Origin of the sequence: Cupriavidus sp. UGS-1, assembly GCF_021213615.1 — a bacterium.
Classification (GTDB): Bacteria; Pseudomonadota; Gammaproteobacteria; order Burkholderiales; family Burkholderiaceae; genus Cupriavidus.
Genome location: NZ_JAJQJF010000003.1, coordinates 166,319 through 223,989 on the forward strand (window position 1 = coordinate 166,319; position 57,671 = coordinate 223,989).

At 65.2% G+C, this 57,671-nt stretch carries 41 protein-coding genes (2 of these 41 running past the window's edge); 22 read left to right on the top strand and 19 right to left on the bottom strand.

Going from position 1 to position 57,671, the window contains the following annotated elements:
* Window positions 1-617 carry the 3' portion of a phosphatidate cytidylyltransferase gene (locus LRR16_RS05705; RefSeq protein ID WP_006577725.1) on the top strand. 337 nt of this gene lie to the left of the window's left edge, so only the last 617 of its 954 coding nucleotides appear in the window; the start codon falls outside the window, past its left edge; the stop codon is at window positions 615-617.
* A 46-nt stretch (window positions 618-663) separates the two neighbouring features.
* Here the strand turns inward: LRR16_RS05705 and LRR16_RS05710 are convergent, their stop codons facing one another.
* Together LRR16_RS05710 and LRR16_RS05715 are read right to left on the bottom strand one after the other, a co-directional pair.
* Window positions 664-1,494: a DUF2182 domain-containing protein gene (locus tag LRR16_RS05710; protein WP_232205118.1), complete on the bottom strand. Its 831-nt coding sequence runs from the start codon at window positions 1,492-1,494 to the stop codon at window positions 664-666.
* The gene (locus LRR16_RS05715) at window positions 1,472-2,251 is read right to left on the bottom strand and encodes a DUF899 domain-containing protein (protein ID WP_232205119.1); all 780 of its coding nucleotides are present in this window, start codon (window positions 2,249-2,251) and stop codon (window positions 1,472-1,474) included. Before LRR16_RS05715 ends, LRR16_RS05710 begins: the two co-directional genes overlap by 23 nt.
* 161 nt (window positions 2,252-2,412) lie before the next feature.
* On the opposite strand from LRR16_RS05715, the gene LRR16_RS05720 reads away from it, so the two are divergent.
* Both LRR16_RS05720 and LRR16_RS05725 read left to right on the top strand, forming a co-directional pair.
* Window positions 2,413-3,633: a helix-turn-helix domain-containing protein gene (locus LRR16_RS05720; protein WP_232205120.1), complete on the top strand. Its 1,221-nt coding sequence runs from the start codon at window positions 2,413-2,415 to the stop codon at window positions 3,631-3,633.
* Window positions 3,634-3,723: 90 nt separating this feature from the next.
* On the top strand, window positions 3,724-4,389 hold the full coding sequence (locus LRR16_RS05725) for a glutaminyl-peptide cyclotransferase (RefSeq protein WP_232205121.1): 666 nt from the start codon (window positions 3,724-3,726) through the stop codon (window positions 4,387-4,389).
* On the opposite strand, the gene LRR16_RS05730 is transcribed toward LRR16_RS05725, so the two are convergent.
* Window positions 4,372-5,241, bottom strand: a complete 870-nt coding sequence (locus tag LRR16_RS05730) for a LysR substrate-binding domain-containing protein (protein WP_053823966.1) — start codon at window positions 5,239-5,241, stop codon at window positions 4,372-4,374. The genes LRR16_RS05725 and LRR16_RS05730 overlap by 18 nt on opposite strands.
* Before the next feature lie 103 nt (window positions 5,242-5,344).
* Between LRR16_RS05730 and LRR16_RS05735 the strand changes: the two genes are divergently transcribed.
* Complete coding sequence (locus LRR16_RS05735) at window positions 5,345-6,052, top strand: haloacid dehalogenase type II (RefSeq protein ID WP_174780184.1); 708 nt, start codon at window positions 5,345-5,347, stop codon at window positions 6,050-6,052.
* A gap of 11 nt (window positions 6,053-6,063) precedes the next feature.
* The gene (locus LRR16_RS05740; RefSeq protein ID WP_232205122.1) at window positions 6,064-6,852 is read left to right on the top strand and encodes an aldolase; all 789 of its coding nucleotides are present in this window, start codon (window positions 6,064-6,066) and stop codon (window positions 6,850-6,852) included.
* On the opposite strand, the gene LRR16_RS05745 is transcribed toward LRR16_RS05740, so the two are convergent.
* Window positions 6,840-7,769, bottom strand: coding sequence for a LysR family transcriptional regulator (locus tag LRR16_RS05745; RefSeq protein ID WP_232205123.1), 930 nt, complete (start codon window positions 7,767-7,769; stop codon window positions 6,840-6,842). The two genes, LRR16_RS05740 and LRR16_RS05745, sit on opposite strands and share 13 nt — an antisense overlap.
* Before the next feature lie 99 nt (window positions 7,770-7,868).
* Here LRR16_RS05745 and LRR16_RS05750 point away from each other — a divergent pair, with 99 nt between their 5' ends.
* From LRR16_RS05750 to LRR16_RS05760, 3 genes are all read left to right on the top strand, one after another.
* Window positions 7,869-8,663 carry an SDR family NAD(P)-dependent oxidoreductase gene (locus tag LRR16_RS05750; protein ID WP_232205278.1) on the top strand — a complete coding sequence of 265 codons (795 nt, stop codon included), beginning with the start codon at window positions 7,869-7,871 and terminating at the stop codon, window positions 8,661-8,663.
* 41 nt (window positions 8,664-8,704) lie between these two features.
* Window positions 8,705-9,937 carry a major royal jelly family protein gene (locus tag LRR16_RS05755; protein ID WP_232205124.1) on the top strand — a complete coding sequence of 411 codons (1,233 nt, stop codon included), beginning with the start codon at window positions 8,705-8,707 and terminating at the stop codon, window positions 9,935-9,937.
* 106 nt (window positions 9,938-10,043) lie between these two features.
* Window positions 10,044-10,652 carry a glutathione S-transferase gene (locus tag LRR16_RS05760; RefSeq protein ID WP_232205125.1) on the top strand — a complete coding sequence of 203 codons (609 nt, stop codon included), beginning with the start codon at window positions 10,044-10,046 and terminating at the stop codon, window positions 10,650-10,652.
* A gap of 141 nt (window positions 10,653-10,793) precedes the next feature.
* On the opposite strand, the gene LRR16_RS05765 is transcribed toward LRR16_RS05760, so the two are convergent.
* From LRR16_RS05765 to LRR16_RS05775, 3 genes are all read right to left on the bottom strand, one after another.
* Window positions 10,794-11,288: a Rid family hydrolase gene (locus LRR16_RS05765; RefSeq protein WP_232205126.1), complete on the bottom strand. Its 495-nt coding sequence runs from the start codon at window positions 11,286-11,288 to the stop codon at window positions 10,794-10,796.
* A 220-nt stretch (window positions 11,289-11,508) separates the two neighbouring features.
* Window positions 11,509-12,504 (bottom strand): tripartite tricarboxylate transporter substrate binding protein, encoded by a 996-nt coding sequence (locus LRR16_RS05770; RefSeq protein ID WP_064575173.1) that lies wholly within the window; start codon window positions 12,502-12,504, stop codon window positions 11,509-11,511.
* A gap of 75 nt (window positions 12,505-12,579) precedes the next feature.
* Window positions 12,580-14,049: an amidase gene (locus tag LRR16_RS05775; RefSeq protein ID WP_232205127.1), complete on the bottom strand. Its 1,470-nt coding sequence runs from the start codon at window positions 14,047-14,049 to the stop codon at window positions 12,580-12,582.
* Window positions 14,050-14,186: 137 nt separating this feature from the next.
* Here LRR16_RS05775 and LRR16_RS05780 point away from each other — a divergent pair, with 137 nt between their 5' ends.
* The 5 genes from LRR16_RS05780 (at window position 14,187) to LRR16_RS05800 (ending at window position 33,048) form a co-directional block, all read left to right on the top strand.
* Window positions 14,187-15,107, top strand: a complete 921-nt coding sequence (locus LRR16_RS05780) for a LysR substrate-binding domain-containing protein (RefSeq protein WP_232205128.1) — start codon at window positions 14,187-14,189, stop codon at window positions 15,105-15,107.
* Window positions 15,108-16,191: 1,084 nt separating this feature from the next.
* A complete protein-coding gene (locus tag LRR16_RS05785) occupies window positions 16,192-18,339 on the top strand; it encodes a filamentous hemagglutinin N-terminal domain-containing protein (protein ID WP_232205129.1) in 2,148 nt (715 codons plus the stop codon).
* 1 nt (window position 18,340) lies between these two features.
* Window positions 18,341-20,128 carry a ShlB/FhaC/HecB family hemolysin secretion/activation protein gene (locus LRR16_RS05790; protein WP_232205130.1) on the top strand — a complete coding sequence of 596 codons (1,788 nt, stop codon included), beginning with the start codon at window positions 18,341-18,343 and terminating at the stop codon, window positions 20,126-20,128.
* Window positions 20,129-20,162: 34 nt separating this feature from the next.
* A complete protein-coding gene (locus LRR16_RS05795; protein ID WP_232205131.1) occupies window positions 20,163-21,059 on the top strand; it encodes a peptidyl-prolyl cis-trans isomerase in 897 nt (298 codons plus the stop codon).
* A 106-nt stretch (window positions 21,060-21,165) separates the two neighbouring features.
* Window positions 21,166-33,048 carry a filamentous hemagglutinin N-terminal domain-containing protein gene (locus LRR16_RS05800; RefSeq protein WP_232205132.1) on the top strand — a complete coding sequence of 3,961 codons (11,883 nt, stop codon included), beginning with the start codon at window positions 21,166-21,168 and terminating at the stop codon, window positions 33,046-33,048.
* 399 nt (window positions 33,049-33,447) lie between these two features.
* Here LRR16_RS05800 and LRR16_RS05805 read toward each other — a convergent pair whose 3' ends face one another.
* A complete protein-coding gene (locus LRR16_RS05805) occupies window positions 33,448-33,996 on the bottom strand; it encodes an RNA 2'-phosphotransferase (protein WP_006575491.1) in 549 nt (182 codons plus the stop codon).
* A 561-nt stretch (window positions 33,997-34,557) separates the two neighbouring features.
* On the opposite strand from LRR16_RS05805, the gene LRR16_RS05810 reads away from it, so the two are divergent.
* From LRR16_RS05810 to LRR16_RS05840, 7 genes are all read left to right on the top strand, one after another.
* Entirely contained in the window at window positions 34,558-35,013 is a 456-nt protein-coding gene (locus LRR16_RS05810) for a hypothetical protein (protein WP_232205133.1), read from the top strand.
* A 328-nt stretch (window positions 35,014-35,341) separates the two neighbouring features.
* Complete coding sequence (locus tag LRR16_RS05815; RefSeq protein ID WP_232205134.1) at window positions 35,342-35,884, top strand: DUF4142 domain-containing protein; 543 nt, start codon at window positions 35,342-35,344, stop codon at window positions 35,882-35,884.
* Window positions 35,881-36,213: a cupredoxin family copper-binding protein gene (locus tag LRR16_RS05820; protein ID WP_232205135.1), complete on the top strand. Its 333-nt coding sequence runs from the start codon at window positions 35,881-35,883 to the stop codon at window positions 36,211-36,213. The genes LRR16_RS05815 and LRR16_RS05820 overlap by 4 nt, the downstream gene beginning before the upstream one ends.
* The gene (locus LRR16_RS05825) at window positions 36,210-36,920 is read left to right on the top strand and encodes an RNA polymerase sigma factor (protein WP_232205136.1); all 711 of its coding nucleotides are present in this window, start codon (window positions 36,210-36,212) and stop codon (window positions 36,918-36,920) included. The genes LRR16_RS05820 and LRR16_RS05825 overlap by 4 nt, the downstream gene beginning before the upstream one ends.
* A 49-nt stretch (window positions 36,921-36,969) precedes the next feature.
* The gene (locus LRR16_RS05830) at window positions 36,970-38,478 is read left to right on the top strand and encodes an FAD-dependent oxidoreductase (protein WP_232205137.1); all 1,509 of its coding nucleotides are present in this window, start codon (window positions 36,970-36,972) and stop codon (window positions 38,476-38,478) included.
* 139 nt (window positions 38,479-38,617) lie between these two features.
* On the top strand, window positions 38,618-39,616 hold the full coding sequence (locus LRR16_RS05835) for a tripartite tricarboxylate transporter substrate binding protein (RefSeq protein WP_232205138.1): 999 nt from the start codon (window positions 38,618-38,620) through the stop codon (window positions 39,614-39,616).
* A 149-nt stretch (window positions 39,617-39,765) separates the two neighbouring features.
* On the top strand, window positions 39,766-41,241 hold the full coding sequence (locus tag LRR16_RS05840) for a GGDEF domain-containing protein (RefSeq protein WP_232205139.1): 1,476 nt from the start codon (window positions 39,766-39,768) through the stop codon (window positions 41,239-41,241).
* Window positions 41,242-41,260: 19 nt separating this feature from the next.
* Here the strand turns inward: LRR16_RS05840 and LRR16_RS05845 are convergent, their stop codons facing one another.
* The gene (locus tag LRR16_RS05845; protein WP_232205140.1) at window positions 41,261-43,405 is read right to left on the bottom strand and encodes a phosphocholine-specific phospholipase C; all 2,145 of its coding nucleotides are present in this window, start codon (window positions 43,403-43,405) and stop codon (window positions 41,261-41,263) included.
* 532 nt (window positions 43,406-43,937) lie between these two features.
* Here LRR16_RS05845 and LRR16_RS05850 point away from each other — a divergent pair.
* The gene (locus LRR16_RS05850; RefSeq protein WP_232205141.1) at window positions 43,938-46,172 is read left to right on the top strand and encodes a phosphocholine-specific phospholipase C; all 2,235 of its coding nucleotides are present in this window, start codon (window positions 43,938-43,940) and stop codon (window positions 46,170-46,172) included.
* Between the two features lie 62 nt (window positions 46,173-46,234).
* Here the strand turns inward: LRR16_RS05850 and pip are convergent, their stop codons facing one another.
* The 4 genes from pip to LRR16_RS05870 all read right to left on the bottom strand — a co-directional run bounded on the left by pip (window position 46,235) and on the right by LRR16_RS05870 (window position 49,949).
* Window positions 46,235-47,191 (bottom strand): prolyl aminopeptidase, encoded by a 957-nt coding sequence (gene pip, locus LRR16_RS05855; protein WP_232205142.1) that lies wholly within the window; start codon window positions 47,189-47,191, stop codon window positions 46,235-46,237.
* A gap of 76 nt (window positions 47,192-47,267) precedes the next feature.
* The gene (locus LRR16_RS05860) at window positions 47,268-48,119 is read right to left on the bottom strand and encodes a DUF2182 domain-containing protein (protein WP_232205143.1); all 852 of its coding nucleotides are present in this window, start codon (window positions 48,117-48,119) and stop codon (window positions 47,268-47,270) included.
* Entirely contained in the window at window positions 48,091-48,717 is a 627-nt protein-coding gene (locus LRR16_RS05865) for a DUF1326 domain-containing protein (RefSeq protein ID WP_232205144.1), read from the bottom strand. Before LRR16_RS05865 ends, LRR16_RS05860 begins: the two co-directional genes overlap by 29 nt.
* A 260-nt stretch (window positions 48,718-48,977) precedes the next feature.
* Window positions 48,978-49,949 (bottom strand): tripartite tricarboxylate transporter substrate binding protein, encoded by a 972-nt coding sequence (locus LRR16_RS05870; protein WP_232205145.1) that lies wholly within the window; start codon window positions 49,947-49,949, stop codon window positions 48,978-48,980.
* A gap of 404 nt (window positions 49,950-50,353) precedes the next feature.
* Here LRR16_RS05870 and LRR16_RS05875 point away from each other — a divergent pair, with 404 nt between their 5' ends.
* Entirely contained in the window at window positions 50,354-51,541 is a 1,188-nt protein-coding gene (locus LRR16_RS05875) for an Rpn family recombination-promoting nuclease/putative transposase (RefSeq protein ID WP_232205146.1), read from the top strand.
* A 136-nt stretch (window positions 51,542-51,677) separates the two neighbouring features.
* Here LRR16_RS05875 and LRR16_RS05880 read toward each other — a convergent pair whose 3' ends face one another.
* The 6 genes from LRR16_RS05880 to LRR16_RS05905 form a co-directional block, all read right to left on the bottom strand.
* Window positions 51,678-53,447, bottom strand: a complete 1,770-nt coding sequence (locus LRR16_RS05880; RefSeq protein ID WP_232205147.1) for a tannase/feruloyl esterase family alpha/beta hydrolase — start codon at window positions 53,445-53,447, stop codon at window positions 51,678-51,680.
* A 190-nt stretch (window positions 53,448-53,637) separates the two neighbouring features.
* The gene (locus LRR16_RS05885) at window positions 53,638-54,522 is read right to left on the bottom strand and encodes a metal-dependent hydrolase (protein ID WP_255674029.1); all 885 of its coding nucleotides are present in this window, start codon (window positions 54,520-54,522) and stop codon (window positions 53,638-53,640) included.
* A gap of 162 nt (window positions 54,523-54,684) precedes the next feature.
* Window positions 54,685-55,068 (bottom strand): response regulator, encoded by a 384-nt coding sequence (locus tag LRR16_RS05890; RefSeq protein WP_232205149.1) that lies wholly within the window; start codon window positions 55,066-55,068, stop codon window positions 54,685-54,687.
* 29 nt (window positions 55,069-55,097) lie between these two features.
* Entirely contained in the window at window positions 55,098-56,195 is a 1,098-nt protein-coding gene (locus LRR16_RS05895) for a porin (protein ID WP_232205150.1), read from the bottom strand.
* On the bottom strand, window positions 56,182-56,454 hold the full coding sequence (locus LRR16_RS05900) for a XapX domain-containing protein (protein WP_006577519.1): 273 nt from the start codon (window positions 56,452-56,454) through the stop codon (window positions 56,182-56,184). Before LRR16_RS05900 ends, LRR16_RS05895 begins: the two co-directional genes overlap by 14 nt.
* A gap of 41 nt (window positions 56,455-56,495) precedes the next feature.
* Window positions 56,496-57,671, bottom strand: the 3' portion of a protein-coding gene (locus LRR16_RS05905; protein ID WP_232205151.1) for an MFS transporter. Its footprint extends 453 nt past the window's final position; 1,176 of the gene's 1,629 nt are visible here — the last part of the coding sequence; its start codon lies off the right edge, out of view; its stop codon occupies window positions 56,496-56,498.

Sequence of the window (57,671 nt, forward strand, 5' to 3'; positions counted from 1 at the left end):
ACGTGCTGGTCTATGTCGACTGGTACGGCATGTTCTCGATCCTGATCCCGGTCTACGCCTTCCTGCTGCTGCCGATCCTGGCCGCGCTGTCGGCCGAGACCACGCGTTTTCTCGAACGCTGCGCTGGCGTGCAGTGGGCCGTGATGATCTGCGTGTTCTGCATCTCGCATGTGCCGGCGCTGCTGACGCTGCCGATTCCCGGCTTCGAGGGCCGCAACCTGCTGCTGATCGCGTTCCTGGTGATCGTGGTGCAGGGCAGCGACGTGCTGCAGTACGTCTGGGGCAAGCTGTGCGGCAAGCGCAAGATCGCGCCGCTGCTGTCGCCGTCCAAGACGGTCGAGGGCTTCGTCGGTGGCGTCGCCAGCGCGACCGCGCTCGGTGCCGCGCTGTGGTGGATCACGCCGTTCGCGCCATGGCAGGCCGGCGCGATCGCGCTGGTCATCGCGCTGATGGGATTTCTCGGCGGGCTGGTGATGTCGGCGATCAAGCGCGACCGCGGCATCAAGGACTGGGGCCAGATGATCCAGGGCCACGGCGGCATGCTCGACCGGCTGGACTCGGTGGTGTTTGCCGCGCCGGTGTTCTTCCATATCACGCGGTATTGGTGGGTGCCGTGATGGCGGTCGCTCCGCCGCGTTAGCCAATCGCCGTTTGCCTTCACCGCTAGAGCAGACCCGTGCCGCGCACGGCCAACCATGCGCCCGCGCCAATGCCGGCGGCGCCAATGGCCCTGGCGGTCCGCTCGCCGGCCGGCGCCAGGCGTTCGGCAGTGATTGCCACGGTGGCGGCCGCCATGGCGGCGAGGTCCATCACGCCGACCGCCGCCAGGCTCGCGGTCGCGCCCGCGCAGCACTGGATGCAGTGCAGGCCGAGACGAAGGCCATGCCTGCAGGCGGCGCGCGCGTCTTGCCGCGACGCTGCAGGGAACGCGTGCCGGCAGCCGGCCAACAAGCCGGATTTCCAGGCAGTGAATTGCGTGGCGCCTGCAACGAGCACAACAACCCCGGCAAGCGCGGGCATGGCACGCGCCAGCTCCGGCCACTGCATCGCAAGCGCAGCCAGCGCGGCGCCGACGACGAACACCGCCGCTCCTAGCGCCGACCAAACCACGAAGTAGGCCACCGCGGCCACTACCGTGAGGCGCGCGGCGCGCCCCGTGCCCTCCGCGGCCACGCGATAGCGCCACAGCGCCGGCGCGATCGACGGCAGCATCATCGCCACCATCATCAGAGCCCACATGCCGATGAAAGAGGCCGTGGCGCCTGCCCAGGTCTGCCCGCACATCGGCGTCCAGGCCATTGACAGCGTCCAGCCGCCCGGCATCGGCGTGGCCGCCATCGACGACATCGCGCCATGCAGTGTCACGGTGGCCGCGGCGCACAGCCCGAACAGCAGGGCGCAGACGCCGACAAAGACCCGGCGGCCGGCGTCGCCGCACGTCGGCTCGGCGCGCGCACAGCAGTTCCCCGGCTCAGCGCTCGTCGTACTCGTCATGGCGGCGCCACCAGACACCAGTCTCGTTGCGGCCCTTGGGCGCGCGATCCAGCCACTGATACATGCCCCAGAGTCCGTCCAGCCCGCGCGAATACGCCGAGTAGGTGTGATAGACCACGCCGTCCTCCATCACGAAGGCGCTCAGGCCTGGCCGGTCGCGGTGGAAGGTAGCGGTATCGGTGCCGCACATCGCGGCGATCCGGTCTTCCGCCGCCTGGCCGCCGCCCTCCATGTTGCGGCGCCATCCGCGTACGGCGGGCTCGCGGCGGTAGTTGTATTCGATGTCACCGTCGCGCTGCTGCGCGGTGGTGAACGACACGTTGAAGTCGGCATTGAAGTCGCTGTCGTGCGACGACGCCCACGGGAAGGTCCATCCCATGCGCTGCTTGTAGGCCTGCAGCTTGGCAAGCGGCGCACGCGATACGGCGGTCAGCGCGACGTCGTGGTTGGCGAGGTGGACGGCAAAGCCATTGAAGCCGTCGGCGATCGACGAGCACGACGGGCAGCCGGCCTTGTAGTCGGGCCCGAACATGAAGTGATAGACCAGCAGCTGGGAGCGGCCGCGGAACAGGTCGGCCAGCGTCGCGGGGCCGTCGTTGGTATCGAACCGGTAGGTCTTGTCGATTCGCAGCCAGGGCAGCGCCTGGCGTTGGCGGGCAATTTCGTCGCTGCGCCGCGTCAGCGCCTTCTCGGCCTCGAGCAGCTCCAGGCGGGCGGCCAGCCACTGTTCGCGCGTGGCGGTGGGATGGGTGGTCATCGTGTTTCCTCCTTGTGGACGTGGCGCGGGCTACGGTGCGGTGTCATGCGGTGTCTTCGGATGTTGTGCAATGCACAGCGGCAAGCCGGGCCGGTGGATCGTCGTGCTAGATTAGGCGCCGGCCTCGACAGGGAGGGAGTGACAAGTGTGGCGTGATTCGAATGGACCCGACGATCTCGGCAGCGGCCCGCGCGCTCGCCGCGGGTGACCCGCTCGGGGCGCTCAATTGCGTCGCGCTGCGCGACGACGCGCCGGCGCTGGCGCTGCGCGGCATCGCGATGGCGCAGCTCGGCGACCTCGCGCGGGCCAAGGCGCTGGTGCGCAGCGCCGCGCGGGCCTTCGGCAGCCGGTCGCCCGTTGCCCGTGCCAGGTGCGTGGTGGCCGAGGCGGAGATCGCCCTGGCCGCGCGCGACCTTGGCTGGCCGGCCAGGGCGCTCGATGCGGCCCGCCTGACGCTCGAGGCGAACGGCGACCGCGCCAATGCGGCGCATGCGCGCTATCTGGCGAGCCGCCGGTTATTGTTGATCGGGCGCCTGGACGAGGCCGAGCAGATGCTGACAGGGGTCGATCCGGCGAAGCTGCCGCCGGCACTGCGGACCGTGCACGAACTGGTGATCGCCGGCATCGCCATGCGCCGCGTGCATGCGCGCAGCGCCGCCGCGGCGCTCGACCGCGCGCGCCACGCGGCCCGCCGGGCGGCCATTCCGGCCCTGGCCGCGGAGGTCGACCGGACCGCCGCGATGCTCGCCGGGCCCGCGGCCCGGTTGATCGATCGCGGCGAAACGCGACAACTACGGCTGGTCGAAGTCGAGGCACTGCTTGCATCGAACACGCTGGTGGTCGACGGGTGCCGCCACGCCGTGCGCCACGCCGGTACGGTGGTCCCGCTGGCCACGCGGCCGGTCCTGTTCGTGCTCGCGCGCGCCCTGGGCGAGGCCTGGCCGGACGATGTACCGCGCGACAGCCTGATCGCGCATGCCTTTCGCATCAAGCATGCCGATGATTCGCATCGGTCCCGTCTGCGTGTCGAAATGGGCCGGCTGCGTGCCGCCATTCGGTCATTGGCCGACATCCGCGCGACGGCGCGCGGCTATGCGCTGGTGCCGCACGGCACACGGCGGGTCGTGGTGCTGGCACGGCCGGTCGACGAGCGGCATGCCGCGGTGCTGGCCTTGCTGGCCGATGGTGAATCGTGGTCGAGCTCCGGATTGGCATTGGCGCTCGGCGCCAGCCAACGCACCGTGCAACGCGCGCTCGACGCGCTGGCAGAGGCCGGCAAGGTGCAGGCCATTGGCCATGGACGGGCGCGCCGGTGGATGACGGCGCCGGTGCCGGAAATCACGACGACCTTGTTACTCCCGGCGATCCCGAGCCTGGACTAGGATGCCGGCATGAACGCGTCATCGCGAAGCCTGCTCGGCCATCGATGACGCGCCATGTCCTTCAGGCCCTCATCCACCCAGGAAACCAGCATGAAAACCATTCCCGCAGAAGTCCTCCAGGAGTACGGTCCGTTCCCCGGCATCGAGGCCGTCCACGGCGTGTCGTATGACGGCAAGCATGTCTGGGTCGCGTCCGGAGACGGGCTCCACGCGATGGATCCGAACAGCGGCCGGATGCTTCGATCGATCGATGTCACCGCCAATGCCGGCACCGCCTTCGACGGGCGCTACCTGTACCAGATCGCCGGCGACCGTATCCAGAAGATCGACCCGCAGACCGGCCAGGTTGTCTCGACCATCCCTGCACCGACCGACGGCGGCAACTCCGGACTGGCCTGGGCTGAAGGCACGCTATGGGTCGGCGTATGGCGCGATCGCAAGATCCATCAGGTCGATCCGCAAACCGGCGCGGTGCTGCGCACGCTGACGTCCGACCGCTTCGTCACCGGTGTCACGTGGGTCGACGGCGAACTGTGGCACGGCACCTGGGAAGGCGAGGCCAGCGACCTGCGCCATGTCGATCCCGCAACCGGCGAAGTGATCGAGCGCATCGAGATGCCGGCGGGCATGGGCGTGTCGGGATTGGAGTCCGATGGCGCGGATCGGTTTTTCTGCGGTGGCGGCCCCAGCGGGAAGGTCAGGGCGGTACGGCGCAAGGGGCGTGGATCGACCGAAGCGTCAACGTCGCGCGCGTAGGCGGCGTCCGGGCAGCTTCTCATCGAGATAGTTCACCAGCGCCTGCTGCGCGGGCGTCAGCAGCCGCGCGCTGCCGATCAGCGCCAGCTCGGTCGGCGGCGGGGCAGGCAATCCGGCCCTAGCGCCGAGCACGACATGATCGTCCTGCACGGCGGTGGCCGGGAGCAGGCTTAGGCCGAGATTCGCGGCGACCGCCGCCTGGATGCTGACCAGGCTCTGGCTCGTGAAGGCGATGCGCCAGCCGCGGCCCGAGGATTCGAGCGCGTGGATCGCACGGTCCCGATACAGGCAACCATGGCCGAACACCACCAGCGGTAGCGGGTCGGTGTCCATCGCAAAGCCCCGGCCCACGACCCATTTCAGTGTTTCCGGACGCCGGAGCAGTACGGGTGCACCGTCGGCGTCGCGCTTGAGCAGCGCCAGATCAAGGTCGTGCCGGGCGATCCGGTTGGAAAGCTCCACGCTCAAACCGTTGACGGTATCCAGCCGGATCGCTGGATGGCGTGCGGCGAAGCCGGATAGCAGCGGAATCAGCCGCTTGACATCGAAATCGTCTGGCACGCCGAGCCGAATGACGCCGGCATTGCCCCGCGTCTGCATCATCGTCTCGGCCTCCCGGGCAAGATCGACCAGACGGCGCGCGTAGCCGAGCAGCCGCTCGCCGGCCTCCGTCAGAGCAACCGACTTGCCGGCGCGCTGGCGCAGCAGCAGCGGCTGCGCCACCTGGTCCTCCAGCTTGCGAATCTGTTGGCTGACGGTCGACTGTGTGCGGTGGACTCGCTCGCCGGCGCGCGTGAAGCCGCCCGCGTCGACGACGCTGACAAAGGTCTTGAGCAGTTCGAGATCGAGCATGATTAGGAATGCCGATGAAATTGCGCTAAAAATCGAATTTTCGAATTTTTCTGCATCAGCTTAGCATGCAGCCATTCGCAACGTAAAAGCTGGAGTCCCGATCATGCAAGCTTCCCCTCGTCCGGAATGGTTGACCTTTGACTGCTATGGCACCCTGATCCAATGGGACGAAGGCTTGCTGGCCTGCGTCGACCGCCTGCTGGCCAGTAAGGGATTGCGCGGCGTCGATCCTCACGAATTCATTCGCGTCTACGACGAACACGAGCACCGGCTGGAACAGACGCCGCCGCATCGCAGTTTTGCCGAGATATCGGCGCTGTCGCTGCGCGCCGCGCTGGAGGCGTTCCGGCTACCGTTCGAGCCCGGCGATGCCGATGCGCTGACGCGCCATATCGCGGCGATGCCGCCTTTTCCCGAGGTCGTGCCGACGTTGGCCTGGCTGAAGGCGCAAGGCTTCAAGCTGTGCATCGTGTCCAATACGGATGACGCCATCATCGCCGGTAACGTTGCCCAGCTCGGCGGCCATATCGATCGGGTCGTCACCGCGCAGCAGGGACGGGCCTACAAGCCGTCGCCGCGGCTGTTCGAACACGCCCATGACGCGATCGGCGTGTCGCAAGGCCAGCTGCTGCATATCTGCGCGAGTCCGCATCTGGATCTGGCCGCCGCGCGAGACATGGGGTTTCGTTGCGTCTGGATCGATCGCGGCACGGCGCGCAAGCCCTTGCCCGACTATCGGCCCGACGCCGTCCTGCCCGATCTCGCCGGTCTGCGCCAGTTATTTGCTACGCTCGGATGGGTGCAACCCTGAAGGAGCGATCCATGGCGCATCAACTTTCGAGCCGGGCTGCGGGCGACGCCGAGATGGCGGCGGTGTTGCGGAACGATCCCGCTGTCCGGCAGGCTCGTATCGATCTGGCGGCCTGCCTGCGCATGGCGGCGCGGCTCGGGATGGCGGAGGGCATCTGCAACCATTTCTCGGCGACGTTGCCGGGGCACCCGGGGCTGTTCCTCGTCAATCCGCTGGGGCTGGCCTTCTGCGAGGTCACGGCCTCGCGCCTGCTGGTCTGCCATGTCGACGGACGTGTGGTCGATGGCGACGGCGAGCCCGAGGCCACGGCGTTCTTCATCCATGCGCGCCTGCACATGCGCAAACCCGCGGCGGTGGCCGCCTTTCATACGCACATGCCGAACGCGACCGCGCTGGCGATGGTCGACGGGGAGCCGCTGGTATGGGCCGGGCAGACCGCGCTGAAGTTCTATGGCCGTGTGGCTACGGTGCCGTTCAATGGCTTGGCCCTGGATGAACTGGAGGGCGATCGGATCGCGGACGCGATGGGCGATGCGGACATCGCCTTCCTGCGCAATCACGGCGTGATGGTAACCGCGCCGAACATCGCGCAGGCGTGGGACGATCTCTACTACCTCGAACGTGCCGCCGAGGTCCAGGTGCGCGCGCACGGCACCGGTCGCAAGTTGCTGCCCGTGCCGGCCGACGTCGCCGCCCTGTGCGCGCGGCAGATGCGCGACGGCGATCCCGAGAGCGCGCGCCTGCATCTGGCCAGCGTCCACCGTCAGCTCACACGGCTCGAGCCCGACTATCTCGAGTGAGGCGGCATGCGTGCTGCCGCTGAACCGGCGGTCAGCAGATCGATCATCGCCCGTGCCGCCGCCGACTGGCGGCGGTGCGGCGCGTAGATCAGCGAGAATGGCCGCGAGCGGCCCCGCAGATGCGGCAGCAGTTCGACCAGCCGCCCGCGTTCGATGCGGTCGCGCACGATGAAATCGTAGCTCTGGCAGATGCCGGCGCCATGCTCGGCCAGCGAGACCACGCCCAGCACATCGTCCGAGATCGAGATGGTGGAGGCGGTGGCCCAGTCGATATCCTGCTCGCCATCGCGAAATACCCAGTGCGCGATGCGGCCAGTGCTGGGCAGCACGAAAGGCAGGCAGACGTGGCCATGCAGATCGTCCAGCGTCCGCGGCGTGCCCGCGCGGCGCAGATAGTCCGGCGCCGCGACCAGGCATAGCGCCGCGTCTTCGAGCTTGCGGGCGACCAGCCCGCTGTCGGGCAGCTCGCCGAGACGGATGGCGAGGTCGAAGCCCTCCGCCACCAGGTCGACATTGCGGTTGGTGATGTTCAGTTCCACCTGCACGCGTGGGTACTGCCGCGTGAAGCGCGCCAGCAGCGGCGGCAGCCGGTAGTGTCCATAGGTGGTCGGCACGCTGAGCCGCACCCTTCCCGACAGTTCGCCTTCCTGACCCTGGATCTCGCGCTCAGCGTCGTCGAGCAGCGTGAAAGCAGCGCGAGCCTGTTCGACATATTGCCGTCCCGCGTCGGTCAGTCCGATGCGACGGGTGGTCCGGCGCAGCAACTGGCTGCCGAGCCGGGCCTCCAGCCGGGCGATGGCGCGGCTCAGCACCGAAGCCGTGGTCGACAACGCCACCGCGCCCGCCGTGAACGAGCCATGCTCGACCACCGCCAGAAAGGCCTCCACGTCCCCAAGATGGTCGAAGCGGCGCGCCATTATGTCCCCCGAAGCACAGATGAATTCCCGATTGGCGAGTTTATCTCCGCTGGCGCGGGTAATAAAGTCGGGCATCACCAACCGATCACGAAGAACTCCATGGACCTTCAACTTCAAGGCAAGACTGCCATCGTCACCGGGGCCACGGCCGGCATTGGTCTGGCCATCGCCCGGACCCTGGCGCGCGAGGGCGTTGCGGTGACGGTCACCGGGCGGCATCGCGACAAGCTCGATGCCGCCGTCGCTGAGATCGCCGCGGCCGCGCCCGCCGCAAAGGTGTCCGGCTTCGTCGCCGACCTGGGTAGTGCCCGCGGCGCGGCCGCGCTGGCCGAGGCCGTGCCGGCCACGGACATCCTGATCAACAACCTGGGCTACTACGAAGCCCGGCCCTTCGCAGAAATCACCGACGAAGACTGGCTGCGCATGCTCGACATCAACGTGATGTCCGGCGTGCGGCTGTCGCGCCATTACTTTCCGCGCATGCTGGACAAGAACTGGGGCAGGGTGATCTTCATCTCCAGCGAGGTGGGCGCCTTCACGCCGCCGGACATGGTGCATTACGGCGTCAGCAAGTCGGCACAGCTGGCCGTGTCGCGCGGCATGGCGGAGTTGACCAAGGGGACCGGCGTCACGGTCAACAGCGTGCTGCCGGCCGCGACGCGTTCGGACGGCATCGTCGAATACCTGCGCCAGACCGCGCCGCGTCCGGGCATGAGCGATGCCGAGATCGAAGCGCATTTCTTCCAGACGTACCGGCCCAGTTCGCTGATCGCTCGCATGATCGAGGCGGACGAGATCGCCGCGATGGTGGCGCTGCTCGCCAGTCCGCTCGGCGCTGCGTCCAATGGGGCTGCCGTCCGTGTCGAGGGCGGGTCGTTCCGCTCGATCCTTTGATGGCCGTCACTGCCTTTCGGCCCAACCTTCCGGACATCATCATGTTGCTTCGCCTATCCCGTCTCGCCGCGCTGGCGCTGACCGCGCTCACCGCCGTGCCGGCCTTCGCCGGTTCCGCTGATGCCGCAGATTCCCCCGCCCAGGTCACCCTCGAACGCTGGCGCAGCTATGCGGGCGTCAGCTGGGAGCCGTCTCGCCGGGGCGCGGACCCGGTGCCCTTCGCCGGCTCGGTCAACGCGCCAATCGCGGGCATCCATTTCGATGCACAGGGCCGCGCCTTCGTCACCACGCCGCGGCTGGTGTCGGCCGACGCGCCGGCGACACTGAGCCTGCTCGACACGAGCGTGCAGAGCGGCCCGGCCCGACTGTCGGCCTTTCCGTCGGTTGCCGGCAATGCGGTCGATGGCGCCCCCGACACCCATCTGCGCAATGTGCTGGGCTTTCATGTCGACCGCCGCAACGGCTGGCTATGGGCGCTCGACATGGGTTTCGTCGCGGGCCAGGCCGAGGCGCCGGCCGGCGCGCAGAAGGTGATGGTCTACGACCTGCGTACCGGACGCACGGTCCGGCGCATCGCACTCGATGGGGTGGCCGACCGCAAGGGCAGCTTCCTGAACGATATCGTCGTCGACGAGCGGCGCCGGATCGCCTATATCTCCGACAGCGGCCTGCGCAGCGCGCCGGACAATCAGGCGGGGCTGATCGTGGTGGACTTTGCCGCCGGCAAGGCGCGGCGCGTGCTGGACAGCCACGCGAGCCTGCTGCCGGAGGCCGGCGCGAAGGTCGTCTCGCATGGCGCCGAGGTGTGGCCGGGCAATCCGTTGAAGCTCGGCATCAACGGCATCGCACTGTCGCCCGATGGTGGCACGCTGTACTGGGCCGTCACCACGGGTACGCACATCCATGCCGCGCCGACGCGGCTGCTGCGTGACCAGGGCGCCAGCCCGGAGAGCCTGGCCGCGGCGGTGCGCGATCTGGGCGACGTCGGCGGCAATACCGATGGCATCGTCACCGACGCGAAGGGCAAGCTGTACATCACGGACGTGACGCGCAATGGCATCGTCAAATACGACCCGGCCACCGGCACGATGTCGCTGCTCGCGGCGGACGAGGGCGTGTTCTGGCCCGATACGCCCGCGCTGCTGCCCAACGGCGATCTGGTGTTTACTGCCAGCCATCTGAACGGGCATTTCGCGGGGGCGGTCAAGGCCGGCCAGGAGCGCTACGAACTGTGGCGCCTGCCGCTGCATCGGACCTCAGGCAAACGCGACTGAGCCGGGCGGCGCGGGTTCGAAGCGATGGGGGTTGGCAAGTGGGCTACGGACAACGGATGATATGGCGATTTCCCGCACACCCATATCGACCCCAGGAGCCAACACGATGAGACTGATCGGCATGCTCGATTCCCCCTATGTCCGCCGCGCCGCGATCACGATGCGCCTGCTGGGGCTGTCCTTCCAACATGAACCGGTTTCGGTGTTCCGCACCTTCGAGCAGTTCCGCGCCATCAACCCGGTCGTCAAGGCGCCATCGCTGGTCTGCGACAACGGCGTGGTGCTGATGGACTCGACGCTGATCATCGACTACGTCGAGGCGTTGGCCCGACGCAGCCTGATGCCGACGGAGCTGGCGGCGCGCCAGCGCGACCTGCGCGTGATCGGTCTGGGGCTGGCCGCTTGCGAGAAGGCGGTGCAGAACGTCTACGAGCACATGCTGCGGCCGGCAGAGAAACAGCACCAGCCGTGGGTCGAGCGCGTCGACGGCCAGCGCACCAGCGCCTTCGCCTTGCTCGAGGAAGAAGTCGCCCGCCTGCCGGTGCCGGTGCAGGAGACCGCGCTGACGCAGGCGCAATTGACGACCGCGGTGGTTTGGACGTTCACGCAGGCCATGCTGCCGGGGGCGGTCGATGCTGACAAGCATCCGGCCATCGCGTCGCTGACGGCGGCCGCCGAGCGCTTTCCGGTATTCGAGGCGTTGCCGCACGCCTGATGCGACAGAGTACTGGTCCACGGCAGCCGCTGTTGCGAACCCGTTGTGCCTCCCTCTCCCGCTCGCGGGAGAGGGAGAGGGGAGAGGGAGCAAATAGCGATAGTCCTTTGCCGACTGAGGCGGTCCGTCTGCCGGCGTTCATTACGCCGGGGACGCCGGGTCCATGACACGCGCCAGCGGGGCAAATGCAACTGCCTTGATTTCCACGATTCCGCCTTCCGGGTTCAGTTCAGCAACCCCGAGCTCTACGGCCGCCGGATACGGCGCGGCAAAGAACTCGTCCCGAACGCGGCCGATCGCGGCCAGCTGTCCGGCTTTATCCAGCGCCAGGCGTTCGCTGCCGAAGACATGGAACATCTGCAGCTCGACGACATCGTCCAACTGCGCGCCGCAGGCCAGCAGCAAGCGCTCGATCTGCCGGAAGGCCACACGCAATTCGTCGCAGAACGCGGCCTCGTCCATCGGCCTGGCGTACCGGTTGCAGGCGACCACGCCGGAGAGATAAACGAAGTCGCCGACGCGCCGGGCAGGGGCATAGTGGAACTGCGCGACATCGGCCTCGAGCTCGGCCGGGATGACAGCCATGCCGTTGCGGGTCGGAATCTGTCGAACTTGGGTGGGGATGGACTGGGTCATGTAGCTGGCTTCTTGATTTTGACTTTATCGATCGGTACAAAAATCAGTAAAAAACAACGGGCGAGTGGGCCCGTTACTGTTGCTTCAAGGGAACGGCGCTCGGATGGGCAAGCGCGTTCCGGCGAGGATAATTTGTTTTGTACCGATCAGTCAATAATGCGGGCACGTCGTGGTGCAATTGCTCCGCGCGTTGGCCCGCACGGCCAGCCACGGCGATTTCTCACTCCGCGCGGATATTCGCCCGCGCCGCGACGGCACGCATTTCCGGCAGCTCCTTCTCGACCCGCGCCTTGACCGCGGCCGCATTGCCATAGGCCGGCGTCAGCGCCAGTTCGACGAGACGAGCGCGCGTGGCCGGCGCATTGACGACTTCGGCCAGCGCCTTCTCCAGCTTCTGCTGGACCGGCGCGGGCAGCCCCGCCGGTGCGATCAGCGCGAACCACGTGCCCATCTGGAAGCCCGGATAGCCGCTCTCGGCGACCGTCGGCACCTGCGGCAATGCCGGCAGGCGCTGCGGCGACAGCACCGCCAGCGGACGGATCCTGCCGGCCTTGATCAGCGGCAGGCCAGCCACGACGGTGTCGACCGCGACCTGGACCTGGCCCCCGGCCAGCGCCGTCAGATTGGGCGCGCTGCCGTTGAAGGGCACGTGCACCATGCGGATGCCGGCGGCCGCCTTCAGCATCTCGCCGCCGAAATGCACCGACGAACCGGTGCCGAACGAGCCGTACGAGAACTTGTCCGGGTCGGCCTTTGCCTGCGTCACCAGATCCTTCAGCGAATGCAGCGACGTGTCGGGGTTGGCGACGAGCACCAGACTCATGTCGGCGACCAGGCCCAGCGGCGTGAAGCTCTTGACCGGGTCATAGGCGAGGTTGGGTCGGATCGCCGGGTTTAGCGTCAGCGTGGTGCTGGCCGCGAGCAGCAGGGTGTAGCCATCGGGCGCGGCCTTGGCGACCTGCGTGGCGCCGATCACCGTGCTGGCGCCCGGCTTGTTTTCGACCACCACGGTTTGGCCGAGCTTCTCGCCGAGGCCCACCGCCAGCAGTCGCCCGAGCACGTCGGTCGCGCCGCCGGCGGCAAACGGCACAACCAGACGGATCGGACGGTCCGGATACGTCTGAGCGGCGGCCGGGGCCGTCGCCAGGACGGCGATCAGGCCGGTGCATGCGAGAAAGAAACGCTTCGGGGGCAGCTTCGGGGGCATTGCGGTCATCAAGGGCACTCCTGCCAGCAGTGGTGAACTTCGAATTCGATCGAGAGGCTGTGTGATCGCCGGATGTGGCGGCGCTCAATCCAGCCAGGGACTGCGCACCCGCGAGAAACCGCCCGCAAGGTCGTAAGCATGGCCGAGCTGCAGCACGGCGGCATCGGTCTGCGCGGGGCCGATGATCTGGATGCCGGCGGGCAGGCCGTTCGATCCGAAGCCGGCCGGTGCGGCCAGCGCCGGCAGACCGGCCATCGTCGCCGGCACCACGGTCTGCATCCAGCGGTGATAGGTATCCATGTCGCGGCCGTCGATCGCGTGCGGCCAGTCCCATTCGGCGTCGAACGGAAATACCTGCGCGGCGGGCAGCACCAGATAGTCGTAACGCTCGAACAGCTGGACCAACGCCTGATACCAGGCGCTGCGCACGCACATCGCTTCGTAGACGCGCGGGCTCGGCAGCGCCATGCCCCGTTCGATTTCCCACGCGGCCTCGGGCTTGAGCATCGCGCGCTTGGCAGGGTCGTGCCACAGCGCGGCATTGGCGCCGGCCACCGAGAAGCTGCGCAGATCGATCCAGGCTTGCCAAAGCCTTTCGAGGTCGAACGCCGGCACGGCGGGCTCGACCGTGCAGCCCAGCGTACGGAAATGGTCGAGCGCGCGGGCGCAGGTATCGAGCAACCCCGGATCGGTCGGTAGCTGGCCGTTCATATTGCCCAGCCAGCCGATGCGCACGCCGCTCCAGTCGCGCTCCGGCGGCAACACAAAACTGCCCGGCGGCTCGCAGCGGCGCGTCAGCGGCAGGCGCGCATCGAAGCCCGCCTGCACCGACAGCAGCAGGGCCAGGTCCGGCACGTTGCGCGCCATCGGGCCGGCCACGCTGAATTGCTGGAAGAAGACTTCATCGGTCGGGCCGTGCGGCACCAGGCCGAACGAGGTGCGCAACCCATAGACATGATTGAACGCTGCTGGCGTGCGCAGCGACCCCATCATGTCAGAGCCGTCCGCCACCGGCAGCATGCGCAGCGCAACGGCGACCGCCGCGCCGCCGCTGCTGCCGCCCGCGGAGCGCGACGGATCGAAGGCATTGCGCGTGGTGCCATAGACCGGGTTGTAGGTGTGACCGCCCAGGCCAAACTCGGGCGAATTGGTGCGGCCGACGAACAGTGCGCCGGCCGCGCGCATGCGCGCGAAGATCGCGGCATCGGTCTGAGTGACCTGGCCAGCGAAGATCGGCGAGCCTTTGGTGGTCACCATGCCCGCGGCCGGGCTGATGTCCTTCGGCGCCTGGGGGAAGCCATGCAGGGGGCCACGGCTCTGTCCACGGGCGAGCTCGGCATCGCGCTCGGCCGCCTGAGCGCGCAGCGTCTCACGGTCCATCGGGGCAACGATGGCGTTGACGCGCGGGTTGTGGCGATCGATCTGGTCGAAATAGGCGTCGAGCACCTCGACGCACGAGACCTCGCGCGCGTGGATGGCGCGGGACAGTGCGATGGCGTCGAGTTCGACGATCGAGTTGGTGGGCTGGCTCGAAGCGTTTTGGTCGGGCGACATGGTCTCGGTTGTCTCCTTCCTTGATGCGGCAAAGCATACGGGCGGGGCGGGATTTCGCACAATCGCCGATTATTTCAAATATCCTTGCGTAAAACGCAAACCAAAGCAGGGCACGGTTGCCCCGGAGAGCCGAATCGATGCTGTCGCACCGTCTGCAGGACACCTCGCTGCGCTATTTCCTCGAAGTCGTCCGCAGCGGCTCGCTGACCGAAGCCGCCCAGCGGCTCAATGTCACCGTGTCGGCGGTCAGCCGCCAGGTCGCCTCGCTCGAGGCGCTGCTGGGCGTGCCGCTATTCGATCGCCGCCCGCGCGGCATGGTGGCCAGTGCGGCTGGGGAATTACTGGCCGCCTACGCATTGCGCGGCGCTCTGGAGGCCGACCGCGTCGTCTCGGAAATCGCCGCGCTGCAGGGCCTGCGGCGCGGACGTGTGCGCATTGCCAGCTCGGCCGGCTTCGCCATTGACTTCCTGCCGCGATGCATCGCCGAATTCCGCGAGCGCTATCCGGGACTGCATTTCCATGTACGCGTGGCACCGCCCGCTGAAGTCACCGGCATCGTGCTGCATGGCGACGCCGACATCGGCATTACTTACAGCCGCGCCGGCGAACAGGGCATCCGCGTTGAGCATCGGCAGCCGGCGCCGGTAATCGCCATCATGCGCCCCGACCACCCGCTCGCTCGCTTTCGCAGCGTGACGCTGGCCCAGATGCAGCCGTATCCGCTGGCATTGCCCGAGGCCGACAACACGGTGCGCCAGCTATTCGATATCGCCGCCGGCGAACGCGGCATCGTGTTCGAGCCGGTGCTGGTCACCAATCATTTCGAGACGCTGACCAGCTTTGTGCTGCATGGCGGCGGGTTGTCGATTTCGGGTGCGGTGACGGTGGGAGACCGGCTGCGCCGCGGGGAGCTGCACGCCGCCGTGATACGGGAACGGGGGATGAAGGGACGTTCGATTGAACTGCAGACGTTGGCGGGGCGGACGTTGCCGGAGGGGGTGAGGGGGTTTTTGGGGTTCTTAAGGGAGAGCTTAGCGGGCGAAGGTGAGGCTAGGTAGTTCGGCCGTCGAATGCCGTAGCAAGCAGTGATGCTGAGTGCGTACACTCCGCTAGTTCCGGGCATGGGCTCCGTCCGCGCTTTCAACTTAAGATGCGTCTCAGACTATTCCCGCCACGGTCGTAAACCCATTAAGACGTAGCCAATCATCAACGTTATGGAAAAAAATCATGCGGGACGATGTTCCGCGTTGGAAAACATAAAGAACGCCATGGTCCCGGACGTTTTGCTTCCAAATCGGGTATTCCGCGGGAAATGGGCTGCGTATGTTTTCTGTGAGTCCGACCGGATATTTTGTCCGGAATTCATCGATGCGATAGCGGAATTGATGCGAATCGAGAACTCAAGCGTATGTAGTCTCGTGAATCTAGATAAATCATGCGATCTAGCGTATGACGGTATTTCCTCCATTTTTATCGATGCAAGCACTTCGCGCGACCGATATTGGGAGGCTATATGCGCCGGCGGCCCAGAGGATGGATGGATTTATCGAGTGGACCGATACGTGTGTGCGTCCGATATCGGATCATGGTGCCTTTATTGCGAGAAAGAGAATGATGTGGCGGTACTGGCGTTTCAAAATACCGAAGATGTCAAGCGCTACAGTACTGCCACCCGAAAACTGTGGGCTTGGCCTATCGAAGACCTGATCGAATGTGGCGCGTTCCCCTTGTTTCCATTCAATCGTTTGGTGCCAGTATGGAAGAACAGTTTGCTTGAAAACTACGGCACTAAGTCAAATTAAGCTGGTATGCGGGTGGGAGGATGACCTACGCAGTCTGGGGATCCGGATTTTTCAGGCGGCGCAGATGCGCTCAATTTGACTCAATCGGCCCGAATTGGCAAACGCGGTCCCGCCAGTGCCGCAACCTGCGCTAGTGATGGCCGTCATTCGATAGTGGCCCTGGGCCGGCCAGTACCACCAATCCCTCAGTTGTTCTCCCAACTTCAGTGGGGTTCAGACCATCCTCTCCCAGGTCGTAAACGCCGACAAGAGGTCGCCAATCCGGCGAAAGTTTGTTCCAAGGCGAACGCCAAGAATAACGAGAGGAGCGCGCCCCGCGGCATCGGGCAGCGCGCCTGACATGGTCAATATCAATACCCGCTGCGGCAGCCTGGCTGTGCTGACCGCTGTCTTTTGTGCTGTCTGCGTATGGAGCGCTGGCGCGAGTTCGTCAGCCATTGCCGCAGGCATTGTCCCGGACGGTGGCACGGCCACCAGCGTCGCAGTAGGGCCGAATGGCAGGGAGACGGTCAATATCGCGCCGGCGATAGCCGGGGTCTCGCAGAATACCTATTCGCGCTTCGATGTGGGTAGTGCCGGTGCCACGCTGAACAACGTCGGCATCAACGCGCGCACGATCGTCAACCAGGTCACCAGCACGAACCCCAGCTTGATCATGGGCGAGGTGGCGGTCGCCGGCCCGCGCGCGAACGTGGTATTGGCCAACCCGAACGGCATCACCGTCAACGGCGGCTCGTTCGTCAATGTGGGTCATCTCGCGCTGTCGACGGGGCAGGTCAGCTTTACTGATGTGCAGATTGCCCCAGGCGTTCTGCAGCGCAACGTCAACCTCGACACTTCGGGCGGCAGTATCGTCGTGGGCCCGCAGGGGCTCAGCGGCGCGTTGATTGCGCTGGACCTGCTTGCCAGAAACATCAGCGTGCAGGGACCGGTAACCAACACCTTCTCGTCGCACACGGCGGTGACCCGTCTGACCGCGGGGGCGAGCAAGGCCATGATCGATACCGGCCTCTCGCCGACGGATAACAGTCACGAGTGGCTGCAACTGTCGCCGCCCGACGAACCTCGCACTGCCAGCCAGTACGCGATCGACATCACGGCGGCTGGCAGCCTGTCGAGCGGCCGCATCGAGTTGATCGTCACGGATAAGGGTCCCGGAGTACGCAGCGCCGGCGCGCTGAATGCGACGTACGGCGACTTCGTGCTGACCTCAAACGGCAACGTGCAGATTGCAAATAGCAGCCTGACGGCCGCCAACGGCATCAGCGTCAATGCGAAGGATGCCGTCGAATTCGACCATGCGAACCTCCGTGCCAATGGTGCGGGCCTCTCCATTGCAGCCACCGGCGATCTGGCGATATCGGACAGCAGCGCGCTGGCCAACGGCGCGGCGGTGCTTGACGCCGCTTCGGTGACCCTGCAGAACCGTGGCGCCGATTCCACCACGCTGGCGTCGGCCAGCAGTGGTGTGTTGATCAAGAGCGCGGGCGATATCGTCAATCTGAACAATCTGGTTCAGGGGAATAAACGCATCGACGGCAATGGCAAATCCGCTGGGGCGGTGACCTTGATCGCCGGCGGCAGCGTGATCAACCGGACCACACAAGGCAGTCAGTTGGGCATCCTCTTCGGTCAAGCTGACGATGTATCGATATCGGCCGGGCGCGACATTACCAACCGCAATGCCCGCATTCTGTCGAACGCGATGGTCTCCATCGCGGCAGGCGGGGATTTCTCGAACGTCGTCGACCATATCGAAGGCGCGGCGAACGGTCAGGAACTGACGTACTCGCACCGCAGCCCGCGCTGGCTGGTGTTCTCCCGCCGTGAGAGCGGCATGACTGTCGACTACGGCTCGCTGGCGGACCCCGAGCGCCTGGCCTACGTGACCGCCGATGGCGGCGACGTTCGGATTTCCGCGCGCAATGTGCTGAATCGGGGCGGCTCCATTCTCTCGAACGATGGTGCGGTACAGATCGCAGCCACCGATAGCCTTCGTACCGAAGCCGTATTCACAGGGCAGGCGTCGCTTCACCGCAGCTGCGTGTTCTTCTGCCGGTCTCGAGCGTCCAGCACCGTTCAGGCCTACGGCGGAACAATCCAGGCCGGCAAGGACATCGAGTTGTCGGCCGGCACACGAATCGACAACGTGGGCGGCACCGTGCTCGCCGTCGGAGCCCTGCATCTCGCTGCTCCGCGCGTGGTGGCGCAGGGCGTGGCCGGCTATACGGCCTTTACCCGCGAGAACGACATGAAGGCATGGTTCGGCAATCGCTGGGCCACCATCTATCGCGCGGACAGCGGTGGCCTGTTCCGCGCCGGAACGGGCAAGGTTTGGATCGACGGCGTCGGCGAGATCGACGGAGGCGCCTTCATAGCGCCGGACGGTGTCGGCGCGAGCGGTGGCATGGTGACGCTGCGCCTGCCGTACCGTACGCCGGTGACACTGCAGAACCATCTCGGCCTCGTATCCTGGATCGGGTTGTGAGATGAAGCCGCTTCGTCGCCTGCTTTGCGCCGGCATGGCGCTGCTCGGCTCCCCGCTCGCCATTGCGCAAGGCGTGCCGCCATTGCCGCCGGTTGGGTTGCCTCCCATACGGGCCGAACAAGACCCTGCGCAGCGCCTGCTGCAGGATCAGAAGGCGCGTGAGCGTCAGCAGGAAGCCGAGCAGCCGCCTGCGCAGATTGCCGCGCCCGCATTGCCGCCTGCACCGGACCTGCCGCCTGGCACCGATATCGAAGCGCTGCCCGATGCGGAGCCGACCTTCGCCATCCGCGAGATCCGCTTCACCGGTGACCAGGTCCTGCCGGCAGACCGCATGGACGCTATCGCGGCACCGTTCCTCGGCAAACGCCTGGGCCGCAATCGCGTCAACTTGCTGCTCCGGCGTCTGTCCGAAGCGTTCATCGCCGAAGGATTGATTACCACGCGGGCCTACCTCGGGCCGCAGAATCTGGCTTCCGGCGTGCTGACGGTGAATGTCATTGCCGGCAGGATCGCCGGATATACGCTCAATGGCACGCCGTTGCGTCCGGTTCCAGAAGGCGCCCGCTTGTTCGATACCGTTGGCGGCGGACTGGTGACGGATGCCGGCACCGCATGGGCATTCCCGGCCAGCCCGGGAGACGTGCTGCGCCTTCCCGACGTCGAACAGGGCGTCGACCAGATCAACCGCCTGCGGCGCAATCAGGCCGCGCTGCAAATCCTGCCCGGCCAGTCGCCCGGTGAGTCGGTGGTGGCCGTCACCAATCGCTATGGCGATCGGATTTACTACGACATCGGCATCGACAACTACGGCGGAACGCAGACCGGTAAGCAGCGCTACCGGTTTGGCGCGGAGGCCGGCAACCTCATCGGCCTGCAGGAATCGATCGGCATGAATTTCATCGGGACGCGCGACAGCAATGCGCTGGTGATGTCCAGCGCGGTGCCGATCGGTTATCAGACCTTCAGTTACACCACGTCGGTCTCCGAGTACCAGCAGACCATCGGCGATATCGCCTTGCTCCAGGGGCGAAGCTTCAGCCAGATCTTTGGTTGGAACTCGGTGCTGACACGCTCGCGTACCGGCCGTACCAGCTTCGACCTGACGCTGACGAAGACGCGATCCGAACGCAGCGTCAATGGCATCGACCTGTCTCCGCAGCGGTTGACCGTGGTACGTGCGGGCCTCAATGGGCTGGTGCGCTTCGCGGCGATGGGACAGCCTGTGACGTCTACCTATGACATCGGGGTGTCGCGTGGCCTGCGCTGGCTGTCCGCTGTCGAGGATGCAGGCGGCATCGGCCGCGACGAAGCGCACAACCAGTTCACCAAGCTCGACGCGACGGCGACGCTCCAGGCGACGCTGGGCTCGATCGCCGGCGCGTCGCTCGGCTATCGAGGACTGACGCGCATGCAGTACAGCGACGTTGCGCTATTCGGTACGCAGCAGATCTTCCTCGGCGGCATGAGTTCAGTACGCGGCTTCAACGAAGGAGGGATCGCCGGAGACAGCGGCTTCTACGTGCGTAACGAACTGGCGTGGCAGAACGCGCCGGCCTGGCAGGACGCTCGCATCGAGCCGTACGTTTTCCTCGACGGCGGCAAGGCACATCTGGTGGCCCAGGGCGGTTGGCCCACGCTGATGGGTGCGGGCCTGGGCGTTCGGGCTCAGTGGAAGGTCCGCCAACAGATGCTGTCGGCAGAAGTGCTGCTCGGCCGCGCCCTGATTCAGCCCGCCTTGCTGGGCGAAAAGGCAACCGTATTGCTGGCCACATTCAATTGGTCGATCTAGGTCGAAGACATCAAGGAATCAAAGGAATCGCGTCATGAAGAACTTCAAGGATCCGCTGAAATCGTCCCTCGCAAGCCTGACCATCGCCGTGCTTGCTGCCGCCACGCCAATGGCTCACGCCGCAAATAAATCGGCCCCCGACACCCGGGCCGCCGGGAAGACTGCGGCGGAAGGTCCTCTGTCCGCTGGGGTGGCCGCCCGCGTCAACGGTGTTCCCATTCCCGAGGAACAGCTGCAGCAAGCCATCAAGGCGCTCAATGCGCCGGAGACGCCTACGCTGCGTGAATCGGTCAAGAACCAACTGATCGCTCGGGAGCTGTTCCGCCAGGCCGCCGAGAAGCGGAACTACGACGTCCGGCCCGGCGTGAAGGCCGCGATGGAGCAAGCCAAGACCACGGCCATGATGCACGAATACCTGCGCGATGCGGTCAAGCCGCAGCCTGTCAGCGAGAACGACGTGCGCGCGAAGTTCGACACGATCGTCGCGACGCTCGGCGAGTTCGAGCTCAAGCCCAGTGCCATCGTGGTGAAGGACGCGGCGACGGCGCAGACCGTGCTCGAGCAGCTGCGAAAGGGGACTGATTTCGCGCAACTGGCGCGCCAGTACGGCCAGGGGCCCTCGGCCGCGCAGGGCGGGGCGCTCAACTGGGTGTCGTTCAAGCTGCCGCTGCAGGAAGGCAATACGCAGAATTGGCCGATGCCGCTCGCGCAAGCGCTGACCCAACTGCCGGAGGGCGGGGTGTCGCCGTCGCCCGTGCAACTGGGCGACAGCTTCTGGATCCTGCGCGTCGACGCCAAGCGCCCCACGCAGATTCCTCCGTATGACCAGATCAAGGGGCCGCTGCGTGCTCAGCTGGAACAACTGGCGCTGCAGAAGGCGACCGAGCAGGTTGTGGTCGAGCTGATGAAGAGCGCCCGCATTCAGCAGTAGTCAGGCAACACCGTTTCAAGTGCACCGTCCTGTGTCGGGACAGGGCGGCGGCTGGCGAAGAGTCCGGCCGTAGGCAAGGCAAACAAGAAGAAGCGCAGACATAGCGATGAACAAGCGTAATCGGGTCGTCTTCGGTCAACTGGAACAGGGAGCGGTGGCGCGCGACGTCGCACGCGACGGCGTGGCATTGCACGAGCGTAGCAGCGAGACGCCTGCCACCGGCCATCGTTTGTGGCAGCGCGTTCTCGCCGGTAGCGTCGCCGTGCTGACATGGCTGACACCGTTCTCGATTTCGCTGCAACAGGATCGCCGCGCCGCTGGTGCGCTGAATGCTGGCCAGCGCGCCTTGACCGACGAGATGTGGGAGGGGCTGCGCGCGCTCACCGCGCTCCAGGTCCGCTTTGGACTGCAGGCCGCGCATGCCACGCCGATCGTCGACCCGAACGCGCCGATTGTCTTCCGCCCCACCATCACGCAGACCACCGGCGCGGGCGGCGGCGTGCCGGTCGTCAACATCGCGGCCCCGAATGCCGCGGGCATTTCGGTCAACCAATACCAGCAGTTCAACGTCGACCCTGTCGGCCTGATCCTGAACAACAGCCTGATGGGCGGCACGTCGCTCACCGGGGGCCAAGTCGACGCCAACCCGAACCTGGGCAACCGTACGGCAAGCACGATCCTGAACGAGGTGACCTCGACGGGCGCGGGCTATGCTACCTATCTCCGTGGCCCGCTGGAGGTCTTTGGCGCCCCGGCGAACGTCATCATTGCCAACCCCAACGGCATCGCGACGCAGGGCGTTGGCTTCACCAATACGTTCGGCGTGACGCTCTCCACCGGCCGGCCACAGTTCCTGTCGGCGCCCGGCGGTGGGCTGACCGACTTTGCAAACGCCCGCGCGCTGGCGTACGACGTTCGAGGCGGCCATGTTCAGATCGAAGGCAATAGCGGCGTCAATGGCCCCGGTGCCGGGATCGAAGGTACGGTCGGGGCGATCGATCTGATCGGCGAGACCGTCGGGGTCAATGCACCGCTGTACGCGGGTAATCGCATCAACATCGTGGCCGGCCGGCAGCAGGTCGCCACGGCAAGCAACGGCGATACCGGCACGACCTATGCGACCTCGGCCAATGGCGCTGCGAATACCGCGGCTGCCATCGTCGCGGCGAACGGCGGGGCCAACCGCGGTTATGCGGTGGACGCGACGGCATTTGGCGCGATCACGGCCGGCCAGATCCAGGTGGTCGGCACCGCTGCCGGCATGGGCGTGCGCATGGATGGCCAACTGGCGGCCAATGCGAGCGATCTCGATATTTCTGCTAATGGCGATCTGACGTTGGCCGCTACGGCAGCGCAACGGCAGGCGACGCTCAAGTCCAGCGGAAACGTCGCGCTGAGCGGCACGCAGCTCGGCGTGGAAGGCTATGCGATCAGTGCCGACGGCGACGTGACGTCGAGCGGCACGCTGCAAGCGGGCAAGACCTTGACGGTCGACGCCGGCCGCAATGCCCGGATTGCCGACGCCCAGGCAGGCGGCGACATGAAGCTCGCGGCGGGCGGCAGTCTTCAAACCGGGAAGCTGCAGGGCGGTGGCGCGCTATCGATGAAGGCGGCCGCCGGCGACCTTCACCTTTCGGACGAGACCACGGCGACCGGCGCCGTGACGCTCGACGCCGCCGGGGATGTCACCGTTGCGGCGCAGCTCGGCGGGGAGTCCGTCGCTGCCAACGCAGGCCGCGACGTCAATATCGCCGCCGGCGGCACGGTGCTTGGCAAAGGTGGTACCACCCTTGCAGCAGGGCGCAATGTCACGGTAGACGGCAAGGTCAGCACCGACGGCAACCTCGGCATAGCGGCAGGGCAGAACCTGGCGGTTTCCGGCCAAGTCACGGCCGGCAAGCAGGCAACGCTGAGCGCGGCGGGCGATACCACCGTCTCCGGGTCGCTCGCCAGCGGGACCGCCACATCCGTGAACGCCGGCGGGAACATCGGCATCCAGGGCTCGATGCTCGCGGGCACCGATGCCGACCTGCGCGCTGGCAATGGGGTCGACGTGTCGGGTGTCCTGATCGCCCAGAAGCGCGGCGCGCTTGAGGCCGGCCGCGATATCTCCGGCGCCGGTTCGGTGGCCTTAGGCGAAAGCGGTTCGCTGACTGCCGGCAACGACGTCGCTTTGACCGGCAAGCTGCTGTCCAATGATTTGGCGATCCGTGCCGGCAACGGCGTCAGCGTCAAGGACGTGCAGGCGGGCGGCGCTCTCGATGTCGTCGCGCAGGGTCTTAACGGTGGAGGTGACATCGCGCTGAACGGCAATGTCGCGTCGGTTGCTGGCGCGACATTGAGCGCGCAGCGCGATGTCGCCATCGACGGATCGCTCGCCGGCGGCGCCGATGTCGCCATCGCGGCGGGCCGGAGTATCGGCGTCAGTGGCAATGTCGAAGCGATCAAGTCGCTGGCATTGTCCGCAGCGGCCGGCAATATCACCGCGAGCGGCGACCTGACCGCCGGCGACAAGTTGACGGCCAATGCCGTGGGGGACATCGCGCTGAGCGGCGCTACCAACGTCGTGGGCGATATGACGCTGAACGCCGGTCACGACGTCAGGACGACCGGAGATACGTCTGCGAAGGGCGCAGGCCATATCACGGCGGGCAACGACGTAATTCTCGGCGGCTCCAACGCGATTGCCGGCAATGCGACGATCGACGCCGGGCGCGATGCCAACATTGCGGGCACCTTGCAGGCGAAGGCGGTGGACATCACCGGCGGCCGCTCGGTGTCGCTCGCCAACGTTCAGGCGAACGACAGCTTGGCCGTGCGTGCCAATGGAAATGACAACGGCGGCGACATCACGATCGCCGGCACCGTGGAGGGCGCTGGCACCGGTACATTGACTGCGACACGCGACATCGTTGTCGATGGCGCGTTGAAGATCGCGGGTGCACTGAGCACCGATGCGGGCCGGGATACCGTCATCGCCGGCAACCTGCAGTCGAACGGCAACGTCTCGCTGCAATCTCGGGGAGGCTCGCTGCGCAGCACCGGGGATATTCAGGCCGGCGGCGATCTGGCGATCGATTCGGCGCAGAACATCGCGCTCGGACCGAAGTCCACGACGGCGCTGGGTCATACGTCGCTGAACGCTGGCGCCGATATATCGCTCGATGGAAAACTCGTCGGCCAGGGTGACGGCACGCTCAAGGCTGGCGGCGCAATTGCCGGCGGCGGCGATACGGCTTTCGGCCTCGCGGCGAAGGTCAGCTCAGGCGGCGATACGAATCTGACCGGCTCGCTACGCGGAGGAACCGTTCAGGCTGAGGCCGGCGGCAATACCACGTTGCATGACGTACAGGCGGGTTCGACGCTGACGCTGGCTTCAGGCCGGGACATGAAGCTGACCGGTGCCATCGTTGGAGGCGAGGAGGTCAGCGCAACCGCGGCCGGCAATCTCACTGTCGATGGCGGCATGCAGTCGGTCACCGGCATGACCTTGAACGCGACTGGTGGATCGCTTTCGAGCAACGGCACTCTTGCCAGCCAAGGAAGCCTCGATATCGGGGCCGGAACGGATGTTCGGCTCGCTGGAAATTCGACCGCAGGCGGCCAAACGACGCTGTCCGCCGGGCAAGACGTGGTCGTCTCCGGCGTGCTGCACGGCCAGTCGGATGGCGCGGTGATGGCCGGGCGCGATGTCACCGGCGCGGGCACGATTGCGTTCGGTAATGGCACGACGGTCGCCGCAGGACGCGACGTGGCGCAGGACGGCCTGATCCAGGGCCAGGCAGTACAAATCCTCGGCGGCAATGCCGTCAGCGTGCGCAATGTCGAATCGGCATCGACGCTCGACATCGAATCGTTGGGCAATGGCGGAGCGGGGGATGTCCGTATCGCCGGCACGGCGGCGGCCAGCGGTGCCGCACGCATCGATGCGGCACAGGACATCGCCGTGGGCGGCAAGCTCGCCGCGGGCGGTGCCATCGTCATGGATGCACAGCGACATGTCGACGTGGCGGGCGCCGTCGAGTCGGTGGGCAACCTGTCGGTGTTGGCGCGGCAGGGCAATCTGCACGCCACCGGCGGCTTGAACAGCGGCGGCACGCTCGACGCGATCGCCGGACAGGATCTGACGACCGGTGCGAGTACCACGGCAGTGGGCGCCATCGCGCTGACGGCCGGGCGTGATGCCACGCTGAACGGTACCCTGGTGGGCTCGGCCGAGGGCACGATTCACGCCGGTCGCGACGTGCTGGGTGGCGGCACCCAATCGATGACGCAGGCGCTGACGATCGAAGCAGACCGGAACATCGCCCTGACGGGCAATATGCAAGCCGATCGCGTTCAGGCTATCGGCGGCAATAACGCCTCGCTGAACAACGTCGTCTCGTCTACCACGCTGACACTGAACGCGAACGGCAATGCTGGCGAGGGCGATGCCGCGCTGACCGGCACGGTAGGCGTGCCAGGCGCCGTCAACGTGACGGGTCGCCGCGATGTCAACGTAAGCGGCGCGCTCACCGCGGGCGCGACCACCCAGCTCGATGCGGGCCGCGATGTAGCTGTGACAGGCTCGGTGCAGTCGGTCGACGACCTTGCTCTGCGGGCGGACACGGGTAGTGTCACCGTCTCTGGCAGCGCGGTGACCAATGGTGCCTTGTCCGCTTCGGCTGGCCAGGACATCAAAGTCGCAGGACAGGTATCGTCCGCCGACAAGCTGTCGGCCCAGGCAGGGCGCGACATCGCCTTGACCGGGGCGATCGCGGGACAGCGCGATGGCGAACTCGTTGCAGCGCGCGATGTGCGAGGCAACGGGACCGCGGCCTTTGCGAACGCCGTGACCGTGCAAGCCGGACATGACACGGCGCTCACCGGTAGTCTGCAAGGCGCGAGCGTCACCGTGACGGCCGGCAACTCGGCCGGCTTGGGGTCGGTCCAGGCCGTCAGCGGCGGGCTCACCGTCAATGCCAATGGCACGGCCGGAGGAGGCGACATTGCGGCGACAGGACCGATTACCGCGATCGGCGATGTTTCGCTGCAGGCTACGCGCGACATCTCCGCAGCGGGTGCCATCAATAGCGGAGCCGCCGGAACGCTGAATGCGGGGCGCAATGTCGCCGTGGCCGGGGACATCAATACAGTCGGGGACCTCACCGTCACGGCGCAGGATGGACGCGTCGACGTGGCGGGCATAGCGACCCAAGGCGACCTGACATTGTCTGCCGGCTCCGACCTGCGCGCTACCGGTGCGGTGGCATCGGCTGGTTCAACCGACATCGGGGCCGCTCGCGATATCGCTCTCGATGGCGGCATAGCGGGACAGGGCGCGGGCACGATCAGCGCGGGCGGCAACCTTTCCACCGCCGCGGCCGCGTTCGGTACGCAGGCCACACTCACCGCTGGCCGGGATCTGACAGTTACCGGTTCCACCGCCACCAACGGCGCGCTGACCGCGACCGCAGGCAACAGCCTGTCGCTCGGCGACGCGCAGGCAGGCGACACCATTCGCCTGACAGCCAACGGAACCAGCGGTGGCGGCGACGTTACCGTGGGCGGCCTCACGGTGTCGGGCGGCGCCACGACCGTCACGGCAGCGCGCGATGCCGCGCTCAATGGCGGCGTACTGAGCTATGACGCGGTGACGGCCACTGCCGGCAGAAACCTGACGGTTGGTGGGCCGCTCAGTGCGAATGCGGATGCCACGCTGACAGCAAGCACCGGCAATCTCTCCGTGACCGGCGACACCACGGTCGTGGGCAATCTGAACGCCAGGTCCGGCGCCAATCTCGCGCTCGCGGGTGGGCTGGTCAATGGCGACACGACGCTGTCGTCCGGCAATGGCATGACCCTGACCGGCGCGCTGTTCGGACTGGGCAGCGGCACCATTGACGCGGGCGGCAACGTTGTCGGCGGCGGCGCGCTCAGCTTTGCCGAAGATATCGGCATTCGTTCGGGCGGCGCTATTGCGCTCGGCAATATCGAAGGGGCCGGCAAGCTGACGGCAACCGCCGTCGGCGATGCGGCATTCGGCAAGACGACCGTCGTCGGGGATATTGCCGTCAACTCGTCAACCGGAAGCGCGACGTTCGCCGAGCCCGTTGCGACCGGTGGGAATCTGCGGATCCAGGCCGCGCGCGACGTCACCACCGGTAACCTCTCCGCGATGGGAGCCGTCAATGTCACGGGATCGGGCGGCAACGTCAGCGTGGCAGGTATCTCGGCCAATGGCGATGCCACGGTGCGGGCCGGCCAGACGCTTGCGGTGAGCGGCAGCAGCACCGTCGCGGGGCAGGTGGATCTGGCTGGACGCGACGTCGTGTTGTCCGGCTCGCTTGATGGCTCGAAGAACGTCAAGGTCGCCGCGCAGCAAACGTTGGATGCCGGCCGCATGCAGGTCGTCTCCGCCGGCAATACCACGCTGAGCGGCAACCATGTCGTTGTCGGCAATGCCATCGTGGGCGGCTCGCTGGACGCGCGCGCCACTGATCAGCTGGCGGTTACGGGACAGCAAGTGTTGGTGGTGGGTGGGGCATCGCTCCATGGCGGAAACGGGGTCACCAACTCCGGCAACGTATTGTCCGGCGGCAATCTCACCGTTTCCGGCGGGAACGTGGTCAATCACGCCAGCGCTTCGCTCGCCTCGACCAGTACCACCACGATTCAGGGCGGCAGCCTTACCAACGCCGGCGTGGTGAACGGAAATACCACGCAGGTGTCGGTGACCGGCGGTTTGACCAACAGCGGCTCGCTGATGGGTCTGAACGCGCTGAACATCACGGCCGCTTCGCTGAACAATGGCGGCGGCTTGCTGTTCGCGGGCAATCCGAACGTGGCGAATGGCGCTGCGGGAGACATGTCGCTGACCCTGACCGGCGGCGATGGCTCCTTCTACAACGGCTACGGCCATATCCTGGCGCAACGCGATCTGGGTATCTCGGCCGCCAACATGGCGTTCGACCCGTCGCAGGGAACCATCAGCCAGGCCGGCCAGCTTCGTATCAATGCCGGCTCCATCTATGTCTCCGGAACGTGGAACACCGGCGGCCAAGGTGTTTATGCCAACGGCTACAACGGCTTCACGAACGCCGGCCGTATCGACGGTACGGCGCCGATGACGCTGGCCACGGGAGGCATGTTCACCAACACCGGCCAGATCAGTGCAGGCGATCTGACCATCAACGGCACGATCAACAATGCGGTCGACGCCGTCATTCATTCGAACAGCAATCTGACGCTCAATGGTTCGGGGACGAACCGGGGCACGCTGGAGGCCCAAGGAACGATCGCTGTCAACGGCGGCTGGTATGACAACCAGTTGGGCGTTACGCAGGCAGCAGGGGACATTCGCTTCAATCTGGGTGGCGATCTGCAGAACACCGGCGGGATGATCACGGCTGGCCGCGACATCTCGATCCAGGCGAATCGGGTGATCAACGATCAGACCGCGCCGACCGGGCAGACGACTACGACGACGCGGGTCGATGATCGGGAGCTGTTGCTTTCGAATGTGATCGGCACCGTTACAGTGGGCCACTACCGTGATCAAGAAAGCAGTGAGATCGTTCATTCGACCCACACGGTGACACTAGGCGACCTACTCGCGCCTATGGGTGCGAACGCAAACACGGCGGACAGGGTGGCATTCGAATTGACCCGGATCGCGATTGGTGAGACGACCGACGATAACAATTCGACAATCTACGGAGAAGGTTGGAAGGTTGCGCCATCGTTGAGCACGGCGTTGCCGAGTGTCTTGCTGCCCGAGGTGTATCAGACGACCACGACGCAACAGCCAGGCACGTCGGGCGTTATTTCCGCCGGTGGCTCCATTTCCATGGTCGCCAACGAGCTTTCCAATCGTGGTGGACAAATATCAGCGATTGGCGGTGTCCAGCTGAACATCCAATCGCTCGCCAATGGCGCTGTGGCGCCAACGATGGTCAATCAATCGATCAGAACGGTCGATCAGAGCCAACTTACCGCCTTCCTGAACGCGTTGAATGAGTTGGGTCGTATCGCCTATTCGGGCGAATTTGATTCCTATTCCGGTACCCCTCCGCTGTACAACTTCAACTTGCAAGCCCCCGCGGCAACGTCGACTGGCACCCTCACGTCCTCGATGCCGCTCGGCCTGATCGCCGCCGGCAGCAACCTGACCATTAGTGGCGGCAATCTGGTCAACGAAGGCATCCTGTACGCCGGCAACAACGTCGTCATCAATGCGCAGAGCCTGACGAACCAGGGCGGCACGCGGCAGGACTACTCGACGCAGGTTGGCTGCGCAGCCGGCGTGCCAGATACCTCTTGCGGTACAGCCGGTCGCCCGCGTGGCAACGATCCGAACACGACGACCTTCAGCTATCACGAGCAGAATGCGTCAATCTACGCTGGCAACGACCTGATCATTGCTGCGGGCCAGACCAGCAACACCTACGGCAACCTGATCGCCGGCAACGACATCGTGATCGGCGGCGTCGGCTCGACGGCAGGATCGACGACGCCGGCAAAAAGCCTGACCAACAACTCCGGTAATATCGTCGCCGGCAACAATATCGAGCTCAATGTCGAAGGCGCGATCACCAATACGTTGCCGCCGCCGGTCACGGTGCACGAGAACTATGGGAAGAAGGAGCAGTACGCCGGCTGCATGACGGCGGGTGGCTACAAGGAGAGCTACTGCGAAGCCTATGTCGATTACCAGGCCGGCAGCTCCTCGGTTATCTCGGCCGGCAACAAGCTGAACATCAACGCCGGATCGCTGACCAACGTCGGCAGCCTGATCTCCGCCGGCGCGAATGCAGTGATCAATGTCGCCGGCCCGGTGGTCAACAACGCGCAGACGCTGAATGCCTACTGGCACTCCCATTGGGTCCAGAAGACCGGCATGTTCCGCAGCGACAAGCGGCACGATGTGTGGGCTTGCGGATCGGCGGAGCAATGCGCGCAACTGTACGGCAGCGCGTATACCGCTACCGGCGGCACCATCAATCCGCCTACGCCTGTCGGCAATATCGCCGCGACCATCCAGGCCCCGAACCTCTCGATCACCTCGGGCGGCCAGATCCAGAACGTCGGCAACGTGCTGGGCACGGAGGTGTCGCTGACCGGCCTCAAGCTGATCAACGGCATCACCACGGCCAATACCTACACGCCGCGCGTCAACGCGCCGTCGCAGGTGATCTCTCTCACGCCGCTGACCATGCCGGGGCTTAACCTCGGCGTGCCGCGCGCCGTCGGCAACGGTAGCCTGCCGACGCCCGTGCCGGGCAGGGCGACATATATCGATGGTCAACTAAGCCCCGCGTTGTCGGCCGGCTTCGGCCCACAGATTCTGCTGGACAACCTGCCGGCGACGCTGCAGCCGGGGTCGACGCTGTTCTACTACAACCCGGAGGAAGAGAACCTGCTGCTGCAGCAGGCCGCCCTCAAGCAAACCGGCAAAGCCAGCTTTATCGATGGCCTGGCGCCCGACAGCAAGCAGAACCTGTCGGTCGCTCAGGTCGAAAAGGCGATCCTGTACCAAAACGCACTGGAATACGCCCAGGCCAATGGCGTCCAGCTCGGCGAGGCCCTGACGCAGGCTCAGGTCAACGAGCTCGACAAGCCGATGCTCTGGTACGTGGAGCAGACGGTTCCCGACCCCAGTTGCACGGCGACCGGCACCGCGACCTGCCCGACCATCACCGCGCTGATGCCGCAGATCTATCTGCCGGCCGATATGCAAGCGATGTCGGCGGGCGGAAATATCAGCGGGCATAACGTCACGCTCAATTTCAATCAGGATGGGAATGGAAGCATCCTGAATACCGGCAGCATCGCGGCTGGCGGAAAGCTGACGGTTAACACGCAATCGCTGACCAATCAGGCCAATGTGGTGGACATTGGCGAGATCTGGAGCAATGTGCCACGCGGCTATCTGAAGGTTACCGGCACACAGGTCCAACCGGGCGGCTTCATCAGTGCCGCCAACATGGATCTGAATGCGCAGACCATCAACAGCATCGGCGGCATTTTGCAGAAGCTGGATGAGGATGGGACCGTCAATCAGGCCGGCACGCAACAACTACTGGCGGAGCTGGAACGCAAGTTCGGAAGCGACTTCACCCACGTGGAGTTGAAGGACGATCTTCGCTCCGAGTTTGTGAAGAAGGGTGGTTCCTTCGGAGCGTTGCAGATCATCGCGATCGCGGCCGCTATCGTGGTGACCATTGTCACCTACGGCGCCGCAAGCGGCGCTGTGGGGGCCGCGACCGGGGCCACCACCGCTGCGGCTCAGGCGGGCGCTACCGCCACGGCAATGGGGGCGACCGCGACAGGCGCTGCCACGGCCGCCGCGCAGGCCGGCGGTGCAATGATGGCGGCCACTGCTGGCGCTTCTGCTGGCTTGGGCAATATCGCTATCTCGGCTGCAATCGCCGGCATGGCGGGAAGCGCAACGAGCCAACTGATTGGGACAGGTCGACTGGATGTCGGCAAGACGCTGGCGGCGGGCGCGGTGTCGGCGATTACCGCCGGCCTTACCAACGGAATCACCTACGACGGGGCCAGCGGAATCGGCTTCAATACCGGGGCTTCTGTACCGGGGATTACAGCGCCAAGCCTGTCCAACCTCGCCGGGATTCAATCCATCGGCAACAGCCTGGTGCCCCAAGCCGGCACGGCCGTGGCCGGCAACCTTCCTGGGCAGGCACTTGCCGTAGTAGCCAACGCGGCGATTTCGTCTGGAGTACAAACCGCGATTCAAGGCGGGAGCTTCGGCGAAGCGTTGAAGGGCGCTTTGATCCAGGATCTGGCCGCAATCGGCGCGTTCTCGATCGGTAACATCGCTACTGATCCCACTTCCATTTTGGCTCAGGGCAGTGCTGGCTATGTAACTGCACACGGTTTACTAGGCTGTGTGGCCGCAGCGATGAACGGCCGAGAATGCGCTGCCGGGGCGGTGGGAGGTGCGTCAAGTGCTATTGTGGCGCCGCTGGTTCGAGATGAAATCTACGGTGGCAGCCAGACGGTCGCCAACAACCCCGACGGTACGCAAAGTACTCGCTACGAGAACGTTGGCTACAACGCTCTCACGGTCGCACTCACTACGCTAATCGGTGGGGCTGCAGGCGAACTACTCGGGATGGACGCCATCTCCGCCGCATATGCCGCACAAAACGAGGTGCTCAACAACGCGCTTTCGTCGAAGCTGATCTCGGAAAAAAGCCAAAAGATGGCCCGATGCGCTCGCGACGCAATGTGCGAATATCTCGTCGCAGTAGAGTACCGCCTGAAGAGCAATGCGCAGACAGCGGACTTCATACAGAGGCTGGGTGATCCGAACCGGCGCACACTGCTCGGTTTAAATCTCCGAGGAGAGCGGGCAGAGATTGAGCAGCTGCTTACAAACCCGGACTGCCAGAATGTATGCCGAGACAGTGCCCAAGCAAGTCTCGTCGAATACGACAGGCAGATCGCGATGGTCAATAACTCGACTATCAGAGATCTGAATCGGGAATTTCTCCAGGAGGTTGCGCTCACTGTCGCAGGAGGTTTACTTGTACGTGCTTTTCGTGCCGGCGCCGCCGCGGTAGAAGTGTCGTCGGGCGGCACGCTCGGCACGGTCGCTGAGGCGAATTTCGCACAATCGGCAATTCGCGCCAACGAGATGTTCAGTGTCGAGGGAGCCGCAAAGTATAGCCAACTTGCCGGGCGGCCCATAGCGACGGTGGACGATTTGGCGGCGGCTATTCGGGATGGACGTATTTCACCAAGCCAACTACCAATAGATTTTGTCGATATGAACGGCACGAGGTTGATTCTGAATACGCGAACGTCCGTCGCACTTGACCGAGCTGGCATACCTAAGTCAAGCTGGTACGGAAGTAATAGGACAGGCGTCAAGGTACCTGGCATGGAAAGCACTACGTTTGATGATTTGGCGGGGGCACAGCTGCGCAACAATAAGCTACCGCCGACCGGCACCCCCAATATCCCCAAGGGAGGGAAGCAATGAAAACAGGCCGTTGTATAGAAATTCTCGACCCGTATGAATGGCTGCCAGCATACGGTGAGAATGCCGTTTCGCTGGCCAACAACGGCCTCGAGCTCGTTGTCTCTATTGAGTATGACGGCGACAACGGCGCTGTTCTTCGGAAGGAATTATTGTTTGAAAGCGTTTGCTTTTTTTATAGAGCGTCGATGCCCGGGCCATGCATGCTGGACGTAATTCATGATAGCAAACCGACGCCATCCAACTTAGGTGCTCTCGTAAAGTACCCGGACTCGGAGGCAGCGCTCGCATGGGCGAAGCACTTTGGTGGAACTCGTGAGGTGAATCACTATAGGATCATGTTTCTTTCTGAGAATTTAGTGATAGAAGTAATGGCCTCAAGTGTAACGCTGAGGTAGATAATCATTCCATCTGGAGATATTGCGCGGGCACGAAGTCAATCAGCCAAACCCCATTTTCGGCTTGATAAAAACGATAACCATCCGAATGCATGCGCCAGCACTCAATTTTTAGAACAGCGGCTTCCCCATATCGACGGCCATTGGCTAATGCAGTCTCCATATCCGCTTCGAGATGTACATGATGCCGCGAACCGGGCTTCAGCCCGTTTTGCATTATGGAATGCAGAAAGCGCCTAGCCGTTCCATGATACAGAATATCGGGTGGTGTTTTTTCCCTGTGCGATTGTTTTACCTGAGGCGTCGAATGTCCCTGAAGTGCGCGAATCCGATTTCCATCATTTGAGATGGCGAAGCGGACCTTCTCACTCTCTGAGACTATGCTTCTTAGTATGGCGCGATCAAGGAATTGCCCGGCCTGCGCTGCGCCCGTGATCAATTGGTCAATATCTGCCCACCCTTCAATGTCGAGCTGTAGGCCAATCGTACGTGGTTCATGACGAAGAACATAGCTCAGGAATTTGCTTGCCTGAGTTCGTTGCTTGTTATTCAATGTAACACTCCCAATCCATTGCAGTTGGTGCGGTTGTTTAGATATTAGCTGAATTAAAGGCTCCCTGCTATGTGCTTTACTATCTTCACGACGCCATATTTTGATTGAATCTGCGGTTGTCGCCCTTTGTGTCGCGAGGCATTCACATGCCGGTCGTTGCATTTTAGAGTAGGGAAGTTCCCGCGCGATGGTGAGTTTGAGACGAGAATTGGTGCGTCGCACAAGGAGGCCATGCGGCTGATGACAGAAAATCAGACGGCCTTGTGGCGAATTGAACAGGCAAGGCGGCTCGGCTAATGACCGTCTTGGTCGACAAGCCGTAATTGGCATGGCCGGTCACCTTCAAAGAAGTTGGCAGGCGCATCCCCGGCCTTCAAGGCATCGCTCGCGAGATGCCCGCGCTGTGGAGCAGGTTCTCATCGAATATAATGGTCTTGGGAGGAATGCGGGATCGTTGATGAATAGAATTAACAGTATCGCGATGACTAATTCCATGTGTGCCGAGTCGTTGTATCGTGGGGCGGCTATATTGAAGTCTGTTGGACATTATGGGTTTTGATAATGATTAAGACCGGTGATGTTTTTTCAATAAATACATCTAATGGTTTGGCATATTTTCAGTTTGTAAAGCAAAACAAACTGATGGGGTCGTTGATACGCGTGCTGCCCGGCATACATGGAGAAGAGTCTTCATGCTGGGAGGATTTTGTAGGGCAAAGCACCAATTTTTGGATTTTCTTTCCTGTCTCGGCGGCACTAAAAAACGGAATCATTAGAAAGGTTGCAAATCATAATGTCCCGGATCATGCTAAGGAGTTTCCGTTATTTCGTGCCGGTGTAAGGCATCCTGAGACGGGGAAGGTGGAAACGTGGTGGTTGTGGGATGGCGAGAAGGAATGGCCCGTCGGTGACATCACCGAAGATGAACGAAAGTTGCCAATACGTGCGTCGTGGAACGACACCATGCTCGTCCAGCGCATTCAGGAAGGGTGGCTTCCTGAAAACGACCCACGGTAGTCGACTGGGGAGTGATAAGACGGCGGCAACTCTGGACGACCGGATTCGATCATGTGAGCGGGTGGAAGATCGTGATCCTACGTGTGGCTCAATCACTAAGGGACGCTACATTCGAAGCCGGGAACCAGTTCTAGTTTTTTAGGCCTGTGCGCAGGAAAGGGAACATCATCCGACAGCTGACCTTATCGCAATATCTTCAGATCGATATAGACCTGATTCGTCTCCCGGAACGCCGCCGCCCCTCGTGACATCCATCCCCATGAAAGGACCCGATCGCCACGCCGTCCGGCGCCGAGGCCAACGGGTTCGTTTAATGAGGAGCGATGCCATGAAGCACATCCTGACGGCCTTATCCCTATGCTGCGCCGCCACAATCGGGTGGGCCCAATCCCCAAACGACGCCCAAATCGCCGCCATCGTCGTCACGGCAAATCAGGTCGACATTGACGCCGGCGAGCTGGCCCGAACGAAGGCGAAGTCCAAGGACGTGAAGGAGTTCGCTGATCTGATGGTCACTGACCACTCCAGCGTCAACCAGTCCGCAATGGACCTGGCCAAGAAGCTCGATCTCAAGCCCGAGGACAATCCGACCGCGCAGACCTTGAAGCGTGGAGGGCAAGCAAACATCGCCAAACTGAAGGGGCTCAAGGGTGACGCCTTCGATCGGGCCTATGTCGATCAGGAGGTCGACTATCACCAGGCCGTACTGAACGCCCTGGACAAGACCCTGGTGCCGAGCGCGAGCAACGCCGAATTGAAGGCGCTGCTGGTCACGGTGCGGCCGGCCTTTGTCGCGCATCTGGAGCATGCGAAGCAGTTGCAGGCCTCGCTGCCCAAGAGCAAGACCGTCACCAAGAACAAGAAGCCATGATTCGCAGCCGGGGGACCGTCCTGGGGTCGCTGGTGCTGGCGGTGATCCTTGGCGGCACGGAAGTCGGCGCGGCGACCTATATTGTCACCATCGAGGGCATGGAATTCCGTCCTTCGACGTTGGTGCTGCACCGCGGCGATCGCGTCGTCTGGGTCAATCAGGATCTCGTGCCGCATACCGCGACCGCGGCGGATGGCAAGGGCTTCGATTCCGGCCATATCGCGCCCGGTGCGTCATGGGAGCATGTGGTGCAGGGCCAAGGATCGCTGCCCTATGTCTGCACGCTCCATCCGACCATGCAGGCGGTGCTTGAGGTTCGCAAGCGATGATCCCTTCCAGTGCAACGACGCTCGCCACCGGCAATCCGCATCACGATGACCAGGAGCTTGCCCGGCGTATCGCGGCGGGCGATCGTGCCGCGTTCGAGCTGCTGATCCGGCGAAACAATCGCCGCCTGTACCGCCTGGCGCGCGCGGCGCTGCGCGACGACGCGGAAGCCGAGGACGCCTTGCAGGAGGCCTATCTATCGGCCTATCGCGCGATCGGCGAATTCCGCGGCGACGCGGCGCTGGCAACGTGGCTGTCGCGGCTGGTACTGAATCAATGTCTCGGTCGACTGCGCCGCCACGCGCGCCGCGAGAAGGTGATTCCGATGGTGGCTTCATCCGGGGATGACGCTATGGAGCACGACTATCCCGCACCCGATGACGATGCGCCCGACCGGGCTTTCGCGCGTACCGAGTTGCGCGGACTGATCGAGCGTCAGCTGGACCGCTTACCCAAGGCGTTTCGTCTCGTATTCGTGATGCGGGAAGTCGAGGAAATGAGCGTGGAGGAAACCGCGCAGTGTCTCGATATTCCGGAGGCGACCGTTCGCAGCCGGCATTTTCGTGCGCGAAGCCTGCTGCGCGAGGCGCTGGCTCGCCAAATCGATCTGGCCGGACGCGATCTGTATGAATTCGGTGGCGTGCGCTGCGACCGGATCGTGCAGGGGGTGATGGCACGGTTGGACCGCGAGAACGCTGGCAAGGCCTGAACAAGCCCAGGCCCACCACACCGCCGATAACGCCGCAAGGAGACCCACGATGACTACCTCACTCTGGCGCGGCACCACCAACCCGACCGGATCTCCGATGCTGGTCGAGGACATCCAGACCGACATCGCGATCGTCGGTGGCGGCATTACGGGCGTCAGCCTCGCATGGCGCCTCGTGCAAGCGGGCCGCAGTGCGGTGCTGCTGGAAGCGAATGCCCTGGGCGTTGGCGACACGGGAAATTCCACCGGCAATCTCTATGCGACGGTCAGCAGCGGCTTGCGTGCCCTTCGGCAGAAATGGGGCGACGACGTCGTGCGGCAGGTCACGCAGTCGCGCGCAGAGGCAGTGGATTGGATCGAGGAGCACGTTCATCGCCTGGGCATTGATTGCGCGTTCCGGCGCTGCCCCTTGGTTCGCTATCCGGCGTCGGCCGATGCGCGCGACGGGATCGAGGCCGAGTTCGAGGCGTCGCTGGCCGCCGGCCTACCAATTCGGAGGGAGGGCGCCTTGCCTACGGGCTTGCCCCACGCCCACGGCGATGCGCTGGTGCTGGAGCAGCAGGCGCAATTTCATCCGCTCGCCTATGTGCTAGCGCTGGCCCGGCATGCCGCCGACAATGGCTGCCGCATCTTCGAGCGCTCGCCGGTGGTCGAAATCGACCGCTCGCAACAGCTGCTGAGAACGGAGCGCGGCAGCGTCAAGGCGCAGCACATCGTGCTGGCCACGCATTCGCCGAGCGGCTTTCATCTGATGCAGGCCGGCATGGTGCCGCATCGGGAGTATGGATTGGCTGCGCCATTGAACGGCGACTCGTTTCCGGCAGGGATTTTCTACGCCGAAGGCAGCGAGCGCCTGTCGGTGCGCGGTCTTGATACCACGCAGGGCAACTACCTCGTATGCATCGGCCAGACGGCCAAGACCGGTCAGCATGACGCGGCGGCGGCCATGACAAAGCTCGAAGAATCGGCAAGGCAGCGTCTCGGCATTCGGCAAATTGCCTTTCGCTGGTCCGCGCAGAATTTCCCGTCGCCGGACGGGCTTCCCTATATCGGCAAGGACACGTTCGGCAGCTACGTGGCCACCGGTTTTGCCACCGACGGCCTGACCTACGGCACGCTGGCCGCGGCCATCATCGCGGACCAGATTCTCGGGGTCGACAATCGCTGGAGCGAGCTCTACAAGGCGACGCGGTTGACCGCCGTGAAGTCCGCAAAGGGCACCGCGGAGGAAGTGGTCAGCATGGGCAAGGCGCTGATCCAGGACTATCTGACGCGACGACAGCACGAGCAGCTGCAGAGCCTCGCACCGGGCAGCGCCGCGATCGCGGAACTGGAAGGAGAACGCGTCGCGGCCTATCGCGATCCCGCTGGACGGCTGTTTGCGGTATGGCCGGTCTGCACGCATATGAAATGCATCGTCCATTGGAACGCGGTCGAGGCAAGCTGGGACTGCCCATGCCACGGCAGCCGTTTCGCGCCTGATGGCAGCGTGCTGTCCGGCCCGGCGCTGGCACCGCTGACCATCAAGCTGGTACCGGATCAGGAAAGCGGAACCTGAGCCGACGCGACCGTGCCTGAATCGCCGTCGTTCTGCACTGCGGAAAATGGCGGAAAACCCCAACATGTCGGGGCCTGGAACACCCATTAAGATGAACCGGCAGCAGCGGGACCTCAAGACAACAGCCGGAGACATCAGCATGGATCGACGACAGTTCCTCGGCGCGGCGGCCTGCGCCACCGCGACGCTCGCGGCAACCGGCCTGGCGCCAAGCGCATGGGCGGCGGATTGGCCGAGCCGGCCGATTCGTCTGGTGGTCGCCTATCCGCCGGGCGGCGGCACCGACGTGGTCGCGCGCCTGTTCGCCGACTACTTCACCAAGGTCATCGGCCAGTCGGTGGTCGTGGAGAACAAGCCGGGCGGCGCGACGATCCCTGCCACGCAGGACGTGATTCGCGCGAAGAACGATGGCCATACGCTGCTGGTGACGCTGGGCTCGTCGGCGACTTCCGGCGCGCATATCAACCGCGTGCCCTACGACCCGCTGACCGATCTGACCGCATTGGCGGAGCTTGGCAAAGCGCCAGTCGTGATGGTGGCGAACAAGGACGCGCCATTCTCGTCGCTGAAGGAGTTGATTGCCTGGTCCAAGGCCAATCCCGGCAAGCCGCTGCATTCGGCCTCGTACGGCCCCGGCACCTCGTCGCACTTCGGGCCGCTGCTGTTCAACCGGCTGTCCGGCACCCATATCGAGCCGGTGCTGTACAAGGGCTCGGCGCCGGCCACGCAGGACCTGGTCGGCGGCGTGGTGCCGCTGATGATCGATGGGCTGACCACGGGCGTGCCGCTGTATCAGGCCGGCAAGACCAAGGTGCTGGCGACCACGATTCCGGAGCGGTCCGATCTCGCGCCCGGAGCGCCGACGTTCCGGGAGCTGGGCTTTCCCGAGATGGAGCAGCTGAGCGGTTATTTCGCGCTGTTTGGTCCCAAGGCGATGCCGAAGGAGACCGTGGAAGCGGTATCGGCCGCGGTGCGCAAGGTGCTGGCCGATCCGGCCTATCACAAGCGCCTGGCCGGCGTCGGCGTATTGCCGCCGCAGGCCGTCACGCCGGACGCCTTTGCCACGCAGATCAAGACGGATCATGCCCGCTGGGGCAAGTTCATCAAGGACATCGGCTTCAAGATCGACGGAACCTAGGCGCCGGCGCCAGCTCCCGTACCGTCGCGGGATTTCCCATCCGGGGCGCGGTGCCCTATGCTACGGGCTTTGCGTGGCCTGCCGACGCATTGGCTGGGCCAACCGGCCCGCCGCGGGCGCCACGCCAGCCTGGATCAGAGGACCCCGCCTTGAAGGCCGATAGCAGCGCGTCGACCGTCGACGACTACCAAAACCTGTTCAATCTCGCGCCAGTCTCGTTGTGGCTCGAAGACTATAGCGACCTAAAGCGGCATCTCGATGGCCTGCGCGCGGGCGGCATCGTCGACCTGCGCGCCTACCTGCACGGCCACCCCGACGAGGTCGCCCGTTGTTCGTCGCTGATGCGGGTCGTCAACGTCAATCGCCGCACGCTGGAGCTCTACGGCGCCCGGGATCTTGCCGACCTGGTCGGCAATCTGGACAAGGTCTTCCGCGACGACATGTTCGAGCAGCATGTCGAGGAGCTGGTGCAGCTGTGGGAGGGGAAGGGGGCGTTTTCAGGACAGTCCGTCAATTACACGCTCGACGGCCAGCGTCTCGATATCCAGCTGTCCGGCCGCGTGCTGCCCGGCCACGAGCAGCTTTGGGACCGCGTGCTGCTGTCGATCGACGACATCACGCAGCGCCAGCGTGCCGAGCGCGAATTGCGCAACAGCCGGCAATACGCGGTCGGGCTGTTCGAGCATTCTCCGGTGTCGCTGTGGGTCGAGGACTTCAGCGCGGTCAAGGTGCTGATCGATGAGGTGCGCGCCGCTGGCATTACCGATTTCCGGACCTTCCTGAACGTGCATCCCGATTTTGTCGCGCGTTGCATGCAGGAAATCCGCGTGATCGACGTCAACCAGCAGACGCTGCTGATGTTCAGCGCGCCGTCGAAGGCGGTGCTGTATTCACGCCTGGGCGATGTGTTCCGGGACGACATGCAGCAGCATTTCGCCGAGCAGCTGGTCGACCTGTGGAACGAGAAGCTGTGGCAGCAGCGCGAGATCGTCAACTATGCGCTGGACGGCCGGCAGGTCGATGTGTACATGCAGTGGTCGGTGTTCCCGGGGCATGAGGCGGAATGGGACCAGGTGCTGGTATCGCTGACCGATATCACCGCGCGCAAGAAGGCCGAGGCCTATGTCGAATTCCTCGGCAAGCACGACGTGCTGACCAAGCTGTACAACCGCGCGTACTACGAGGACGAACTGGCGCGGCTGGGCCGCAAGGGCCCGTGGCCGGTCAGCGTGATCGCGGTCGATCTGAACGGGCTCAAGCAGGTCAACGACAACCTCGGCCATGCCGACGGCGATGCGCTGCTGCGCCGCGCCGGCGAGGTCCTGAAGAAGGCCGTCGGGGACGGCTTCTGCGTGGCGCGCGTCGGTGGGGACGAGTTCATGGTGCTGCTGCCGGACCGCGACGAGCATGCCACGGCCTCGGTCGTCGCGCAGATCGAGCAGGTCGTCGAGCTCAACAACCAGTTCTATCCGGGCGCGGCGCTGAACTTCGCGATCGGCGCGGCCACCTGCGCGGTCGGCGAGCGGCTGACCGATACGGTAAAGCAGGCCGATGCGCGCATGTATGCGGCCAAGCGCGCCTTCTACGAAAAGCTGCGGGCGGAGCGGGAACGCCGCCGCAGCTAACGTCACGCGCGCCCCGCCATCAGCCGCGTGCGCCCATTGCAGGATCGGACACCAGGTCCTTGCCCGTTTCGATGCGTCCCGCGAAACGGCGGCGGAAGCTGCCCTGCTGCGTGGTCACCGTGAAGTCGTACCAATTGCCCTGCGATCCGACCGGCCAGTGCTGGTCCAGCTGCTTGCCCGCCGGCACCTCGAAGGTCCACGGGCCGTCATTTCGATAGGCGTTCGGCACCACGGTGAAGGTGCAGGCGCTGGTGCCGGCATTGATCATCGTCAGGTAGACCGCCGCGTTGGCGATGTCGTAGCAGACGCGGATCTCGGGCGCGCTGGCACCGGCGGTGCCCAGCGTGCTGACGTCGCCGCGGAAGCTCCGATGGAAGCCATTGGGCCCGAGCACGAACAGGTCGTAGCGGCCTTCGTCGCTGGCGAACACGTCGTAGCGGCCATCGAGCTGCTTGCCGGGTTCGACGGTATAGCGGCGCGGCACGCGGTCCAGGTGCAGGCGGTCGTAGACGTGAAAGACCGCGGTGGCGGTTCCGGTATTGCTGAACAGCAGCCACATCGCGCGTCCGCTGGCGTCTTCCCGCCCGCTGACGTGCAGTTCATACGGCAGCGCGCGCGAGGGGCGCGTACCGGTTGCCTGCGCGGGCAACTGCTGTGCGCTCGTCGCGGGCAGCGGCACCTGTGGCAACTGACCCTGCGCGGTGCGGATCGCGTCGGCGCTGGTCTTGTCGCGCGTCGGCAGCGTCGGCAGCGTCTCGGTATTCGGGTTGACGAAGTTGAACGCCGAGGTCAGGTCGCCCGCGATCGCGCGGCGGTAGGCGCTGATATTCGGCTCCATCACGCCGAAGCGAGCCTCGAGGAAGCGCAGCACCGAGGTGTGGTCGAACACCTGCGAGTTGACCCAACCGCCGCGGCTCCACGGCGATACCACGTACATCGGCACGCGCGGGCCCGGGCCATAGGGATTGCCGTCGGTGTGATATTCGCCGTCGGTCGCCACCGTCGAGGCGCCGGCCAGCGTGCCGTTGTCAAAAGCGGGCGCGCACGGCGGCGGCACGTGGTCGAAGAAGCCGTCGTTCTCGTCGAAGTTGATCAGCAGCACCGTGCGGCTCCAGACCTCCGGATTGGCCGTCAGCGCGTTCAGCACCTCCTGCGTATACCAGGCGCCTTGCACCGGGCTCGACGGCCCCGGGTGTTCGGAGTAGGTGGCCGGCGCGACGATCCACGACACCTGCGGCAGCGTTCCCGCCGCGACATCGTCCTTCAGCGCCTGCAGAAAGCCGCCATCCGGCATCGTGTTGCCGATGCCCTTGATCAGCGGGCTGATCTCCTCGTCCGCGGGCGTGTACGGCGGATACGGGCTGCCGTTGGGCTGATTGCCGCGCGCCGCATTGGCGTCGCGATATTGCTTGAAGCCGGCCAGCGGGTTGTCGGTGAAGTTGTCCGGCAGGTTCTGATAGACCTTCCAGCTGACGCCGGCCGCCTGCAGCCGTTCCGGATAGGTGGTCCAGCGGTAGCTGATGCTGGTCGCGTCGAGCGAATCGCCGCGGTTGTCGATCACCGGGCCGCCCATCGCGCCGGTCGGATCGTTGGTGCCGGTCCAGTGGAACAGACGGTTCGGATTGGTGCCGCCGTGGAACGAGCAGTAGTACGCGTCGCAGATCGTGAAGGCATTGGCCAGCGCGTACTGGAAGTCGAGTTCGGCTTCGGTATAGAAGCCCATCGAATGCGGTTCCTTGTACGTCGGCCACTGGTTCATGCGGCCCAGGTCCCAGGCTTCCTGTGCGTCGGGATAGCTGTGCGGCGTGCCGGCGACGCGCTGCGCGTTGCCGGCGCTGCTGTCCAGGTGGTAGGGCAGCACGATGCGGCTGACACCGTTCTCGGTATAGGTCTGCTCGAAGACGTTGCGTCCGCCGGCCAGCGGAATCGGAAAGCGGTCGCCAAAGCCGCGCACGCCTTTCATCGTGCCGAAGTAGTTGTCGAAGGACCGGTTCTCCTGCATCAGGATCACGACATGTTCGACATCGCGAATCGTCCCGGTGGCGTTATTGGCCGGAATGGCCAGGGCGCGGCGAATTGCAGGCGGGAATGCGGCCAGCGTGGCGGCAGCGGCGGCGCCGGTGCTGGCGAGCTTCAGGAATTGACGGCGGCTGTTCGATGGCATGGCGAAAGGCGGCTGGGATGGCGGGATGGTACCGGCAGGGCGGCGATCGGGAAACCATGGGCGCCGGCGCGCAGACAGCAGGGCGCCGGACAGCCGAAGCCGGCACCGTACCCGACGGCGATGTCAGCGCCATGACGTCGCGATGACAGCGGCCGCTTTGCAACACGGCAAGCGATCGACATCGGGTCACAGTGTCGTCATGCATGCGCACTAGGCTGGCGGGATTTCCGGAACGGCTTCCCCATCGATCCGGAATCTTTCCCATCCTTCTTCCACGCCAGCGAAGGTCCCAATGCAAGCCCTGAGAATGACGAGAGCGCTGTTGGCCGTTCTTCTGACCACCGCCGTGCTGACCGCCTGCGGCGGCGACGACGACAAGCCGGGCGAAACGCCCAAGCCGCCGGAGACGCCGAAGCCGGAACTGCGCTGCGCTCCCTGAGCGCACCTAGCGCACCTAGCGCCCTGCGCACCCCGGCAACCGGCGCACCTTGCGCCATCGAATCTCCGCCTCCGACCACAACAACAAACAGCAATGACCTCTCGCCGCAGATTCCTGCAGGCGAGCGCGGCTGCCGGTTTCTCGGCCGCCGCGCTCGCCGCCTTTCCCCCGAGCATTCGCCGCGCGCTGGCCATTCCGGCCAACAATGCCACCGGCACCATCATGGACGTGCAGCACGTGGTGATTCTGATGCAGGAGAACCGCTCGTTCGACCACTACTTCGGCACGCTGAGCGGCGTGCGCGGATTCGGCGATCGCATCACGATCCCGATGCCGAACGGCCGCAAGGTCTGGCAGCAGGAGCGCGCCAACGGCACGGTGATCACGCCCTACCATCTGGATGGCACCGCCAACAACGCGCAGCGGGTCGCCGGCACGCCGCACTCGTGGAAGGACAGCCAGGAAGCGTGGGACCACGGCCGCATGTCGCGCTGGCCGGTCGCCAAGACCGACACGTCGATGGGGTATTACAAGGAACAGGAGATCCCGTTCCAGTTCGCGCTGGCCAACGCGTTCACGATCTGCGATGCCTACCACTGCTCGATGCATACCGGTACCGACGCGAACCGGTCGTTCCATCTGACCGGCACCAACGGCCCGGTGCCGCAGAACGTCGCCTTCGTCAATAACGAGTGGGACGCGATCAACGGCATTCCGTCGGACGCGAATATCGGTTACACGTGGAAGACCTATGCCGAGCGGCTGGAAGAGGCCGGCATCAGCTGGATCAGCTACCAGAACATGCCGGACGAGTGGGGCGACAACATGCTCGGCGCCTTCCAGACGTTCCGCCGCGCCAATCTGGCATCGGGCTTTCCGGTGTCTAGCGGCGGGGCCCCGGGCGCACCGTACAACAACACGGGGCAGCCGCTGCCGTACCACGCGTACGACCCGGCGACCGACAACGCCAGCAACCCGCTATACAAGGGCATCGCCAACACGCTGCCGGGAAGCCAGCCGGACCAGTATCTGGACGCGTTCAAGCGCGACGTGCTGGAAGGCAAGCTGCCGCAGGTGTCGTGGATCAACGCGCCGTCGATCTACTGCGAGCATCCTGGGCCGTCGAGCCCGGTGCAAGGCTCGTGGTTCCTGCAGGAAGTCCTCGATGCGCTGACGGCCAATCCCGAGGTCTGGAGCAGGACGGTGCTGATCGTCAATTTCGACGAGAACGACGGCTATTTCGATCACGTGCCGTCGCCGTCGGCGCCGTCGCGCAATCCGGACAACACGCTCGCCGGCAAGACGACGCTGAGCGAGGAGCAACTGGCGCCGGAGTATTTCACGCAGCCGCCGCCGCAGGGCAGTACCAGCCAGCCGGCGCCGGATGGCCGTGTCTACGGCCCGGGCCCGCGCGTTCCGCTTTACGTGATCTCGCCGTGGAGCCGCGGCGGCTGGGTCAACTCGCAGGTGTTCGACCACACGTCGGTGCTGCGCTTTCTCGAGGCCCGCTTCGGCGTGCAGGAGCCGAACATCAGCCCGTTCCGGCGCGCCGTCTGCGGCGACCTGACCAGCGCCTTCAACTTCAAGACGCCCAATAGCGAAGCGCTGCCGACGCTGGCCGGCCGCACCACCCGCGATGCCGCCGACGCGCTGCGCGCCGCGCAGCAGCGGCTGCCGGCCGTGCCGGTGCCGCGCGACATGGCGCTGCCGCTGCAGGCACCGGGCACGCGTCCTTCGCGCGCGCTTCCCTACGAGCTGCATACCAGCGCGCGCTGCCACGCTTCCGGCCAGGTCGAACTGCTGTTCTCGAACACCGGCACGCAGGCCGCCGTGTTCCACGTCTACGACGGCCACAAGCTCGACCGCATTCCGCGCCGCTATATGGTCGAGCCCGGCAAGACGCTGTCCGATACCTGGAACGCCGCGTCGGACAACTTCGGCCGCTACGATCTGTGGGTGCTGGGCCCAAACGGTTATCACCGGCACTTCAAGGGCGATCTGAACCGGCTCGGCGGGACGCAGGCCGCGCCCGAGATCCGCGTCTGCTACGACATCGCCAATGGCGACGTCTACGTGGACCTGCTCAATCCGGGCGCCGCCGCGTGCCAGCTCGCCATCGCGCCGCTGGCCTATCGCAGCGACGGCCCCTGGCAGGTCGACGTCGCCGCGGGCGGCACGGCCTCGCGGCACTGGTCGCTGGCCGACAGCGGCCAGTGGTACGACTTCGCCGTGACCTGCAGCAGCGACCCGGCCTTCTATCGGCGCTTTGCCGGCCGCGTCGAGACCGGGCGGCACACGGTCAGCGACCCGGCGATGGGCGAGGTGTGACTGCGGGATAGTGGCAAAACGGCCCCGGAGGCGCGGCGGGTTACGACGACTGCCGCTGCCTGCTACCGGTCCGCTGCAAAGCGATCCGTCGCCGCAATCAGCCGATCAAGGATGCCCGGCTCGGTCCACGCATGGCCGGCGCCCTCGACCAGGTGGAAATCCGCTTGCGGCCAGGCCTGGTGCAGCGCGTAGGCGTAGCGCGCCGGGCACGGCATGTCGTAGCGGCCGTGCACGATGACGCCGGGGATGCTGGCCAGCCTATGCGCGTCGCGCAGCAGCTGGCCTTCTTCCAGCCAGCAGCGGTGCGTGAAGTAGTGGTTTTCCAGCCGCGCAAACGCCAGCGCGAAATGGCCGTCGTCGTGCTTGGCGGCGATCGCCGGATCGGGCAGCAGCGTAATGGTTTCGGCTTCCCACACGCTCCACGCGCGCGCGGCTTCGATCTGCCTGGCCTTGTCGTCGCCGGTCAGCAGCTTGCGGTAGGCCGCCATCATGTTGCCGCGCTCGGCCTCGGGGATCGGCGCCTGGAAGCGTGCCCACTTGTCGGGGAACATCTCGGATACGCCGTATTGGTAGTACCAGTCGAGCTCGGCCTGCGACACCGTGTAGACGCCGCGCAGCACCAGTTCGCTGACGCGTTCGGGATACTTCTGCGCGTAGGCCAGCGCCAGCGTCGAGCCCCACGAGCCGCCGAACACGAGCCAGGACTCGACACCGGTCAGCGTGCGCAGCCGTTCGATATCGTCGACCAGATGCCAGGTGGTGTTGGCCTCCAGCCCGGCATGCGGGGTCGAGCGGCCGCAGCCGCGCTGGTCGAACAGCAATACGTCATAGCGTGAGGGATCGAACAGGCGCCGATGGTCGGGCGAGATGCCGCCGCCTGGCCCGCCGTGCAGGAACACCGCCGGCTTGGCGCCGGGCGTGCCCGCCCGCTCGTAGTAGATGATGTGGCCATCGCCGACATCGAGTGTGCCGGTCTCGTAGGGTTCGATTTCGGGGTAGAGCGTGCGCAGCGCGGGCATGAGTGCGGTCTCCGGTTGGAATACCGCAGTGTACCGGCGCCGCGCAGCCGCGGCAGGGGCGGGGCAGGGGGGGCAGTCAGGCGGTGGACGGCGCCACGGCAAGCCAGATCAGCAGCACGCCCGCCGCGATCAGCACGATGCCGGAAAGCCGCGCCACCTGCAGGCCGGCCGGCCCTGCCTTTTCCAGCAGCACGAGCAGCGCCAGCGCGGTAACCCAGAGCAGCGCCATCACGCCGGTGACGAACAGCACCGCCATCAGCGCCCAGCAGCAACCGAGGCAAAACGCGCCATGACGGATACCCATCGTCAGCGCGCCGCGCTTGCCGTCGCGCCAGTTCGTCATCAGGAAACCGAGCGGGCTGCGGCAGTGCGTCAGACAGGCCCGCTTCCATGGCGTCAGCTGGTAGAGGCCCGCGAGGCTGAGGATCGCGCCCCCGGCGACGCGGCTCGATATCGCCATCGCCGGGGACAGCAGCATGGTCTCGTGAAGCCCCCATTGCACCAGCGTGATGGCCGCGCTGAAGCCGACCCAGACGGCCAGATAGCCAAGTCCGAAGCAGACGACGGTTGCCGGCAGCCGTTTGCCCTGCCGCCGGCGTTGCAGCCCGGCGTAGATCAGCATCACCGGCGCGGCGGCCGGCGCCATCATGCCGATCATCATGACGACCCACATCGCGAAGGTGTAGAGCCCGTCCGCTGCGGTCCACGGCATCGCCATGCCCATGCCGGCCATCATTGCGGCGTGGTCGGCGGCCGGCGCCATCGAGCGATGCAGATGGATCAGATAGCCCCACGCCAGCGCGGCGATGACCAGCATGCAACCCCAGACGAGCAGGCGGTCCCGCTGCCGCAGTTCGCTGTAACGACCGGCGTCGAGCAGCGAAACCGCGCCGGCGGGCTCAGGCTCCCTGCCAGGAGAATGGCGCATATTGGCCATTGTTGCGGCCGCTGTCGTCGTCCCAGACCATGCCGAGCGCGTGGACATGGCTGCGGGCGGGGCGTGCCAGCGCGACGCGGTCCGCGGCCGGATGGCCGGTGTTATCGAGGTGGATCGGCTCGCTGGCATTGGGATTGATGCCCATCACGCCTTCGGCCGCCATGTCGACGAGGTTCGGTGCGGTGACCGTCCAGCTTCTGCTGTTTCGATCGAAGCGGATCTGCGCGGATTCCACGCCTTCGAACGTGCCGACCAGCGGGGAGAGCGCCGCCATCGGCCCGCCCGCGGCGCCGCTGGCAATCGCCGTGATCGCATCACGCTGTGACGCATCGGCGCGTTCATCGACGATCAAGCCGACGGACCAGTTTCCTTTGCCCATCTCCTCCGGCGTCGAGCCAAGCACGATAAAACCAAGTCCATCGAGCGGGACCTCGCCATAGCGGCCCTGCTCGATCTGGAACCCCATCGCGAAGATGCAGTGGCCCTTGGTGGGGGGTACCGCCAGCTGTCCCGGCAGGCAGGGGCAGATGAAGTCGCAGTTGCAGGTCTCGTAGTACTGACCCTGGATGTTCCAGTTGGGCGTTGCCATGGTTTGCCTCCTCGTCTTGCTGCTGCACCGCACCGCGGTATCGCGGTGGATCAGGCGATACGCGGCGTTCCGGTTTCGCGAGAACCGGATCACTCGAATATAGGTGAGCGCGCAGAGGATGCCGGCGAGGCGGGAAAAGTCAGTGTTTTTCGGCGAAACGGGCGAGCGTGGGGATGGCAGAAGCGCCGATGCCGCCGCGCAAGGCGGCGGCATCGGGTCTTGCAGGCGTCTGGAGATACGCCCGGCGAGCGGAGCTGCGCTTATTCGACCGTCGCGCCGGATTCCTGCACGATGGTCTTCCACTTCCTGTAGTCCGACTGGACCAGGTCGGCGAACTGCTTCTGGGTCATCACCTTCGGCTCGGCGCCTTGTTCGTGGATGGCCTGGATCATGGCCGGCGTGGCGAGCTGCTTGTTGACTTCGGCGGCCAGCTTGTCGACGACCTCGCGCGGCGTCTTGGCCGGCGCGAACAGGCCATACCACGTGCTGACGTCGACCTGCTTGTAGCCGCTCTCTGCCAGGGTCGGCACATCCGGCAGCGACGTGCTGCGCGTGGCCGACGTCACGGCCAGCGCACGCAGCTTGCCGGCCTTGATCTGCGCCCTGGCCGACGGCACCGAGGCCACCATCAAGTCGACGTTGCCGGCGATCGCATCCATCATCGCCGCGTTCGAACCCTTGTACGGCACGTGCAGCAGCTTGATGCCCGCGGCCTGGCTGAAGATTTCGGCGGCAAGGTGAATGGTGGTGCCATTGCCGGGCGAACCGTATTTGATCGAACCAGGCGCGCGCTTGGCGGCGGCAACCACGTCGGCAATGTTCTTGAACGGCGAATTGGCCGGCGCGACGATCATGATCGGGGTATAGGCGACGTGGGTCACCGCCACCAGATCCTTCGTCGGGTCGTACTTGACCGTCTTGTAGAGCCACGGCGCCACGATCAGATTGTCCTTCTGGCCCATCACCAGTTCATAGCCATTGGGCGTCGCCCGTACGGCTTCGGCAATGCCGATGGTGCCGCCGGCGCCCGGACGGTTGTCCGGTACCACGGTCCACTTGGCGCTCTGGGTCAGCTGATTGGCGACGAGGCGGGAGAGGATGTCGGTGCCGCCGCCCGGAGGGAACGGAATCACCAGTCGAATCGGCTTCGAAGGCCAGGCGGGGTCGGCCTGGACGGGGGCGACGGCGGCCATGCCGCAGACCGCCAGAAGGGCGAGCAACGCCTTCTTCATCGTTTGTCTCCTGTTCTGGAATGTCCCGAACCAGTCGTTTTGCTGGCTTGTCGCGGCCGGATGGCGCCGGTCCCGCTGGGCTGGAGCAAGTCTAGAGGGCGGGAGTGGAGCGGGCGAAGTCATATTTTCAGAGACCAGATATGCGTTTTAAAAATAGCGGAGGTTACCACTAACGGGGATCGGGGGCGCAGGAAGGGCCGCGCGGGACGCCGATCCAGGGGGCTGCTGGCGGTATGGACAGGGAACCGGTATCGCGCAGGGGCCGCCGCGGGCAGGCGTTCCTGCGCGCACCCTATAGAGGTCCCCACCTGTTAAATCCGCGGCATTTCAGGCAAGCACCGTAGCCGATTGGCTGGCAACTTATCGGGACGTTGGCCCCCTCCTTAACCTGGATGTCCTTGCCTATGACCCCCTATCTCGACCCACCCGTTGCCGCCCATTCCGTCCGCTATCCCGTTCGCCCTCCCGCGCGCTGTTTGATGACTCATTCGGGCGGGCATGCCATCAGCGGCTATTCGACCCTGCGCCGATTTCCCGATCCCATATGCCACCGCATAGCCGAACCCGGGGATACGGCAGACGGTTACGCACCCGCGAAAGGCCGCGATCACGATGCCTCATACAAGCTGGTGTTCTCCTTTCGCGAAGTCGTGCGCGACCTGATACACGGTTTCATCGACGAGTCCTGGCTGCACGCGCTGGACTGGAATTCCCTTGAGCCGGTGCCCGGACACTATGTGTCGGACCGCCTTCGTTACGGCATCAACGATGTGGTTTGGCGTATCAACGTCGCCGGGCAGCAGCAGCCGCTCTACTTTCTGATTGAGTTTCAAAGTCGAATCGATTCCGACATGGCGGCACGCATGCTGGCGTACGTCGGCATGTTCTACCGCGATGCGAGCCGTCGACGCAGTCGTCCAGGTGGCGGCCGGCGCGGTCCACGGTATCCGGCGGTGCTGCCGATCGTGCTCTATAACGGCAACCGACCATGGCATGCGGATACGGAGATTGCGACGATGATTTGCCCACTGCCGCAGTCCATGGCGAGTCACCAGCCGCGCCTGAACTATTACCTGATCGACCGTACCCGCTACACAGATGCAGAACTGGCGGGGATGCGAAATCTGGTGGCAGTGCTGATGCGATTCGAACGGGCCGAGAACATGGAAGCGATGCTCGAACCATTGCGGCTGGCCAGGGAGTTGACGGCACACAACACCGCGCTCGACGAGGCAATGACGGCGTGGTTTGCAGCTCTGACACCGAATGCGTTGCGTTTAACTGAAGTACATAACCTGATGGAGTTGGAAATGGACATGACGGCAAAGTTTTACCGCTGGGCGCGGGAGTATGCGCAGAAGGAGGTCGAGCAGGGGATCGAGAAAGGGATCGAGCAGGGGATCGAGAAAGGGATCGAGAAGGGGGTTCACATGGGTCACGCCAAAGCTTTGGCAAAGCTCCTGAGGCACCATTTCGGCCCATTGTCTACACATGTCCTCGCCAGGTTGGACGCCGCTTCAACGGAACAGATAGAGGCCTGGCACGACAGAGCCCTGGACGCGAAGTCCCTCGACGACGTATTCCGCCCCTGACGCATGCAATCGGGGGCAGGTCGGACTTGTAAAGCATGACGAGCCGCATGCGGCGTGGACCGGCCCAGCCTCACTGTTACCCGAGGCCGGGCCTCCGGAGCACGAGGCCGTTCGTAACGGACGCTCGCGCTATTTGCTATTGCGTGACGCAGCTGAAGCTGTCGGCCACGTTGATGTCACCGCCCCCCTTGTAACGCGGCCAGCTCGGATACGGGCAAAGCGGGCGCGTGCGTCCCGGCACACCGATCGTGTCGGCGACCACCTGCGCGGGCGGTTCGGCGCCTTTCTCCACCCAGTTTTCCAGCGCGGTCAGCGAATCCCAGGCCGCGTTGAACACGGTGCTGGCGGCGTGGCCATAGCCCGGGATTTCATAGTAGCGCATGAACTGCCCGACCCGGTCCGCGCCCATGGTGGTGCGCACGCGCTCGTAGTATTGGGCCGTCGCGCGCGAGCTGACCAGCACGTCGGCATTGCCGTGGGCCATCAGGATCTTGCCGCCCTTGGCGGCGAATGCGCTCAGGTCCGTCTTGTTGATGTCCTGCAGCGCGGTCAGCTCGCTGACGCGAGACTGCCAGGGGCCCGGGTTTTCCGGGTCCAGCGACAGCGAGTTGAAGTTCGGATCGCGCGTGACGAAGAAGCGGACCCACTGGTCCCAGAACACCGCGAAATATGGCGCCGTGGCGGGCATTGGCGTCGCGGGCGGGTCGAGATTGAGCGCGAGCGCGATCACCGTCGCTTGCACGGGCGACGGCCCCGACATGCCAAGGTCCGCTCCCCATACGTTGAAGCCCGGGTACTGCGTCTCGCCGCTGCCCAGCGGATACGCGAACTGGATCGGCGCGTTGTAGACCTTCAGCGCCGCGATCTGCGGATCGGACAGGCAGTTGTCGCCGGTATCGCCGCCGCCCGTGCAGCGCAGCGGGGCGCCGTTCAGCGTCGCCGTCGCCGGATCGAAGGTGGCGTTGCACGCCGCGACATTGCTGATGAGGCCATCCTGCACGCCGTCGAGCGTATCGCAGGCCTGCAGTGAGGCGTCAAAGAGTGCGCGACGTTTGGCGGCATTGGGATAGGCCCCTGGCTGCGCGAGCGCCCGCGTGATGCGCCCAAACGCCAAATCCAATGTTGCAGCGTTCCACGCGGGATAGAGCACGATGGCACCGTTCCAATCGTCGGGCCAGCGCTGGACCACGGCGAGCGCCTCGCGGCCACCGGTGGAGCCTCCCGCAAAGTAGGCCTTGCGCGGTCCTTCGGTCGCGTAGCGAGCGTTGATCAAGTGCAGCGCTGTGTCGCGGGTCTTCTTCAACGCATCGCTGGCGAAATTGCGCAAGGCCTCGTCATTGACGCCGAACGAGCCATCCCGGCTGCCCAGCGCGCCGGCCTGATGGCCGGAGTCGCTGGCGAAGGTGGCATAGCCGCGCCCCAGCGGTGTGGGCTGGTCGGCGGGGCCGGCCGGCACATTGCCTTGCGCCGACGGAATCGTGCCGTTGTAGCCGCCGCCACCGAACATCATGATCTTGTTGTTCCAGTTGGCCGGAAGATTCAACTGGAAGCGAATGTTCGGCGCATTGGGGTCGACCGGCCGGATATGGCCCAACACTCGGCAATACTCGCCGGTAGCCTGCGCGCCGCTGCCAGCCGCCGGTACTACGGTCGCCTCGGTCACCACCGCGCCAGAAGTGGGCAGCCCGATTGCCGTGGCCGGTACTTCGACGTTCGCCATTTCGGCGCAGGACTTGGGCTTGGCGACACTGGGTGGTGGCTTGTGTTCGTGATCGTCGCCGCCGCAGGCGGAGAGGGTCAGGACGATGCCGGCCAGTAGCGCGCCGGAGGTGGCGCGGATCGGATTGTCAGCGTGGCGGGTGCTGCGGCCCTGGTCCGGCGGATTTTCCGTGTTGGTATCTTGCATGCTTTGTCTCCATGTCGATATTCCGCCTTGGCCCTGGACCGGCACTTGGCAAGGCTGTCAGGCCGCGCAAGGGGGCGGCCAATCGACCATAGGAGGCGCAGCGCGATGCGTCAATCACGGAGATGGCTGATGGCCCGCAACGCGGCTGCCATCGGATCGCGGGGACAATGCAGGCGGAGAGCGCCGGCCCTCAGAAGTCAACCTTCTGGCCCGGCTCCGGCACGATGACGCGGATCGTCTCCGTGGCGCCCAGCGCCGCGGAGAACTCCGCCGGCGTGCCACGCAGCATCGGGTTGGTCAGGTAGTGGATCGGGATCGCGTATCTGGGCCGGATCATCTCACGGACCGCAATGGCCGCCTCGCGCGGTCCCATGGTGAAATGCCCGCCAATCGGGATCAGCACCAGGTCGGGCTTGTACAGCTCGCCGATCAGCCGCATATCGGCGAACAGGCCGGTATCGCCCATATGCCAGATCCGAAAGCCGTTCTCCAGCTCGATGATGTAGCCCACCGGCTCGCCGCCATAGTGGACCTCGTCCTTGCCCGAATTCGGGTTCTTCCAGATCAGCTCGGACGAGTGTTCGGCATGGACGGCGGTGATCTTCGGGCCGTTCGGGCCGAAGGGCGTCACCGTGCCGCTCTTGCCGAAGCGCTGCGACAGGTTGGCCGGCACCATGCCGAGGCTGACCAGCGTCTGCCCCATTCCGCCGCCGTTGTAGATTGGGGCGTTATGCATCTTGGCCAATGCCGGCGCGTCGCCGAGGTGGTCGCCGTGCGCGTGCGTGACGAGGATCAGGTCGACCTTGCCCAGTGCCTGCAGTTGCTTGAAGGGGGCCGGGGTCTTCGGATTCGCCGTGAGCCAGGGGTCGATCACGATCACCTTGCCTCCCGGCGTCGTGATGCGCGTGGCGGCCTGGCCGAGCCATAGTACCTCTGTCTTGCCTGCGGTCGTCTGGCCCACGGCGGCTGGTGCAGGCCCCGGTGTAGAAGCGGTGGGCGCAGTCGGTGCTCGGGCGGCGCATCCAGCGAGCAGCGTCAGCAGGACGACGAGCAGCAGCGGGCGGGCTTGAGGCATGGCTTCCTCCGGCGTGGTAGGCGAAGCGGCAAGCACCGAGCGGGCAATTGCCAGCGTCCAGTATTGGTTTGCGCACTTGCAGTGTCAACCTGGAACTCGGTGGGATTGCCGTGCCGTCTGTGCGTTGCGTCATGCCGAATGGCTGGACGCCATGCTCGAGGGCTAGCAGTTGGGCTTGCCTCCGCTCAGCGCCCGCTCGATACACCGGATGATCTCCGTATCCTCGAACGGCTTGTTGACAAAGCAGGCGGCGCCGGCCACGTAGGCGCGTTGCTCGTGGCCTTGTTCGGAGAACGCCGTCATGAAGATGATCGGCACATGGCAGCCGCGCTCGCGCAGCGCCTCGCACAGCGCGAAGCCGTTCATCCGCGGCATCTGGACGTCGGTGATCACACAGGCGATCTGGTTCAGCGTGGATGATTGAAGCAGGTCCGCGGCACCTCCGTAGAGTTCGACCGCCAGGCCGAAGGACCGCACCAGCCTCCCCATGGCATCCCTGACGGAGATGTCGTCGTCGACGATGGCGATCACGGGGGGCGAGGTCACAAGGGATCCTTGAGGAATCGGGCGTTTGCCTAGAAGGTATGCCGCATGCCGAGCGCAAAGACCTGCGGATCCGCTCCCGCCGCGATGCCGAGTTCGTTGATTGCGAAGTCGTAGGTGGCGTTCCGCTTGTTGTCGATGCGGCTGTAGTACGCATACAGCGCCGTGCGCTTCGACAGCGGATGGTCGTAGCCGATTGTCCATTGCGTGGCGCCGGTCTGCGGACCGCTACGGACGACCCCGATGGTGTCGGTCGATGCGCCGGTGCCATTGGCGGCAAATCCGAAGCCCAGCCGCAGGCTGCCGGCGCCCAGCCGCTGCACCAGCGACGCATACCAGGCGTTGCGCTGCAGATCGCCGCTGGCGGTCCGGTAGTGCAGCCGCTCGTAGACGCCGGCGATCCGCGTGCCGGACAGCACCTGCCACGCCACGCCGAGCTTCAATGCGTCGTCGTTGCGGCCGGCTGCCTGGTAGTGCCGGTGGACCTCGTAGGCGACGGTCGCATCGAACGCCCCGCGCTGATAGACCAACGCTGCGGAGTAGAGCGAAGGATTGCGTGCGACCGTCGCTCTTTCCTCGGGCAGGCCCCAGCCCAGCCACAGGCTGGCACCGCCGAAGCGCGGCGACCGGTATTGCACGATGTTTTTCTGGCGGCGATCGAACGAACTGGTGTTCTCGACGTTGTCGGAGCTGGAGGCCGACCCATTGCCGATCAGCGCCATATAGCCGGCGGTGGTCGGGTAGTAAGGGTCGTAGCCCATCGTCGACTCGGTATATGGCGTATGCCAGTGGCCGAGGAACAGCAGGCCGTAGTCTCCCTGCAGCCCGATCCGCGAATTGCGGCCGGCGATCTGGCCCTCGCCGGTGTCCAGCGACAGGTTGCTCTCGATCTGCCACAGCGCCTTCAGCGAGCCGCCCAGCGCTTCCTCGCCGCGCAGGCCGAACACCGAGCGGTAGTTGCTCTGGCGCATGCCGCTGGCGAGCGCGGTGCCATCGCTGGCGGTGCTGGCTCGCGTGTATTCGATTGCCGTATTGAGCCGTCCGTAGACGGTGACGGTACTGTCCGCCAGCGCGGGAACGCACGCTATCGACAGCGCGGCGGCGCACAACAGCGCGTCAGTGCGCCGCATCGCCGTCCTTGCGGTTGGCGGCAAGCGTTGGCCCCGGCGTGCCGGTAATCTTCGGCACGCACTCGGAATGGAACCACGCGACGGTGACCGGCTCGCCCGCCAGCATCCGCTTGACCGGCGGAATCAGCTGCTCGCCGATCAGCATGCCGAGCAGGCCGATCAATGCGACCGCCGGCGGCGCCGGGGAGCGAACCTGCATCAGCGCATAGATGATGCCGACCAGAATGCCGGCGCCAAGGGAAACGAGGTAGATCTTCATGGCGGTCTCGTAATCGGGAGGAAATCGGAAAAGAACCGGGTTCAGGTGCGCGTTGGCGGCAGGCCGACACCGAGCAGATGACGCACCCGGGGCGGCTCGGTACCGGTGTGGAAGCGGGCGATGTCGCGCTGCAGGTCTGCGTCGGCATGCGGCACGCGCCGGTGCTGGCGCAGGTGCTCGGCCCACGATTCGACCAGGAACCATTCGGTCAGCAGGTCCGGATCCTCGGGGTCCTCCATTACGCCCCAGTTGAAGGCGCCGTCGCGCAGCCGCTCTTCCGACAGTTGGTGAATGGCCCGCAGGAACGCCTCGCGGTTCTCGGGCGAGACGCGATACTCGATCAGGATCATCACCGGGCCGCGGTCGTGCGCGATCTCGTCGGCCTTCTCCGGCTCGGGCCAGTGGCGTGCCGGACCCAGGTCTTCCTCGCCGCGCGGCAGGCGCACGCGGCGCAGCAGCAGCGTCGCGACGATCAGGCCCGCGCCGGCAATCCACAGCGCATTGGGCGTTCCCAAACCCTGCGCGACGAAGCCCCAGATCAGGCTGCCGCCGGCCAGCGCGCCGTTGAAGACCATCTGGTAGACGGCCAGCGCGCGGCCGCGTACCCAGTTCGGCAGGATGGCCTGGGCCGCGCCGCCCAGCGTCGTCAGCGCGGTAATCCATGCCGCGCCGAGCAGCAACAGCAGCGGCAGCGCGACCCACACCGGCGGTGCGATCGACAGCGCGGCCATGACAGCCGCGGTGACCACCGCCGACAGCAGCACCAGGCCATCGCCGTCGAGCCGCTTCTGCAGCGCCGGCATCGTCAGCGCGCCCAGGATCGCCCCGGCGCCTACGGCGCCCAGCAGGATGCCGTAAAGGCCCGCGCCGCCGTTGAGCAGCTGGCGCGCAACCAAGGGAAGCAGGGCCCAGACGCTGCTGCCGAACGCAAAATGCACCGCGGCACGCAGCAGCACGATATGCAGCTTGCTGTGCGCCCGCGTAAAGCGCAGTCCGGCCCGGAAGGCGCTGAAGAAATGCTCGCGCAGGGGATCGCTGGGCTGGGCCGGCCGGCGCCACCAGATCAGCGCCGCGATCACGAACAGATAGCTGAGCAGGTCGGCGCCGTAGGTGACCGCCGCGCCGAACGCGGCCAGCAGCAGGCCGCCGGTCGCAGGACCGATGGCGCGCGCGATATTGACGCCCAGTGCATTGAGCGCGACGGCCTGCCGCAGCGT

Coding starts and splice junctions, on each gene's coding strand:
- LRR16_RS05710 (WP_232205118.1), bottom strand. CDS start 1,494: ATGACGAGTACGACGAGCGCTGAGCCGGGGAACTGCTGTGCGCGCGCC.
- LRR16_RS05715 (WP_232205119.1), bottom strand. CDS start 2,251: ATGACCACCCATCCCACCGCCACGCGCGAACAGTGGCTGGCCGCCCGC.
- LRR16_RS05720 (WP_232205120.1), top strand. CDS start 2,413: ATGGACCCGACGATCTCGGCAGCGGCCCGCGCGCTCGCCGCGGGTGAC.
- LRR16_RS05725 (WP_232205121.1), top strand. CDS start 3,724: ATGAAAACCATTCCCGCAGAAGTCCTCCAGGAGTACGGTCCGTTCCCC.
- LRR16_RS05730 (WP_053823966.1), bottom strand. CDS start 5,241: ATGCTCGATCTCGAACTGCTCAAGACCTTTGTCAGCGTCGTCGACGCG.
- LRR16_RS05735 (WP_174780184.1), top strand. CDS start 5,345: ATGCAAGCTTCCCCTCGTCCGGAATGGTTGACCTTTGACTGCTATGGC.
- LRR16_RS05740 (WP_232205122.1), top strand. CDS start 6,064: ATGGCGCATCAACTTTCGAGCCGGGCTGCGGGCGACGCCGAGATGGCG.
- LRR16_RS05745 (WP_232205123.1), bottom strand. CDS start 7,769: ATGGCGCGCCGCTTCGACCATCTTGGGGACGTGGAGGCCTTTCTGGCG.
- LRR16_RS05750 (WP_232205278.1), top strand. CDS start 7,869: ATGGACCTTCAACTTCAAGGCAAGACTGCCATCGTCACCGGGGCCACG.
- LRR16_RS05755 (WP_232205124.1), top strand. CDS start 8,705: ATGTTGCTTCGCCTATCCCGTCTCGCCGCGCTGGCGCTGACCGCGCTC.
- LRR16_RS05760 (WP_232205125.1), top strand. CDS start 10,044: ATGAGACTGATCGGCATGCTCGATTCCCCCTATGTCCGCCGCGCCGCG.
- LRR16_RS05765 (WP_232205126.1), bottom strand. CDS start 11,288: ATGACCCAGTCCATCCCCACCCAAGTTCGACAGATTCCGACCCGCAAC.
- LRR16_RS05770 (WP_064575173.1), bottom strand. CDS start 12,504: ATGACCGCAATGCCCCCGAAGCTGCCCCCGAAGCGTTTCTTTCTCGCA.
- LRR16_RS05775 (WP_232205127.1), bottom strand. CDS start 14,049: ATGTCGCCCGACCAAAACGCTTCGAGCCAGCCCACCAACTCGATCGTC.
- LRR16_RS05780 (WP_232205128.1), top strand. CDS start 14,187: ATGCTGTCGCACCGTCTGCAGGACACCTCGCTGCGCTATTTCCTCGAA.
- LRR16_RS05785 (WP_232205129.1), top strand. CDS start 16,192: ATGGTCAATATCAATACCCGCTGCGGCAGCCTGGCTGTGCTGACCGCT.
- LRR16_RS05790 (WP_232205130.1), top strand. CDS start 18,341: ATGAAGCCGCTTCGTCGCCTGCTTTGCGCCGGCATGGCGCTGCTCGGC.
- LRR16_RS05795 (WP_232205131.1), top strand. CDS start 20,163: ATGAAGAACTTCAAGGATCCGCTGAAATCGTCCCTCGCAAGCCTGACC.
- LRR16_RS05800 (WP_232205132.1), top strand. CDS start 21,166: ATGAACAAGCGTAATCGGGTCGTCTTCGGTCAACTGGAACAGGGAGCG.
- LRR16_RS05810 (WP_232205133.1), top strand. CDS start 34,558: ATGATTAAGACCGGTGATGTTTTTTCAATAAATACATCTAATGGTTTG.
- LRR16_RS05815 (WP_232205134.1), top strand. CDS start 35,342: ATGAAGCACATCCTGACGGCCTTATCCCTATGCTGCGCCGCCACAATC.
- LRR16_RS05820 (WP_232205135.1), top strand. CDS start 35,881: ATGATTCGCAGCCGGGGGACCGTCCTGGGGTCGCTGGTGCTGGCGGTG.
- LRR16_RS05825 (WP_232205136.1), top strand. CDS start 36,210: ATGATCCCTTCCAGTGCAACGACGCTCGCCACCGGCAATCCGCATCAC.
- LRR16_RS05830 (WP_232205137.1), top strand. CDS start 36,970: ATGACTACCTCACTCTGGCGCGGCACCACCAACCCGACCGGATCTCCG.
- LRR16_RS05835 (WP_232205138.1), top strand. CDS start 38,618: ATGGATCGACGACAGTTCCTCGGCGCGGCGGCCTGCGCCACCGCGACG.
- LRR16_RS05845 (WP_232205140.1), bottom strand. CDS start 43,405: ATGCCATCGAACAGCCGCCGTCAATTCCTGAAGCTCGCCAGCACCGGC.
- LRR16_RS05850 (WP_232205141.1), top strand. CDS start 43,938: ATGACCTCTCGCCGCAGATTCCTGCAGGCGAGCGCGGCTGCCGGTTTC.
- pip (WP_232205142.1), bottom strand. CDS start 47,191: ATGCCCGCGCTGCGCACGCTCTACCCCGAAATCGAACCCTACGAGACC.
- LRR16_RS05860 (WP_232205143.1), bottom strand. CDS start 48,119: ATGCGCCATTCTCCTGGCAGGGAGCCTGAGCCCGCCGGCGCGGTTTCG.
- LRR16_RS05865 (WP_232205144.1), bottom strand. CDS start 48,717: ATGGCAACGCCCAACTGGAACATCCAGGGTCAGTACTACGAGACCTGC.
- LRR16_RS05870 (WP_232205145.1), bottom strand. CDS start 49,949: ATGAAGAAGGCGTTGCTCGCCCTTCTGGCGGTCTGCGGCATGGCCGCC.
- LRR16_RS05875 (WP_232205146.1), top strand. CDS start 50,354: ATGACCCCCTATCTCGACCCACCCGTTGCCGCCCATTCCGTCCGCTAT.
- LRR16_RS05880 (WP_232205147.1), bottom strand. CDS start 53,447: ATGCAAGATACCAACACGGAAAATCCGCCGGACCAGGGCCGCAGCACC.
- LRR16_RS05885 (WP_255674029.1), bottom strand. CDS start 54,522: ATGCCTCAAGCCCGCCCGCTGCTGCTCGTCGTCCTGCTGACGCTGCTC.
- LRR16_RS05895 (WP_232205150.1), bottom strand. CDS start 56,195: ATGCGGCGCACTGACGCGCTGTTGTGCGCCGCCGCGCTGTCGATAGCG.
- LRR16_RS05900 (WP_006577519.1), bottom strand. CDS start 56,454: ATGAAGATCTACCTCGTTTCCCTTGGCGCCGGCATTCTGGTCGGCATC.